Origin of the sequence: Scytonema sp. HK-05 (assembly GCF_963872035.1) — a bacterium.
Taxonomy (GTDB): Bacteria; Cyanobacteriota; Cyanobacteriia; order Cyanobacteriales; family Nostocaceae; genus Kalymmatonema.
This window is the reverse complement of record NZ_CAWMYC010000117.1, coordinates 1-57,671: the sequence shown is the minus strand read 5'-3', so window position 1 is coordinate 57,671 and position 57,671 is coordinate 1. Positions and strand designations below refer to the sequence as shown.

Sequence of the window (57,671 nt, the reverse complement as noted above, 5' to 3'; positions counted from 1 at the left end):
ACTCGATACCATACCTGTACACTCACCACGGGTGCGGTATGAACTTCCTTGGTTAGCACTGTTAAGCCATTTTCCAATACAGTTTTACGTACCCCCTGAGTCAGGGACAGACCGGATACAGGTGTGACTGCACCTGGTGTTGCAGCATTGCTGAAATTGCTTACTGACAGCACTCCACTTAAAACTAAGCTGAGGAAAAAGCCCGCCACAATCAATGGACGCAGCTTGGAGAAAAAAGGCATGGTAGGTTACACAATAATAAAAAAACGGTGTCAATAAATATATGCTACAAAAATGCTCTCTTGCGATTTACCAAACAAGAGAGCATCAGGTGTGGTGATAAGACGAAATTTAATATTTACTTAAAGTCAGTCTAACAAGCCAATGTTACGTCTTAGTGACAATTCTTTGTCACTCTCATGACTGAATGACTCCCATCAGGAGTGCAAGATTACCTATAGCGGTTTGCAATTGGCTAAGATACACCAAAGAAATAATGAGCCACAGATGAACACAGATAAATAATTACTTCATTCAATTAAGTTGCGCTATATTTTTTCGTTCGTGTTCTAAACTTTAAATTGCTGAATGAGCGATCGCACTCCTTGGACTCCTCTCCATGCAAAAATACACCGCACTATCCGCTCACGCCACCTCTTTGAGCGTAACCAACGGCTCTTAGTCGCCGTCTCTGGCGGACAAGATTCTCTGTGTCTGGTCAAATTACTGTTAGATTTGCAACCAAAATGGGGATGGCATCTAGGTGTTGCCCATTGCGACCATCGCTGGCGTCCTGACTCCCAGGCAAATGCTAGTCATGTAAAAAAGTTGGCGCAAAATTGGGGTGTTTCGTTTTATTTACAAACAGCGAACGAACCTTTAAAAAGCGAAGCTGCTGCACGCGACTGGCGGTATCAAGCTTTGAGTGCGATCGCCCGCGAAAACCAATTTAGTTGCATTGTTACAGGTCACACAGCGAGCGATCGCGCTGAAACCTTGCTTTACAACTTAATTCGCGGCACGGGTGCTGATGGCTTGCAAGCATTAACGTGGCAACGTCTGCTAAACGACGACATCGTGCTTATACGTCCCTTGTTAGAAATGACTCGTACACAAACAGGGGAATTTTGCCAAGACTTTCAACTACCTGTTTGGGAAGATTCGACAAATCAAGATTTGAAATTCGCTCGTAACCGGATTCGTGGAGAGATTATACCATATTTGCAAGAAAATTTCAACCCTCAAGTTGAATCAACCCTTGCCCAAACTGCGGAAATTCTGCAAGCAGAAGTGGAATATTTAGAACAAGCAGCTTATCAGTTGCGCCAAGAGGCGATGGGTGGAAAATGGAGGGATGAGGGAGGAATTCTTGAGACTCCACATTTGATAAAGCTAAACCGTCGCGTATTGCGCAAAGCACCACTGGCGCTACAACGTCGCGTCATGCGTCAGGTATTACAAGAAATACTTCACGCTTCTAGTTTCGAGCAAATTGAAAAACTGACAGCATTAATTACAGCACCAAACCGTTCGCAGACTGATCCATTTCCTGGTGGTGCGATCGCCCGCGTTGAAGGTGACTGGATCTACGTAAATTTGAAGAAGGAAGAATAGACTTCTTAGAGGTCATTTATAAAGTAATACCGTTCAGATAAGACCAGAATCCTTATCAAGAACATAATGTAGAGACGCGCTGTTTGAAGCGTCTCTACACACCTGATTTTTTACACATCAACCTTAACTGAACCGTATTGATTTATAAAGTAAATATTAAGTAGGATGTGTTACGGCTATGTAATGATTTTAAACATACTCAGATTCCCGGCTTCTTAAAGAAGTCGGGAATCTTGTTGTTAACAAATGATTTAGGATTGCTATATCAAACTTAGGAGTGTCTGACGTATTTGGGCAACAGCTTGGAGTTGATACTCGCCTGTTTCCTGCACTGAGGCTAACGATTCAGCAATTCCTTGTAGCTTTTGCCGCATTCCATCGACACAATCCTGAAGAGGTTGTAGCGCTTCATAATATAAATTCAATCGTCCTCGCGATTCTGCGGTTACTGTTTGCAAAAGAAACAAGTTTTGCTCCATAGTTTGCAGTAAATCGCGTTGAGTTTCCTGCTGTTGCCTTTGTTGGGCAATGACCTCGTGCATTTGCTCAATATTGGCACGCATTTGTTCAATTTCACGCTCTAGGTTTTCCAACTCCTGTGACTGTTGTTGTCGCTGTATTTCAATTTCTAGAAGAATTGATTTTAAATCAATATTTGTCTCCTCTTGTTCATTCACAAGAGTTTTTCCTTGTCGCCGCAGCAGTAGTGTTTGATGTTGCTTGAAAATATACTGCCGCTCAAGCAAATTACGGCGTTGTCCTACCAAAGTTTCATTAAGCATTTGGTAGAGGTCTTTTTCATCAGCCAGTTCGACTTCTAAGAAACCGCGTTCTGGTTGGGATGCTTGGTTGATTTTCTGTTGGAGTTGTTCTATATTTTTTTGTTTTTCTTTCAGTTCTTGTTCCTGCTCATGGACAAACCTAGAGTCAATGTTCAACTTCTGCTGCAAGTCTGGCACCATATCTTGCAGTTGTTCTAGAGGGATTTTTTCCAAAGCTGCCACATCAACTTTACGAGTGGGAATCACATCAACAATTGTTGCAGCAAACAAGTGGATCTTCTGGTGTAACTCTTCTTGGTGTCGCAGTTGCTCTTTTAGGGCTCGCGCATACTCTTGCTTGCGTTCAACAGTAGCTGTATTCACCTTCAATTCAGCTATTTGTTGCTCAAGAGAATTTTGAGCTTGCTGCCATTCTCTTTGGCGTTCAGATAATTCTTGCGACTGGCGCTCAACTTCTTCCTGCTGTTGGTTAACTGCAGTTTTCTGCTGTTGCAGTTGTTGCCAGTGTGGGTTTAAAATTGCCTGCTGGCTTTCGAGCATTTCAAAGGCAAAATTCAGGTGTTCGCGTACTGTTTCTGTAGGAGCAACGCTCTTTAGCAGCTGAGCAAGTAACTCGTTGAGCGCTCGACTTTGTTCTTCATCCAACACAGCAGAGTGCTGGTACTGTGCTTTGTACTCCTCGAAACGACGCTGCTCACCCCGCAAGTGATCCCATGCTCCTTCTAGTTCTTGACGGTTGCTCAAGCTTTCTGTTTGCAACTTTTCAATTTCCTCGCGCGAAGTCTCTAATTCTTGTTGTTGCGCCTCCATTTGTTGCAGTTCTTCCAAGCGAGCTTCCATATCTATTTCACGGCGATTCAACTCTTGTGCTTGAAACGTCAAAGACTGCTTCCACTGGTCAATTTCTTCTTCTTTGACCTTAAATTTTTCCAAGAGACGAGAAAAATTCTGCAAAATATTAACTAAAGGACGCCCTGCCTCCTGAATCCGTTGCACATGACGATTCGGATTCATTTCAACCAATACGAGGACTCCATCACTTAATTTGCCAGCTTCCTCAGCAGCAATCACTTCTTCCGAAACTGTACTCCAACTCTGGTCAGTTCGCTGACAAGCCAGTAGTTTTAGTTGGGTTTTGCCACCACCAAGTAAGCCGCCTTTCTGCTTTTGTACTTCTGCTAAATACAGCACACCATTATTCCTTTTGTGTACTTAATGCTCGTGTTTTAAGCTATACCTTAAAACAGTTATCAGTTATCAGTTATCAGTTATCAAGCGTATGGTGGGGATGCGCTCACCGCCACCAACGCCTTCCACACTCTTGCTGGGGGACGCGCGACCACTCGTATTTAACTGATAACTGCGTAGGTAGCTGTTCAGTGTTAAAAAATAGTTGCACTATGTTGTCTCATTTATCTTCAGTGTGAGATTAATGAACAGACACTACAGACAATATTTTTATAGACGTGATATACAAATCCGTGCAGGAGTCGTGAGAATGAAAAAACCGCTCTTGAGCCAAGGACGCCAAGAAAAACAATCATAAAATCTCACAAATGATTTAGGACTGCTATATGTCACGTTTTAATATCTATGAAACTAACTTGTCACTTATTTCTATTTTGTACTGATAGTAGTGATACTGGCTTCCGTAGTATTACTAACATTACCAAAGTATATTACCTAAATGCTAAATTCGATCTATAGCGCAATTCAATTGAATGAAGTAATTATAAATCTCGTGTCCACCCCCCTCATTCCCCCCTACAAGAGGGGGGAAGACAGAGGAAAAACTTTTATTTATTGTCCATCTGTGGTTCATTATTTCTTTGTGTACCTTACTCCGGGTTCTTACGGCTATAAGTTCGGCACTGACCCAGCAACTGACCACCCTTAGACTGGTAGTAAAAAAATATCAAGCCTTAGTATAAGCTTATTATTTAATAAATGAGTGAAGAATAGAATTATTTTATACAGTAAATACTTGTGGGGAAATCAGGAAATGTTTCCAATTAGGAACGTCTACATCAGGAGGTACATAGGCGTTTTATGAGTACAGTTCTGATTGTGGAAGACAGTATTGCACAAAGGGAGATGCTTACATACCTTCTGAAAGCGAGTGGTTTAACAGTCACCCATGCCAGTGATGGAGTAGAAGCATTGGAGGCAATTCAAACTGCTTGTCCCGATTTAGTGGTTTTGGATATCGTCATGCCTCGGATGAACGGCTACGAAGTTTGCCGTCGCTTAAAGTCTGATCCAACAACCCAAAATCTTCCGGTGGTGATGTGTTCTTCCAAAGGGGAAGAATTTGATCGCTACTGGGGTATGAAGCAAGGAGCAGATGCCTATATAGCCAAGCCCTTCCAACCAACTGAATTGGTGGAAACAGTCAAACAACTGCTGCGAGGATAAGGATGAACACAACATGGTCAATAAACCGGACTTTTTAGAAGGAAGCGGACAAGACCACTCGCGTCCTGAATTACAAGTAGAAAGTCCAGAAACAGAGTTATTTTTAAGGTTTTATATTCCCTCAAATCAGGAGTTTGCACTACTAGCCACAGGTATTCGGGAGGTTATCGAACTCAGCCCTGATAGAATTACACCGATTCCTAACGCTTCTGCTTTGCTTTTGGGTACTCTAAATCTACGAGGTCGAGTCATTTGGGTGGCTGATTTGGGTCAATTTTTGGGAGAACCAACTGCCTTGAACACGAATCGAGCTGAGATTCCTGTGATTGCGATAGAAGAGCAAGACACAATAGTCGGCTTGGCAGTTGAAGCAATTGGTGGTATGGATTGGCTTGACGTAAAACATTTGGTCGCACCTACTCGTGTCCCAGACACAATGGCTCCGTTTTTACGGGGAGAGTGGATACTAGAGGCAAAAAAAAATCAGTGTCTGCGGCTGCTTGATCAAACGGCAATTTTACGAAGTACACGGTGGGCAGGATGATACCAATTCAAAATACCCTGCGGGAAGCCCTTCGGGTTCGCAGTCGCCTAGGTCGGGAAACCCTCCTGCAGCGCTGTCTCACCGCCCAGGAGGCGTCTACAAAATTCAAAATTCATAAGGTACGGCATTAAGAAAGCCTAAGATAACCAGGGTTTGGGAGTGTGTATCTGTCGCATTCTTTTTTCAAATTGGTATGAAATGGAGGCAGGAAATGGCAGCGAGTATAAAAGATTGCGAGCAGATATATCAGCAAGCTTATAAAGCCTACGTACAAGGAAACTACGAACAAGCAGCCACTCTTATCGACCAAGTGGTGCAAGATTTACCTGATGACCCTAACATCCGTTTGCTCCGGGGTCACGTCTACTACATTTTGCAGCAGTATGAGGTGGCAAAAGCAGAATACCAAAAGGTGTTGGAGTTCACCGATGACCAAGAACTCATCAGCCTTGCCCAAAATGGTATTGACAAGATAAAAAAATACCAAGGTGAAGTAGACGCGGTCGTGGTTGAGAAGGACGATGATGAAAACAAGAATTTTTCGGACTCTTTTGAACCTCAAGCTCAGCAACAAGAATTAGAAGATTTGGCGCATTATCAAGATTTTAATAGTAACAGCTTTGATTTAAACTCCTTGGATAAGCATCAAGACGCTGACGAAGTAGAAGTACCTGTTAGCAGTGCATTTGAGCTACCAAGAAACGATAGAACTGTATCTGGTACGTCTCATTCCAAAGAAAATTTTAGCGACAACCCTTTTGCTGTTAATCAAGAAGAGGCATCAAAACTCAGTCATGCAAGTCATGGAAAAACGCAAGCAGAATTAGAGTTGCCGAATTTTTGGCTGGAACATATTTCACAACAGAATCTTCAAAAGGAAGAAAATAATACAAATTCTGCTAACACAAATTCGGAGATTAAACAGCAAAATACTAGCCCAGCATTTGCACTTGATTTACAAACAAACAGTAGCTTGGAAAACAAAAGTAGCACATTGAGCGAAAATAACTCTCCGGGGAATAATATAGAGTTTTTAGAGGACTTTGATGAATTTGACGACTTGGGGAATATACCAGGGTTTGACCTTACAGCAGATTCTCGCTTTCAAGATTCACTGATGCTGAACGCATCAGTGGAAAACAACGGTAAGTTACTCAGTACAGTGGAGACTGTACCTAGTGGGGAGAATGGCGATTTCACTTCAAAAAACAACCCTAAAGATGATGACGCCACTCTCCCCACCGTAAAGGGCATTGGCGCAGAGGGAGAGCTTCCCCATCGTCACTCGGAACTATTCACGCTCACGACTTCTCAACAAGGAGAAACAGTCTTTACCCAAGCTGATGCCTCGAAGATAAAACCCCAATCCATCAAGCAAGGTTTTCTTGCTCCATTGGAAAATGCCTCTCTACAAACCAAGCAATGGATTGTCGCTGGTACTGTAGGTGTTGTCTCAGCAGTGGTTGTCGCTGGAGTCAGCTTTGTTGCTGCTAACTTGTCGCCACCGGAACAACGGGAGTCTATGCAAAACACAGGTTGGGCGATCGCCTTAACAGCAGGAATCACTTCTTTTGCTACCACAGGTATTATGGGGAATTTAGCCCACAGGCAAATTCGCCGCACTGCACGAGATCTGCAAGCTCAATTTGATGCTGTGCGCCAAGGAAATTTCAATGTCCAAGCCACGGTATCTTCACAAGACGAATTCGGGCAGCTCGCTGCTAGCTTTAATGAAATGAGTCATGTTATATTTACGACTACAAATGAAGCGACACGTAAGGCTCAAGAACTGGAGTCAGCGAGAGTAAACCTGCAACGCCAAGTGATTCGCTTGTTAGATGATGTGGAAGGAGCCGCTCGGGGAGATTTGACGGTGCAAGCTGAGGTGAGTGCCGATGTACTCGGAGCGATCGCTGATGCTTTTAACCTAACAATCCAAAACCTCCGCGATCTTGTGCAACAAGTGAAAGTAGCAGCGCAGGAAGTCACCAGAGGGGCAACGAATTCTGAAATCTTTGCAAGGGCATTATCAAGCGATGCTCTGCGCCAAGCAGAAGAATTGGGGGTGACGCTAAATTCTGTACAGATTATGACTGACTCGATCCAACGCGTAGCAGAAGCAGCGCGGGAAGCAGAAGCTGTTACCCGTGAGGCTAGCGACATTGCCGTTCAAGGTGGAGAAGCAGTGGAAAACACAGTGGCAGGGATTTTAGAAATTCGGCAAACCGTCGCTCAAACAACCCGCAAAGTCAAGCGACTGGCGGAGTCTTCCCAAGAAATTTCCAAGATTGTGGCGCTGGTTTCTCAGATTGCTTCCAGGACGAATTTGTTAGCACTCAATGCTAGCATTGAGGCGGCACGCGCAGGAGTTGCCGGACGGGGCTTTGCAATTGTGGCGGATGAAGTGCGCCAGTTAGCAGATAAATCAGCTAAGTCATTGAAAGAAATAGAACAAATAGTGATGCAAATTCAGAGCGATACAGGCTCTGTGATGACGGCGATGGAGGAAGGTACACAACAAGTTATTAAAGGTACAAAATTGGCAGAACAAGCCAAGCGATCGCTAGAAAACATCATTCAAGTCGCCAAGCGCATTGATATTTTAGTCCGTGGCATTACCTCGGACACAGTCGAACAAACCAAAACTTCCCGCACTGTCACGATTGTTATGCAATCTGTAGAATTAACAGCGCAAAACACTTCTCTTGAAGCACAACGAGTTTCCGGTGCTTTACAAAATTTGGTGAGTGTATCTGGCGATCTCATCACCTCCGTTGAACGCTTCCGAGTCGAAACCGCTGAAAATACTAAGTAATTTAGTCATTTGTTATTTGCTAATGACTAATGACTAATGACTAATGACTAATGACTAATGACTCTTGACTAAAAACTATGTCACCAGAACAACAACGCATTTTGGGTTACTTCTTTGAGGAAGCAAAAGACCACCTGAATACGATAGAGCAGGGGTTGCTGAATCTCCAGAGTACCTTAGACGACCCGGAAATGATTAACGAAGTTTTCCGGGCGGCTCACTCTATTAAGGGAGGAGCGGCGATGCTTGGTCTGAGTAGCATTCAGCACACGGCGCACCGTTTGGAGGACTGTTTCAAAGTTCTGAAAAATCATCCGGTTAAGGTTGACCAAAAGTTAGAATCCTTGTTTCTTGGTGTATGTGATACCTTGAAAGCGCTGTTAGAGCATTTGCAGCAACCTTTTGGACTGACTGAAGAAACTGCGAATACCTTAATGTCAGAGATAGAACCAGTTTTCAAATCGTTGCACGAACATTTGGAGTTTCTTGTACATCAATGTAATACTGAGTTGCGTTCAAAAACCTCACCCCGCCCTCCGGGCACCCCTCTCGTTGGCAAGGAGAGGGGCAGGGGTGAGGTGATACCACAAGTTGATAGTGTAACGCCACCACAAGCCGCGCCAAAAAAAAGCGAGAGTTGGCAAAACTTGCAAAGTCTGCAATCTCAGGTTATCCGGACACTGCGGGAAATGTTACAACTGTTTAAACAAACCGCAACACCCGAAACTCGGCAAAAGCTTCAGGAGTGCTGTCACTTTTTAGCTGAACTCGGTGAAGAATTCAATTGGTTTAACTGGTGTCGTTTGTGTCAGACAGCAGAAAGGGCGATCGCTAATCCCAAAAACACTTATCTGAGTTTAGCCAAAATCGTCATCACAGATTTTAAAAACGCTCTGGAATTCGTCAGTGCTGGTAGGGAAGCTGAAATGACAATAAGTCAGCAGCTGCAAGCACTTGTTAGGGTAGAAGAAATTGAATTGTTAGAAATACCCCTTGATTTAGTGGATAATTTGGCAAATACTCCAGCACAACAATTAGAATTGCCACCAAGTATTTCTAGCACATTCAACAGTCTGGTTATTAATAAAGTGATTCCCCAAACAAGAAGTGATGCGCCTTCCACAGAACTTTTAGACATTGCTCCGCAAGACAGAATTACTAGTTTGTCTGAAATATCAGAGCAACTTAATAGCAATGATAACGCACCTCTGACTGATAGCAGTACAGACACCAATAGCCTAGAGGTAGGAACAGCAGACTTGAATACCTTGGCTGATTTGTTTGAAACTGAAAGTTCTGACCTATATGAATCGTGGGACAAAGAAGAAACTTTAGAAATTAACGCTGAAAAGAACTTAGTCAGAAATTCGAGTAACAGTAACACTGATGATACTGAGATAAATTTTTTATTTTATGAAGACAATTTAGAATTGGCAAGCCAAAAAACTACTTACTTAAGTAGCGATAAGACAGTTGCACCGAAAAATATAACAAAAAATACACAAAGCGATTTAGAACCGATTACTAGTGGGCGTAAAAGAATACAAGATGAGGTGGGAAGTTTATTAGAACTGGTGCTGGATGAAAATGGTTTTTTATCTACAGGTCAAATCAATCAAATACAAACAGAGACTATCCCTAATATCGAGCTTTCCAATAATCAAAAAACGAGCTTTGATGATTTCAAAAAATCAGAACTTACCCGAGATAAAAACGAAAACTTGACTTTAGAAGAGCTATTTGCCGAGACACAGGCTGATAATAGCATAGCCTTGTCTGCGAACAAGTCAGCATCTGCGGATTTATTCGCCGCAATGCCTGAGACAGAAGATTTGAGCAACTTCTGGCTCCCAGAAGCTGAGGAAAGACAAAAAGACGAATTTTATTCTGTTGATCAACAGGATTCAGCAAGGGAATTGGAAGAAATTTTGTTGGCTGCTGCGGAGGAAATTTTTGATGATATTGAGCACCCCTTGATCTCGACCTCAGCTTTGAATTTAGAAGATTTAGATCTCAATTTTCAGTCGCAACAGCAGTTTGATTTGATATTTTCATCGGAAGCTGATGATGATTTGTTTGAGGAGCTATCACCAAGACATCCAACGACATCTTCTATTGACACTAGTATAGATCCTGAAAGTACAGCTTACCATAGGGAAGTGTCTTCCACAGAAAAGAGTGGCTTTTCACAACAGCCAGAAGCTCTAGAATTAACACCAGAATTTACAACTTCATCTCCAGAAACTGCACAAGCGGATTTAACACAAGCATCGAGTGAACTCAATCTTGAGTTTCTGGAGGTAGAAAATGAAAATACTCTACCCGTCTTATTTGAGGAGACGCCAACAGTTTCCTCAAACGATGTCACACTTTTAGACAGCACAGAAAATCCTTTTGCAGATGAACAACACGATTTCCTCAATAGTTTGTTGTTTAGACAACCACCTGAAGGCATAAGTTTTACTTCTGAACCTTCACAGGTACAGGTACACTTAGAGACTGTAGAGATTGAAGCAGAGACTATTTCACAAACAGATGATGTTGATTTTGCAGAGGTAACAGTTGTAGACATTGAAGCAGAGACTATCCCACAAACAGATGATGCTGATTTGCCTCAGTTCACAGTTGTAGACATTGAAGCAGAGACTATCTTGCCAGTAGATTTTGACATCACTGATAATGTACAACCAGATTCAAAAATTGATCTAAATGAAGATTTCTTGGCAGCAGAAACGACTCAGTTGCCAGTTCATACAGAACAGATAGTACAAAACATAGCCACCAGCGAGTTGCAAGCTCAGGAGATCACACTAGACATCAACCAAAAAAATCTATTAGATGAATTAGAGGGTTTATTTCAAGAGCAACAGGAACTTGAAGATGATTTATCTAAACTGTTGGCAGCAATAGACAAAGATGCTGGTTCCGTTTTGACAGCAAGAACGGAAACTACAGAAGCACTTTCTTCAGAAGAGGAATTTTCTCAAAAAATGAATACTTCCTTGAATGAAGAATTTGCAGAGTTAGATAAGTTACTAGATCTGGAAGCTGTACTAAGTAGAAATGCTGTATATAGACCAGAAGAAGTTACCGCCCAAGCAAAATTACCGTTTGTAGTGTCAGATGGTGTAACATCAGATACAGCCAAACAAGATATTAACTTTCGATTTCAAGAATTGAACGAGATGGTCAAGGGATTACCTCCTCGTCATCCCTCCGTCTCTCACCCTGCCAAATTTGAACAATTGATGAAGGTTCCTGTCAAGCATCTGGATGACCTCAGCAATTTGGTGGGAGAGTTGGTAGTTAATCGTAATACCCTAGAACAGGATCAAGAACGTCTGCGACAGTTTCTAGATAACTTGCTCGATCAGGTGCAGCAGTTGAGTGATGCCGGTGCGAGGATGCGGGAATTGTACGATCGCTCGCTATTAGAAGCATCTCTTTTAGCCAACCGTAGAAATAGCAGAAATAACACTGGGTATAATACTGGGTATAAGAATCAAGATACAGATAGGGGTTTTACGGAATTGGAAATGGATCGGTTTACTCCTTTCCATACTCTGTCTTTGGAAATGATTGAACTTATTGTACGGGTGCGTGAGGCAGCAAGTGACATTAATTTTGTCACCGAAGACAGCGAGCAAGTGGCGCGACAGTTGCGGCAGGTTACTAACCAGCTACAAGAAGGCATAACGCGATCGCGAATGGAGTCTTTTGCTGAAGTCACCACTCCTTTAGAGCGAGGAGTACGCGAGAGCGCTATCAAGTGTGGCAAACAAGCACAACTTACTATCGAAGGTCGAGAAACCTTGATAGACAAAGTGATTTTGGAACATCTCAAAAGCCCGCTGACGCATTTACTCAACAATGCAATTGCCCACGGTATCGAAACACCAGAAGTGCGACAAGCGCAAGGTAAGCCACCTGTGGGAACTATTACTGTCCGCGCCTTCCATCAAGGGAACCAAACCGTCATCTCTGTCACTGATGATGGTGCAGGTATTGATATAGAACAGGTGAAGGCAAAAGCAATCAAGATGGGCATAAAAACGCCAGAACAAGCTAAAACTTTATCTGTTTTAGATGTTTACGATTTGCTGTTCTTGCCAGGTTTTAGTACCAAAGAAAAAGAAGATGAATTAGCCGGTCGTGGTATTGGTTTGGATGTCGTTCGCGCTAGGACGAGTGAAATCCGAGGAACAATTAACATTGATTCGATTGTAGGTGGGGGAACGACCTTCACCCTTCGTCTACCGCTAACTCTAAGTATTTGCAAAGCTTTGTGCTGCGTATCTGATAAAGCCCGCATTGGTTTCCCAATGGATGGTGTTGAAGATACCTTAGATGTTCCTGTAAACATAATACAGCAAGGTGCTGACGGGCAAAAATACATCCCTTGGCGTGATACACTGCTGCCATTGCGATCGCTCAAGGAAATTTTAACTTTCAATCGTCAAATCAGTCGAAGTAGTGTTTATGGTGGTCACCGCGATGACGACATGATTTCTGTGGTCGTTGTGCGATCGGCAAATGTCCTGATTGCCCTACAGGTAGACCAAGTACTTAACGAGCAAGAAATCGTTATTAAGCAATTTGAAGGACCATTCCCCAAACCCATTGGTGTTGCTGGTGCGACTATCCTGGGAGATGGTCGCATTATGCCTATTGCTGATGTGCTGGAAATCATTGATATTTTCCAAGGAAAAATTTCTAAACAGCGGGGGGCTAGTTTCTGGGAGCAGCAGGATACTCCTGTTGTGCAAGAAACCACTGCTGTTAAGATTGACCCGACAGTGTTGATTGTCGATGACTCAATTACAGTCCGGGAATTGCTGTCGCTCACATTTCACAAGGCTGGTTATCGCGTAGAACAGGCGCGTGATGGTCAGGAAGCTTGGGATAAACTGTGTGCAGGTTTACCTTGCGATATTGTATTTTGCGACATTGAGATGCCCCGGTGCGATGGTTTGGAGTTGCTCTCTCGCATCCACAAAGACGCGAACCTGAATCATTTGCCCATTGCCATGCTTACCTCACGGGGTGCAGATAAGCACAGACAAATGGCAATTCAACTAGGTGCAAGCGGCTACTTCACCAAACCTTATCTTGAGGAAGCCCTACTTGAAGCAGCAGGGCGGATGCTCAAAGGGGAGAAATTGGTTAACAGTACGAGTAATTGTTAGTCGTTGTAGCGTGAACAATGCCAAGCCCATACGGTTAAGACCAGAAGCCTACACCATACTGCTTGCAATTGATGTAGGTACTTCACTTATGTCCAAAGGTCAAACGTATTTGCCCCAAGTGCATAAGTCAACTTCGCTTGCACATAGTACTCAACAGCTTACAGAAATGTACGAAACCTTTCGCCCCCTTAACCTTGTGTTAGGGGGTTTATTTTTGCGGAATGCGATCGCTTAACCTAGTAAAATTTACTAATGACTAAAGTGCTTTTATTATCACGGCTATTTTTAGTGAGTTTATTCGTTGTGGTCATCTTGGGGAGTGGGTTGTTCCCTGCTACAGTTGCTGTTGCTAAAATTCAAACACCGAATGACTCTCACAATTTAATTGAGCTGGATGTACAAAAACCCCTAGGCAAGGTTCTATCTTGGAACTATGTCAAGAAAGAATTAGCTTTAAACACTATGCCTGCCAAAAAACACCTGAGTTACCCACCCACTCAGAAAAGCAATCAAGTAGATCAGTACCACGGTACTGCGGTAGCAGACCCTTACCGTTGGTTAGAAAACCCCGACTCGGAAGAAACTAAGGCTTGGGTTGAGGCACAAAATAAAGTGACTTTTGGCTATCTTGAGGAAATTCCTGCAAGAGAAAAGATTAAGCAGCGTCTCACCAAATTATGGGATTACGAAAAATACAGTATTCCTTTCAAAGAGGGTAACCGCTACTTTTACCTTAAAAACGATGGACTGCAAAACCAAAGCGTTCTCTACACTCTCAAAACCCTTGACGCTGAACCAAAAGTTTTACTTGACCCAAATACTCTTTCAAAAGATGGTACTGTTGCCCTTTCTGGATTGTCCATCAGCGAAGATGGTAAGCTTTTAGCATACGGTTTATCTACCGCTGGTTCTGACTGGCAAGAGTGGAAAGTCAGGGATGTCGAAACTGGTATTGACCTCAAAGACCACCTGAATTGGATTAAATTCTCTGGCGCATCCTGGACAACTGATAACAAAGGATTTTTCTACAGTCGTTACGATGAGCCGAATGAAAAAACCAAATTAGAAGATGTCAACTATTACCAAAAGCTTTATTACCACAAGTTAGGAACACCTCAATCAGAAGATTTGCTCATTTACCATCGTCCAGAGCAAAAGGAATGGGGATTTAATGGCGGTGTAACAGAAGATGGACGCTACCTCATTATTTCAGTATGGAAAGGAACTGACCCCAGAAATTTGGTTTTCTACAAAGATTTGACCAATCCAAAAGCGGAAGTTGTAGAACTCATTCAGGAATTCGAGTCAAATTTCAATTTTATTGACAATGATGGTAGCATCTTCTATTTCCGCACTGATTTAGATGCACCCAGAGGACGAGTGATTGCCATTGATACCAAAAACACCCCCTCTTCTCTTAGTAAGGGGGGGATGAAGGGGGAGTGGCGAGAAATTATTCCTCAAGCTGCGGAAACTTTGGAAAGTGTCGGCATAATTAATAATCAATTGGTTGCAGATTATCTAAAAGACGCTTACAGCCAAATTAAAATTTTTAACTTGAACGGCGCATTTGTGCGCGAAGTAGAATTACCTGGGATTGGTTCTGCTGGAGGCTTTGGTGGCAAGCGTTATGATACCGAAACTTTCTATAATTTTACCAGCTTCACTACGGCAGGAACTATCTATCGCTACGACATGGTAAGCGGAAAAAGTGAAGTTTTCCGTCAAGCCAAGGTAGATTTTAAGCCTGATAATTACCAGACAAAGCAAGTTTTTTATAAAAGCAAAGATGGCACGCAAGTGCCGATGTTTATTACCCACAAAAAGGGAATTAAATTAGATGGCAATAATCCAACATTACTATATGGTTATGGGGGTTTCAATCTCTCTCTAACCCCCAACTTTTCCGTCAGTAATTTGGTGTGGATGGAAATGGGCGGTGTTTATGCTATCCCCAACATACGTGGTGGTGGTGAGTATGGAGAAGAATGGCATCAGGCGGGAATGAAGCTGAAAAAGCAGAATGTGTTTGATGACTTTATCGCTGCGGCTGAATGGCTAATTGCTAACGGGTATACAAAACCTGCTAAGTTAGCGATCGCTGGTGGAAGCAACGGGGGACTACTGGTGGGCGCTTGCATCACTCAGCGTCCGGATTTATTTGGTGCTGCTTTACCATCTGTGGGCGTGATGGATATGTTGCGCTTCCATAAATTTACTATTGGCTGGGCTTGGACTTCTGAATATGGTTCGCCAGATAAGCAAGAGGAGTTCAAAGCACTTTATGGCTATTCACCATTGCACAACCTGAAACCAGGTACAGCTTACCCAGCAACATTAATTACCACAGCCGATCATGACGATCGCGTTGTTCCTGCACATAGTTTCAAATTTGCTGCGGCTTTACAAGCTGCTCACACTGGTGATGTGCCAGTGCTGATTAGAATTGAGACAAAGGCGGGACATGGTGATGGTAAACCCACAACTAAGAGAATTGAGGAAACAGCAGACATTTGGGCTTTTTTGGTGCGTACCTTGGATGTGAAAATTTAGGAATTGAATCCCCGTGCGTTGACGCCGGGGAGAGCCAAGACGGGAGAACCTCTGTCTACGGAACGATTTAGCTTCAAAGCCAAATCAAGTAAAAATAGGATGCTAAATAGAAATGAAGATCTATTCCATGAAATTGAATGATTTGATGAAACGGCTTTCAACTGTAGGACGCTTTCTGGCTACAACTGTGTTTTGTGTGTCAGCTGTAGCCTTCGTTTGGCAAGGTGCGTTTTTCTCAAACACCGCAGCAATGGCTGCTCCTACTGCAACCTTAATCGCCGAGGCAGACGTTAGCTCACAGGTTAAAGATAACCTCAACAAAGGTGCTAAATTATCTAAGGATTTCATCGAAGATACGAAAGAGCGCGTTGAGCGAACTGCAAATAAAAATGCCGACCGAGTTGAGCAAGCAACAGATGACAATGGAAGTCCTGTTGAGCGCAAAGCAAACAGAGATGAGGCTCGAATTTACAAAAGAGCAGAGGAAGATGCAGCTCGGACTAAGGAGCAAGTAGATAGGTCAAAGAATGCTGTTGAAAGCGTTGTTGATAGTATCAAGGATGCTTTTAGCAAGTAGAGAATAGATAGGCGTTGCCATCGTAAGCAGACAGAAAACAACGCGCCTACGCATAAAATAAGGGTGGGCAATGCCCACCCATCTCTATCACTATGAAAGATTTAGCACCGAATATTTTTAGACAAAGGTTGTTGGTTGAAGGTTTTTTCAAAAAAGAAGTAGATGAAACAGTTATTGAAGGATATTTTAAACAGATTACAAGCACTTTGAATTTAAGAATGTATGGAGAACCAATAATTTTTTCCCCTGGTAGTTTGGGAAAACAAGACAATCAAGGATATGATGCTTTCGTACCACTGATTGATTCGGGAATTTCGCTTTATATTTGGTCTAATCCTAAATTTTTGTCTGCTGTCATATACACCTGTAAAGGTTTTGATGAATTAGAAGCGATAGATGTCACAAGAAGATTCTTTGAAATTGATGAAATTGAATATCAGTCTTTTTAGTCAGCGTCAGTTGGGTTGAACGATAGTGAAACTCATGTCACAATATACTCAAAAATAATCACAAACTGTTTCTTGGGTGGGATTCTTTCCCCTATAATTGTTTTCCTAGCAACGTAAGTTCGACGAACCTCTCCCACCCAACCTCCCTCTCCTTGTAGGAGAGGGAGGAGCAACGTAAAAATCAGAGTTTTAAGCCTCTCCCCTTGTAGGGGAGCCAGTGCGTTGCGGAGCCAGCACGCTCAGACGGAAAAGCCAGTGCAGGTGACTGGCGTTGGGGTTCCCCCCGTTGAAGCATCTGGCGTGAGAGGTTTGGAGAGGGGTCAGCCCCTTCTCCTTCGGAGACGCTACGCGAACGGGGAAGTCAAAAGTCAAAAGTTAAAAGTCAAAAGTAAGAACCCCATAAATAAATTTAGGGGCTTGAGTCAGCGGACGCCGTAGACGCTTGCGCCTACTCGATGAAATACGTTTTTTCTTTTTCCATACCATAAGTTGGGGGCTTGTACCTTTTTCTTTCTGGTCAAATCAGGATACATCGAACTCACGTCTAGCAGGGTTGTGTCGCAAAAATTTAAAGAGTTTTACGTCCAGATAAACACGAAGTTGGCATACAGACCAAAGTCACCTGTATTTTTCAGGGATGGTATCCCAACACCCAAAAATATTTACATTTACTCAAGTAAATCTCGTAAGTCTTTAATTACTAAATCAGGAGTTGGAATATTTGAAGAAAGTTTTTTATTATCTGAATTAATCCATATTGCAGATAAACCTACTTTCTTTGCTCCTGTAATATCAAACAGCAAATTATCCCCTACAAATACAATTTTGGATTCAGACACTTCCATCTGTTCTATCGCTTTTTGAAAGATTAAAGGTGAAGGTTTGATAATGCCATAATCAGAAGAAAATATAATAGTTTTAAATAAATCACTAATTCCTACTCTGTGAAATTCCTTGAGGCAGAATTCGCTTTTGCACCAAATATTTGATACAACACCCAATTTATGAGTTTTTCTCAGTTGTACAATGGCTTCTACGTAACTATCTGGAATTATGCCTATTTCGTGAATTGCAAAAACTTCCTCTAATAAATCAATTTCATTATCAGGTAAGTTCTTCTCTTGAATAACTTTAACCAAATAGTTTTTAACCGCTGGGAAGCATTCATAGTATTTTGGATTTTCATAATCCTTGCCCATCTGATTCAATACTTCAGAAATTATTGATTTAACTTGGGCGTTGTTGAATACAGTTCCATTTATTTCACGATATGTTTTGCCAAAATCCTCTAAGTCAGAAAATCGGTCACAATCGAACATGAAAGTGTTTCCCATGTCGAGGAGGATGGCATCAAATTTATCGAGAAAACGCATTTTCTTCTATATTGCAGTTAGATAAAAATTACGGCTCCTTACTATTAATAACCCCCTCTCCGCTGGTCGAGAGGGGGTAGGGGTGAGGTTCTTAAAAGAACCAACCGTATGAGTGCAAACCCTTACCTAACAAATTAACTCCCAGATAGCAAATCCAAACAACAACAAAGCCACTAGCGGCTAAAATTGCGGGACGACGCCCTTGCCAACCGCGAGTGATGCGGGCGTGAAGATAAGCAGCAAAAACTAACCAAGTAATTAGTGCCCAAGTTTCCTTGGGGTCCCAACTCCAGTAAGATCCCCAAGCTTCGTTAGCCCAAACAGCACCAGCAATGATACCAATAGTCAGCAGAGGAAATCCCAACCCGATAATGCGATAGCTGATATTGTCAAGGGTTTCGGCAAGGCCCAGACGCTGAGGTGAAAGGGGTTCCGCTGTTGATACAGCTTGAGACTGAGGCACAGTGACTAAATCCAAAACAGCAGTTTTGCCGTTGCTATTGCTTTCACGACGAACGACTCCGTTATTGTCATCAGCAACTGGTTGTGTTTGAGATTGTGTTTGAGAAACTAGTTCACCCGCTTTGTGCAAGCGATAGCCGTTGCTGCGATATCCACCGGTACCTACAGAACTCCCTTGTAATTGGATGTCTTGAGCGCGAGTCACTATCAGGAAGGCGATCGCCACCAGCGAACCCACCATCAAAGCCGCGTAACTCAACATCATCACGCTGACGTGCATCATCAGCCAATTGGATTTCAGCGCAGGTACTAGGGGTTCTGCGACTTGCATTTCTGATGGTAGGGTGAGGGTGGCAAAAGCGGTGATCGCCATAGCTACAGGTGCTGTCACGACTCCTACCAAGCGGCTACGACTCGTGTTTTCAGCAATCAGATGGATAGTCGTTATTCCCCAAGTTAAGAAAAATAGAGATTCATACAAATTACTTAAAGGAAAATATCCAGCTTCTAGCCATCTTGCCCCTAGTAGGGTCGCTATGCACAAATTAGCGATCGCCATACCTGCTGTCCCTATAGCAGTTGCAGGTATATTTGGAAAAGCCGCCCCACCCCAATAAACCAGCATTGTGACAAATAGAACTGCAAACGAGGCATTGTCTAGCCAGTTCTGGAGTGCAATTAAATTCATAAATAATCTTATCTCCACTCGATATAGTATTGATTCTGATTGTTATGATCCTATCTGTTTTAAGGGGTTAGAAATGTTAATGAATCATGAATGCTGAAATTTTCATCATTATTTATTTTGCTGGACTTGGTAAAGGGTCTGGTTTTCCAGCTTTTTTAAGTGATACAAAAATATCGTAGCGAGTACTGCGGCTATCACTGACAGCAGCTGTCACTCCTGCTGAGCGTGTTGCCTCTAACAAAGCTCGTTGATTGGGCACAAAGCTTACTAAGGGAAAATACTTAGCCGTTTTTTCCACATCTAAGAACAACTGACCATTTGTGGGATTGGGTTCGCTTGGAACTGTATTTTGGAATAAGGCAGAGTTAGCTAAAGTGTTATTCGGTCTAGGAATAACTCTATCACTCACAGGCGCTCCAACCGTTAAGAAAGCCACATCTCCATCCAACCAACCATGAGTGGCTGTTAATGTTCCAAAAGGTCCGACCCAGTTGACAACAGGTTTCCCATCAACTGTCGTGTATTTTACCTGAAACTGGTATTGATTTCTCATGACTTCATCGAGCTGTTTTAGAGCTGCTTCACCACGGGAACGATTGCTTGCCTGTACCATGAAAACCAAAGCTGCACGAAAATTTTCTGGCAAACCTTCTTTGGGAGTATTGGGAATCACAGAGACAGAAAACTCTCCTCCCATCCAGTTCAGCAAATCCTGCTCTAAATCGAGATTTGTCAGAGATTTCACACCATTTCGCAGTTGTTCTGGCATGACTGGCGAGTACGGATTTCTTTGGGAAGTTAAAACATAGTCTGCCCACAACTGTTGTAAGTTCCCGCCAGACAGCATCATCAAAGTCTCTGCGGGCAAGCGGTTTTGCATTTTCCCGGCTTTGTTTTCCACGGAGAGTACCCGCTGACTGTTAGGATTGAGCCAAGAAACGCTCTTCAACCGGATTCCTTCTGACTCCAGAGTTATTGTCCCTGCTAAACCTTGGTTATTCTGAAGTTGACTCAAAACTTGAGCAGGTAAAGGACGGTTTGGAGATGCACCTGCTATCTTAGCAGAGTAAGGCACGTTCACGTAGAACTGAGCAAACGGTCCGTATCTGGCAATTTTTGGGAAATTTTCCGCAAAACCCGCACTTGTAGCTAGGGATGCTTTACCTTTGTAGGCGTCAATCGCTTGTTCTGTCGTTTTGGGATTATCGGTGATCACTAGGAAACGCTTATCTAGTAGGGCTGCTGAGAAATTTTCTCCTACTTGTCCTTGAGTTTCTTTGATGGGAATATTTTCATAGGTGCGGTCAATCCATTTGCCATCTTTAACTGCTTTAGGTTGTGCCAAGATGCTGCTGGCTCTTTGTAAATTTTTCACTGGCAGAATCATCACCATCGATTGCTCGTTGGTTGTCGCTTCTCCACCGGTAGCAACAGGTTTTGATGTGGTTTTACTTGCGTTTGGGGCAACAATTGCGATTGTGACTTGATCGCCAACCCAAGGACTGATATCTTTCTGGAAGTCATAGCCATGATTCGTCAAAAAGCGATCGCGCAACTGCACTAAATTTTTATCGAGTAAGCTTTGAGTTTCTTTTGTCCCAAACTCTCGTAATTTTTCCCATTGCCCTGGATCGGTCGTTAGGGAAACTGCAACTAGAGCATTTTGGGGAATAATATTTGCGCCTGGTAATAAATCTTTAGAAAATAGATTTCCCTGAGTTAACACCCAGTACGCCGCACTCCCCGCACCAATCAATAACCCAGCGGATGAGAGTGTCAGTACTAAAGACGGTTTCTTTCTTTTGCTCATCGAATTAGACACAAGCGGCAGTGCCATTCAAACCAATACCTCAATACTTGCGTGCATCATAATTGCTTGTTGGCATTAACCAAAAGGTTTCCTGATCTAAGCGAGTTGCTTTTTACATTTTTTCTTTACCCTAGACTGAGACGCCTTTTGGTCATTAAGCTACCATTTTTTCTAAGTTTGCTACTACGTAGGCTTTTTTAAGAACGATGGTTAAAATGTAGCTACAATTGACAAAACTTGCCTAATAGAGCATAGCACAGACAACCTAAGTACATTTTTTTCAATATCGGGTAAATCTTTACATTATGCAATGCTTTACCCTGATTCCTCAAGCACGGCATTGAAAATGTAAAGAATCAATTTTTATTTGAAATCTAAAATTACTTAGTAAAAGTTTAAAAATATTTTATATAGAAAAAATATACAAAATCTCTACATATGTAGTAAACAAGTTTACATAGCTTTTCTTGACGAGAAAAAATTTAGAACTCAGAAGCGATCTTGAAAATATAGCGTCACAGACATTCTGAGTTCAGAAATTTGGGATTAAACCTTACCATTGGTAGGACTTAGCTGCATGGGTCCGAGATATTTTGTTAAATAAGGCGAAAAAACCTCGTAAATTAACGTCAAGGGCTGTCCATGATGCCAAAACAAGTAGTGGCGACCCCAAAAAGGTCCAGTCTCATCAAAGCCTGACTCTAAAGCATTCGATTCGCCGTAGTAAATCCCTTGAACGTCGCGATACAGCTCTGTACGCAGACGAGCTAAACTTGCCCAAATAGGTAATGAACGGTTTTGCAAATACTCATCTACGTGAGAAGCTTCCCACCATGAAGTGGCATACGCCAATCGTTGCCCAGAGGCGGTACGTAACCACACCTGTCGCCGCAGTCGTGGTCCTGGTACTGCTTGGATCAGTTCAGGCGCACTATCCAAGTCTAAGCCAATCAATGACATATCAATTACGTCCACTTCTGTAGGCTCGCCTGTCAGCAGTTGTAAGTGCCTTGTTGGGGAACCGTCACCTAAGAGGAGTAATTGCCAAGTCGGTGCCAGCTGAGTGTGTGGCAAACCTTGTTGAATGACTTCTTCCCCGCCTTGCCAAATCGGACTCAGGCGATGCCATCCCGTAGGTAATGTTAAGTTGTTTGTCGGCGTAAAAGTCGCAGTCAAGGTTCTTTACAAAACTTCATTTATCTCTATAAAAGCACAAGTGAAGCTCTGAGTGCGAAAGAAAGTTCTGAGTGCTAAGTCCTAAGCCCTAAGTGACACACAATTTCATGTGAGTCAGCTTGCCTGAATTTGTGAAATCCTACTGCTCACTTGGTACTTAGGACTCATCACTAAAAAATGCGGATGGCGAGACTCGAACTCGCAAGGCAAAGCCACACGCCCCTCAAACGTGCGCGTATACCAATTCCGCCACATCCGCAAGGTTTCCCTGAATATAAAATATAGCATAACAGAAAGAATTATAGTAACTGATACCCAAGTTACAGAAAAATTAAGTGCAGGAATTCACAAATATTTCAAATGGGTATACTCGACGGACAGAAACGTAGTAGCTGCACACGTGATATTAAAAAGGGGTATAGCCAATTTCCTTTGCAGCCGCGAATCGGGTTGCAAAGGAAATTAGGTCTATCGTGAAGCGCACCGTATGCATGAAAATGCCAAAGTCGGGAAACTAACTCCGGACTAGCAACATTGCTGCTGCTAGTGTAGTTAATACCTGTAGAGGCAAGCGGCGAAATCCTTCCTTATATTTAGGAAGAGTGTTGGGATCCGGTCAGAATTTGAAATGAGGCTCTGCGTAATTTCAATTTTGACGGTAGAAAATGTCAATCTACTGGACTGATATCAAAGCTAGAAGATGAAGTTTGACAAAATATTAATTGCTAATAGGGGAGAAATCGCGCTTCGCATTCTCCGCGCCTGTGAAGAAATGGGGATTGCAACGGTTGCGGTACATTCCACCGTTGACCGTAATGCTCTGCACGTCCAACTTGCCGATGAAGCTGTTTGCATTGGCGAAGCTGCTAGCAGTAAAAGTTATTTGAATATTCCCAATATTATTGCAGCGGCATTGACACGTAATGCCAGCGCCATTCATCCTGGTTATGGCTTTTTGGCAGAAAATGCTCGGTTTGCAGAAATCTGTGCTGACCATCATATTGCTTTTATCGGTCCATCTCCGGAAGCCATTCGGCTGATGGGCGATAAATCTACGGCAAAAGAAACCATGCAAAAAGCTGGGGTTCCCACCGTACCAGGTAGTGATGGGTTGGTAGAATCGGAGCAAGAAGGTTTGGCGATCGCCCAAAAAATTGGCTACCCAGTCATGGTTAAAGCCACAGCTGGCGGTGGCGGGCGGGGTATGCGCTTGGTGCGTGCTGAAAGCGAGTTCGTCAAATCCTTCCAAGCAGCCCAAGGTGAAGCGGGAGCTGCATTTGGTAATTCTGGGGTTTATCTGGAAAAATTTATTGAGCGTCCCCGCCATATCGAATTTCAAATCTTGGCTGATAACTATGGCAATGTCATCCATTTAGGGGAACGGGATTGTTCTATTCAACGCCGCAACCAGAAACTTCTAGAAGAAGCCCCTAGCCCGGCTTTAGATCCTGACTTGCGAGAGAAAATGGGACAAGCTGCCGTCAAAGCAGCCCAGTTTATCAACTACAGTGGTGCAGGTACCATTGAGTTTCTCTTGGATAAATCCGGTCAATTCTACTTTATGGAAATGAACACCCGGATTCAAGTCGAGCATCCAGTGACAGAAATGATTACTGGGATAGATTTGGTTGCTGAACAAATCCTGATTGCCCAAGGGGAAAAACTCAAGCTGACACAAGACGAAGTCGTTTTGCGAGGTCATGCGATTGAATGCCGTATTAATGCAGAAGATCCTGACAATGACTTTCGACCCTCCGCTGGACGTATCAGTGGTTATCTCCCCCCTGGAGGTCCTGGAGTCCGCATCGACTCCCATGTTTACACGGATTACCAAATTCCGCCTTACTACGACTCACTCATCGGTAAGTTAATCGTTTGGGGACCAGACCGCCCCACTGCTATTAACCGCATGAAACGAGCACTGCGAGAATGTGCCATCACGGGACTCCCCACGACTATTGGATTTCATCAAAAGATTATGGAACACCCGCAGTTTTTGCAGGGTAAAGTTTACACTAATTTCGTACAGGAGATGAAAACTCTAGTGCAGTAGCATCGGGGATTCGGGACTGAGAACTAAGCAATACTCGCACCTTACCCCAATCCCCAATCCCTAATCCCTAAACTCTACTAAACACGAGACAGCATGGTCAGCAGTCCTTGCTGACCTAGGAGAATTTCCCGTAAAAGACTGAAGATACCAACCCAAATGATTGGGGTAATGTCCACCCCGCCTATAGGTGGTACTATCTTTCGCAACGGCACGAGAAACGGTTCAGTAGGCCAAGCTACGAGATTAAAAGGCAAACGATTCAAATCAACTTGGGGATACCAAGTTAAAATAATCCGGAAAATAAACAAAAATGTCATCAGTCCCAACACTGGACCGAGAATCCAAGCGGCAAGATTAGCACCAGTCATGATTTCAGCTTGACTTTCTGTGTGAATAAAGCAGACAGAGAATAAAATTTAAGCTTTGTAAAGCCTTTCTCTAATTGTAACCAAAGCCTGCTACACAAAAGAGAATAGGGAATACTGGTTGCTAGTTGTTAGCGCCATGGCGCGTCTGTACATTTGTTAGTTGTCAAAGTAGCACTAACCCTGAACAACTACCCACTGCCATAAATGGCTTCTCAAGGGTCGAATAGACCATTAGAATTGTAATAAACTATGTAAAAAAAGGTTGAAATCTATGACGCCCTCTTTATCAAATTTTCTTTGGAGTCTGGTTTGGGGAACAGCAATTGTCGTTATCCCCGCAACACTAGGATTGATTTTTGTCAGCCAGAAAGATAAAATCCAACGTTAATAAGAGTTGTGTAGAGAAGCGCTGTTTGCAGCTTCTCTACTCTTAAAACTCGGTTTGTGTCACTGAATTGCGATGGTTGCTGACTCTGAGCAATTCCTCACAGAAGCATATTTATACTAAAGCGACACACAGGCTTGTTAGCTTTAGGTCATAATGTAAAGACGCGTAAGTGTTGCTCAACTCTCATGAAAAGCTGCCCTACGGGCGTCTAGGTGGAGTTAGGCAACTTCGCGTCTTTAAAGTATATTGTGTCTGATTACAGTAGAGATTTAAATTCTAACTCGCTAACATAGATTCTAATATTGGGTAAACAACAATGCTAATATTTGGGCTGAACTCAGCCAGTGTTCTGGCTCAGGTAAATTTTGGGGCAAACTCAGCCAGTATCCTAGGAATTTTCTTGGCTGTGGCTGGGGCAGCACTCTATTTTCTCCGAACTGTGCGTCCAGAGCTCTCACGCGACCAAGATATCTTTTTTGCCGCTGTGGGCTTACTGTGCGGCTTCATTCTCGTGTTCCAAGGTTGGCGTCTTGACCCAATTCTACAATTTGGTCAGTTGCTTTTGGCAGGCTCAACTATATTTTTTGCGGTTGAAAGTATTCGTCTGCGCGGTATAGCCACTCAGCAAGCCAAGCGCAACACGCCTATTGTGGATGATGAACGAGAGGTCAGCGACAACTATAGGTATAACAAGAAGTACAAGGCACAGGTAGACGCTGAGTTAGAACCATTGCCTTATGATGATGATTACGATGAGCGCCCCGTGCGTGGTCGAATTTCTGGTAGCAGGGAGAACCGTTCATCTCGGGATGATTACTACGAAGATGAACCCCCGCGTCGTCCAGAACGTCGCAATGGTAGCGAAAGGCTGACAACAAGCGACAAAACTGACAAACCCCGTCGCCGTACTTCTGGGCGTTCTGTCCGTCCTTCTGAAAGTTTTGAAGATGAAAGTTGGGGTGCTTCCACCAGACCAGTTGATGAGTGGGATAGCTCAACTACCGAAGAAAGACGACCTTCACGTCGTGGGAATAATGGACCAGTGCGTCCAGAAACGCGCGATGAAGATGTTACTCCTAGACCAAGAAAACGCCGTCCATCCACTGAATCAACTCCAAGAAAAGAGCGCGACGATGATGAGGTGATTTCTACTGAATATGTAGACTACAAACCATTAGACCGCTCAGAACGTTCGGGTAAGGATCAAGATAGTTCATCAAATTTTGATGATGATTTGTAAATAAGCTGAGGTGGAGGAGGGGAAAGCGGCGACGGAAAAAGTTCAGGTGAAAAAAATTACACCTAGTTTTTGGCTCCAAAGACAAATTCCTTGGGGTCTTAGTTTTACATTGGCAAGTTTACTTGTATCTTGTAGCTACAGCGACATCCCAATTGGACCTACTTCCCTCAACAGCCGCTACACTGAGCAGCAACCAGCCTTGAGTGGGAATGGTCGTTTTTTAGCGTTTGTATCTAATCGAAATGGTAGTCATCTAGTGCTACTGTATGACTTGGAACAGCAGCAGTTTATTGCGACACCTGGGTTAAACCGACCAGAGACAATTGCCGAAAGTCCTAGTCTCAGCTACACCGGACGTTACATTGCTTATATCACGAGCGACCAAGGTAGACCAGTTGTGGCGCTTTACGATCGCGCTACGCAACAGTCACAAATTCTTACCCCCATTTATCCTGCTTGGGTAAGAAATCCCAATATTAGCCCAAATGGACGTTATGTTGTTTTTGAAACTGCTAGCCGTGGTCAGTGGGATATTGAAGTTCTGGACCGGGGACCGAATATTGAGTTAGATATTCCCAACGGCGCAGCCGTGGGTGAATCCCCGTGAGGGGAGATGAGGGGGATGAGGGGGATGAGGGGATGAGGGGAGCAGGGAAGAAGAATAATTTTTGACTCTTGACTCTTGACTAATGACGAAACGCTTTATTTTTCTACCTATATTTGCCTTGGCTAGTTTGTTAGGTGGCTGTGCTGGGTACCCGCGCCTAGTCAATTATGGATATGATCCGGGGGGTCTGAGTCTGAATAGTTCGGCTTCGGAATTAGATCCTCAAATTTCAAGAAGATATATTGTTTTTGCGAGTGACCGACGAGGGAGCCAAGATATCTATATGTTTGATACGGTCACTCGTACTTTGGTAGATTTGCCTGGTTTAAATTCTTTTGATACTGTTGCTTCTCATCCTGCTGTTTCTGAAAATGGTCGTTCTATCGTGTTTGTTGGTAGTCGTCAGGGTCGCTCAGCTATTTTCCTTTACGACAGAGAAACACGTCAATTAAGGAATTTGACTGCCAACCTGCAAGCAGAAGTTCGTAATCCAACAATTAGTGCTGATGGCAGTAGGATTGCTTTTGAGTCTAGCGTGAATGGACAATGGGATATTTTCGTTTATAACCGTTCTGGACAACCGCTGAATGTGCCTCAAGACCCCCGTTGAGGGAGATGAGGGCAATACGGTTCGGATAAGACTTGATCCCCCCAACCCCCCGATAAGTTGGGGGGCTAATTTCCCCCCTTTACTAAGGGGGGTTAGGGGGGATCTTTGAGGAATGAACATGGCGTTCCCGTACGGTATAGGGAGTGGGGGAAGATGAGGGAGATGAGGAGCCAGCGCCGTGGGCGGGTTTCCCGACTTGAGGCGACTGGCGTGGAGATGAGGGAGAAATTCCCGGCTCTTGAGCTCTCCTGGTTCCCTCAATACTCACTTTGTGTCTGTACCTTATTCCTAGACTTTATTCTCTTGTTGCTGAACGGCTTCAATGAGCGATCGCACTTGTTGAGTTCCTTGTGAAGGTTCAAACGAAAGTGGAAATTTACTTCGGGCTAGCATTCGCAACCCAAGGGGAACAATACTGAGCAATCCTTTGAGGTCTTTAAAGTAGTTTCCAACGACTTGTAAGCCAAATTGACGCTCATCAATCCACCCGCCTTCTTTGACTAAGTCTATTAATACTTTGCGATGGCGAATTGAACGGCTGTCGCTTGCTTGTTTGTGATCAAGAATTTCCTGCTTGATTTTGGTGATTTGCTCTAATGGGGCAACACCCATTGGACATACAGAATTACAGTAAAAACAACGGGTACAACCCCAAACTCCTTTTGTGCCTTCGTTATATTCTTCTAAACGACTTTCGGTTTGGCTATCACGAGAGTCTGCTACCATGCGGTAAGCTTTGGCAAGGGCGTGGGGACCAACAAAGTCTGGGTCAACTTCACGAGCATTGCACTCAGAGTAACAAGCTCCACACATGATACAGTTACCACTTTCATCAAGGCGCGATCGCTCTTCGGGCGTTTGTAAAAATTCCCTTTCTGGGACGCTACGCCCTGCTGTACTCACATAAGGAGCAACCCTCTCAAGATTGTTCCAAAAACTGCTCATATCCACCACTAAATCTTTGACCACAGGCATATTGCCCATTGGTGCGATCGTTATTTCTGGAATGACATTTGCATGACCTCCCGTTGTTCCAGTCTGTTGTAATTTGGCAATTTCACTCCCAACATTTTCCTTACAAGCCAAAGCTGAACGCCCATTGATTCGCATTGCGCAGCTACCACAAATTGTATTGCGGCAATTTTTGCGGAACGCCAATGTTCCGTCTTGCTCCCACTTAATACGATTGAGACAATCCAGAATTGTATTCCCTGCTTCAGTATCCAAAACGTAAGTTTGCACAACCGGGGAGGAATTTTCTTGCTGTCGTATGACCTTAAAAACAACTTCCATTGCCACCTACCAAAGTCTTGAAATTGCTATACCTATCTATAAAATTATTCCCACACATCACTTGCCCACCAACACCTGAACTATACTCCTGTTGCCCTTAATTCGCTCGCTAGCTGTTAATAGGCTGATGATTAAACTACTTATTCTAGTTTAAGGATAATCATGAAAATCTTAATTGTATCAGCACCGAATGGGTTTGGCACCAAATGTGTCAACATGTTTAGCTAAAAAAAAGTAATCGCTGCTTGACAATTCATTCATGTATTTGGGCTAATGAACGTGAGTAAGAGAGAAGGACAGGGGAAACGGGACTTAAGTTCATCCCTTAACTGAAAATGTCCAAATTTAATGCTCCTTAGGTTATAACTGTATCTTGATGTCAATACGAGTGAAAGACCCACTGATTGAAAAAATCGCGTATGGCAGTCGTGAAGCGCCAAATTTTTGGTTATATAGAATTGTTAAAGCTTTTAATGAACATCTTGACCTCTTAATCAAGAAACTCTTGGTTGTAACTCACTCCTTCAAACTGCTTGTCTAAATTAAATGAATTTTTATAAAACCCCGACGGTAATACTCATCCCAAGGATAGGGATTTACATAAAAGTGTATCAGCAAGTTTAATTCAAAATTAAACAGCAATTTTGCTATTATTAAACCATGCTACTATTTAATATAAAATTATGAGGCAACAAAACCAGTATCAATCGCCGTGTAAGGGCGGCTGTTACTGCTTTGTTTCTTTGTAATAAACAGAGGCAAGAAATTTCTGGTCTCTACTGGCAGGATAAAAGGTTGTATGTCGGCACAACCCTATGAAAATACTATGCTGTCTTATGCTTCTTGAGTATCAGTGGGCAAAACCACACGACTCAAGGTTAATAAAGACAGAGCTAGGAAAGTAAAAAGCCTGCAATTTGTTGAGTCTACGACTTGTTTCTAGTGGTAGAACTTAACGGCACAAAAGCGGGATGAAAATCCTCTGCACGTTTTGCCTCCGCCATTTGTAAAGGTTGCTCAAAGTTGTACCACTCTGTAGTGCCAAAAAAGAGAATTATCTCATTTCAAATGGCAAATAATGGTTAAAAATGCCGTAAAATTAGCAAAATTAATGCCTGTGACAACTAGACCTTAATCTGTTGTGGGCAACCATAAGAGATTCTCTTGTGGCTCTTGTGTATGGAGGAATTAGCCCTTCATTCTAGGGTCTTGGGTAACTTTGTGCAAATGTCAAGAAGCCAAGAATTGCCAAAAGACGGCTTGTTTATTAGTTTGGAGAAAGTGAGGATATTTGAAGCGTAATGACTGAAACTGCCACCGCACCATTAACTGGAAAAGCACTGCTAGCTAAAGTAAAAGAACTTTCTACTTTACCACGCCGAGAAAGAGCGAAGCAGTGTGGTTACTATACAGTTACTAAAAATAACCAAGTTCGTGTCAATCTTACTGATTTTTATGATGCTTTGCTGTCGGCTAGAGGAATTCCCCTAAGTCCAGAAGCACCTAAAGATGGTCGTGGACGCGAACCGACTTACAGGGTAAGCGTACATCAAAACGGTCAAATTGTTATTGGCGCGACTTACACCAAAGCTATGGGCTTAAAGCCTGGTGATGAGTTTGAAATTAAGCTGGGTTACAAGCATATTCACTTAATTCAAGTTGATAGTGATAAAAAGCTACTCCAGCACGATGAAGATGCAGAAATCTATGAGGATGAAGACCTCGAAGACGAAGATCTAGAAGACGAAGACGAAGAAGACGACGAGTAAAGTTTTCTTATAGTAGAGACAAGTTTAAGGCAAAACTTTTATAACTTGTCTCTACAGCTACACAGAAAGCTTTAAAATTTGTTGCAACTTAAAAATACGATCAGACTTCTTGCAAAATTTAAGCACTTTGGCAAAGGCTTGATTGAGAATAAAGAAAAGCTATTCATAAATCATACTTGAGGCAGTTGCAAAAGCAGGATAACATTGCTATTCCTGTTTGAAAACTGCTCTAAATCAAGAAAAATTTTTCTTGCCAAGCCAAAAATTATTATGCAAGAAGTGTATCGTGTTTTTTTCGCTGATTTTATAGCGTTATTTGAGCTATCACCCGACTTGTTACTGTCATCTTTAAAAGATGCACCAGTATTCTTTGTTGTGATAGCTTTTTTTATTGTTTGGGTGGGTTGCTGGTTGCCTATAGCAGCACTCATAGCATTTGCCCTTAAGTGGCAACTCTCTAAAGGTTTCCAACCAGAACAAAAGTTACCTTTACTGGTATCTCTCTACCTATTAGCACCCTTTGTTTTATGGGGAGCTAGTTGGCTAACCGATACACCTTTCTCAGATTACGGCTTTATTAGCAACATTTCAACTCTATATTCTTTGGGGTTGGGTTTAGCCTTGGGAATGTTGAGCATCGCAGTGGTTTTTTCTGGGCAATTGTGGCTGGGATGGTGCTGTTTTCAATGGTCGAATTTTAAGCTTGTGCGACCTATCTTGTTACCTATTTTATTAGTGGCATTATTTGTAGGTGGTATTGAAGAGTTAGTTTTTCGCGGTTTTCTGTTTACGGAATTACAGAAGGATTACTCTGTATGGGTAGCAGCACTCATTTCTAGCTCGATTTTTGCGTTGCTACACTTGGTTTGGGAGCAAAGAGAAACGACACCACAATTACCTGGACTCTGGTTCATGGGAATGGTGTTGGTACTAGCACGATTTGTCGATGGGGGGAGTCTCGGCTTAGCTTGGGGACTGCATGCTGGATGGGTGTGGGCGATCGCCACTTTAGACACAGCGCAGCTGATTGATTACACAGGTAAAGTCTCGGAGTGGGTGACAGGTAAGAATAAAAAACCTCTTGCTGGTGTAGCTGGAATTGTTTGTTTACTGTTCACTGTGGGGATTTTTTGGGTTTTTTCTGGGAATATTTAATTTCGCCCATTGACAAAGGCGCAAAAAAAAGCAGTAGTCACAGAGTGAGGTAAACAACTCAGAACATCTTGGTTTCGCAAATATTTGCCTAAAAAATCTGGGATGTCTTGGCTTGACTTGGTAGATTAGTGTATCTCTCCTCAAAAGGGATGTCACCAAGCACTTTCAATAAGTCAAGAGGATAGGGCGTGACAAATCAAACTTTTGCTCATGGTTATGCATTACTCATCGGTGTTGGTGCTGATTTACCCATCACCGTCAAAGATGCTACTGCCCTACGAGATGTTTTAGTTAGCCCCAATCGAGCTGCCTATCCACTAAACCAAGTCAACTTGCTAACCGAGACTGCTGCAACTCGGCAAGAAATTCTTAAGGCTTTTGACCAGCTTATCGAACAGGTAAACCAAAATCCTGATGCAACAGTAATTATTTACTACTCTGGTCATGGTGGACGGATTAAGCGTACAAATGAATACTTCTTAGTGCCTTATGGCTACGATCCCAGCCAACGTGCAGACACCGCCATATTAGGATTGGAGTTTACCCAAAAAATTGAAGCGATTAAAGCACGTAAGCTCGTCGTTTTGCTCGATTGTTGTCATGCAGGAGGGGTTCCTGCACTCAAGGAAGCTGAAGAAACTTTTATCAAATCACCTGTACCACCTGACCTGTTAAATATGCTGGCAACAGGAAGTGGTCGAGTTGTCGTTGCTTCATCGCGGGAAGACGAATATTCCTACACAGGTCAGCCGTACAGTGCTTTTACGGATTGCTTGTTGGAAGCTTTACAAGGCAAAGCAACTGTGAATAAAGAGAATAAAGATGGCTATGCTCGTATTCTTGACGTTATGATTTATTTGTTCGACCAAGTGCCCGAGCGGGCTTCGGGACCACAGCATCCATTCGTCAAGAAAGTGCTTGATTTAGGTGATAATTTTCCACTTTGCTACTACGCAGGTGGAAGTAAATTTTTACCAGGGGAAGTACCAGTGGCTGAAGTGAACTCAACTACCAGTGGCTTAACAGGCGGACAAAAGCGACGATTAGCGCAAAAACGAGACACACTCCAGGCAGAATGGGATCTCCGTAGCGAGAAAGTGAAGCGAATGCGGGATGCTCTGGCTATTGAGGCTGGTACGGCTGTTAAGTTCCAATTAGAAAAGCAGCTTTTGGATGAAGAGGCTCAACTAGCCCGTCTTGGTGATGAGTTGGATGAAATTGAACAGGCATTGCAGTAATTGAGAAAGCTGGGGCTAAATAGAGATGTCATCCGTCAAAGCTCTTATGAATAAACTTGAAAGACTGAACGAAACACTTGATGGACTTCAGCAGGAGTGGAAGCTACACAATGACAAAGCTAAGCAATTACGCATGGCTTTTGCCACTGAAACCAGTGCCAATGCAGACAACAAATTTCTACTAGAGCAGAAAATAAACTTTGAAAATGCTCAGCTTCAAAGTCTGGATCAGAAAATACAAGATGTCGAAAAGCAGATTGAGCAAATGAATCTAGACTTGGAAAGGGCTAGGTTACAAGCAAATCAATCAGGTTCATCTCGTCAATCGAATAAGACCTCACAAACCTCAAAACCTGTAGGTAGAATAAAAGAATTTTTTGGGGGGAGTGTTGTTGTCTGCTCAACGATTATTGCAGTACCCATTATTTATATTTACTTTCAATCAGGCAACGTAGCTACTCAGTCACTGACAACAACGACACCACCGACACCAACACCCGTCGTAAACGACTATCCCTCTCCAACATCTTCACCAACACAAACTCCTGAATCTATACCACAGGAGATTCCTTTTACTTCATCACCAGACTCTAGGGACTTAAATCAAAAATTTTTTACCTGGAAACGGGGCAGTTCGTCCAGCAGTAGATATAGTTTAACTCCATCTGGTGTGTTATCGATAACTGCCGGCGCAGGTACAGATATTGTTGGTTCTATTAATACAGCACCCTTGGTTACTTATCCATTTAATGGAGACTTTGAGGTTCAGGTTAAAGTGATGTTTAATTCTACTATCAATAACCAGCGTGCTGGTCTTGGTATTAGATCAACAGATGCTCAAAATAATCATCTACGAATTTACAAGTTAGAAAACAAACGTATTGAGGGGTATCTGAATTTACAACACAAAAAGCAATACCCCTTAAATATAGTGCCTTATGAGGGTGAGACTGTTTATTTTAGGATAAGAAGACAAGGTAGAGATATTAGTATGTTTTACAGTTCCAATGGGAGCAATTGGGTTTCTTTAGGAAATGAGAATCTAGAAATACCTCAAGAGGTAGAAATATTTCTTTTTGTTCTTTCCGCAAACAACCCAAATACTGCGACTGCACAGTTTAGTGACTTCGTAATAACTCGTCTATGAAAATTTTAATAACCTTAGTTGGGCAGAGGTTTTTTGTGAGTGTCGGAGAATCTGATGATGGCAGTTGTGTGTGAGAATGTAGGTCTTTACTTGTTCAGGAGTCATTTGTCCAATACCAATGACAAATGACTACTGACTTATGACTATCCACCAAAACCAGGAACAAGGCGCTTGAGCGCCCGACCACTCACCTCACTGTAACGCAGTTCACCACACAAAAGTTTGCCCATAATTTGGACAGATGAGGGACGCTTCACACCCACTTTATATCCAATACCAGGGAAGCGGTAAAATGCCCCAGCTAATTTCTGCGCCCAAGCCATATCACTACCCCATTGTTCGTTAATGGTGTCAGAGTATTTTTCCAAGGCGTTGATATCACCACCCAAGGCTTCGTCGATCGCTTCTGCTGCTTTCATACCGCTAAAAATTGAGGGGCGAATACCTTCTGCTGTGAAGGGGTCAACGACACAAGCAGCTTCCCCAGCGAGAACCGCATTTTCAGTGTGCAGCTTTTGATTGCCATTCCACAAGCACAAGGCATGACCATACTGCTTGCAGATTTTGATATCCACACCAAACAAGCTGCCATAGTCGTTCAAAATGCTCTTGAAATCTTGAGCCTCACCACCGCCCAGAAATCTGCCAATTCCAATAGAATATCCATCTGCTTTAGGAAAGTTCCACAGATACCCGTTTTTGATCATGCCAAACTCAAAATGGGCAATGTGTCCGTTCTCCACTTTGGCTGATGCTTCTGCTTCTAAGGCTGCTGCTAGAACGCGTTTGCGGTCTTTGAAGCCTAGGTATTTTGCCATTGGTCCTTTTGCACCATCAGCAGCAATTAAGTAACGTCCACTGACAGATCCATTTGCCGTATTAACTTGCCAAGAGTCACCTTTAAATTCAATGCCTGTGACTGCTGTATTATCTTTGAGTTCAGCCCCTTGCTTTTGCGCTTGCTGAATCAGGAAATGGTCAAATACATCGCGCCTAACCATCCAAACTGGTTCGGGAGTTTTTAGTTCCGCTTCCACAGGTTCGCCCATTTTCCAGGTACAGCGAATTGTGTCTGCTTTGCTTGAAATTGCAGGGCTAAAGTCAAAGTCAAACCATTGGGCGATCGCTGGCGACACTCCACCGCCACAGGGTTTATATCTTGGCAGGGTTTCTTTTTCTAAGACTAATACTGAGCGTCCCCGCTTGGCTAAATGATATGCGGCTGTTCCACCAGCTGGTCCCGCGCCGACGATAATACAGTCGTACATATGGCTGTTGTCTTTGCTCCTGTATCTGTTAGTTGTCCAGTTTCTGTTTTTACTTTCTAAATAGCCAGTCTGACGAGACTTTCATTAATTTTCGTAGTTTGCTGTTAAAAATGGTATTTATCTTGGTTTGGCTTGTCTAAATCTTTATTCTTTATAAACTATGCTTTATCCGTAAATATTACTATGTTTCATCACTCTCTTCATTTATTTTTCTTAATTACGGTGGTATTATAGCAGTCCTATTTGATTTTTGATAAATGAAGTGCAGAGGACAACAGAGGCTACTGATGAAGAAAATTAGACATTTTCACGACTGATTTAGAATTCCTATCTTATTTTTATCTTAATATCATATGGATAATTTATGGTGGTTTAAACGCATTTTTTCTATTACATAAAATGTCTCTTTTTTGTCAACTTATACGAAAATAAATTCATTCGCTTCACTGTTATACCAATCCTAAATCATAAACCTTACCGGCTGCCTTCGGCTAGGTGAACAACAAGATTCCCGACTTCTTTAAGAAGTCGGGAATCTGAGCATACGCGATTTATGCACTTGCGCAAGCACTTTCATACAAATCAAATAAGATTAATATAACAACTTTCTCAGCAATTCTTTATCTTTCTTCATTAACTTGTAGTAAACATTTTGGAAATGAAATGTTTCAGAGTTAATTTTGAAAAAGTTTATATTATGCCACAAGTAGTCAAAAAGCAACTTTCTACCTCTACAAAATATTTTGAGGTAGTACATGAGCATTGATTTATATGCTGGAAAAACTATGAGATGCACTGACGCGGTTTCTATTGGACGCGAAGAAGACTAGACGTAGTGACACTGCTGATAACGTGGAGATAACTAGACGAGGTGACAGGGAAAGTCTTCGGTGAAAAATTTCCCCGTGTCTGGTATGTCTCCTTGTCCTTGTGTCCTCTTCCCGTTATGCTCATGTCTCCTTGTCGTTGAGAACCGCGTCTCCCTGATAAGCATTTTTCCGTGTTCTTTCTAGACGGTTGTGATGTCTTTTTCTTTTTCTGTCAATAATTCGTCTATTCTGGTGGTGTACTTGTTGGTCAATTTTTGCAGTTTGTCTTGCTGATCGCGTGCTTCATCCTCTGAAATTTCGGCATTCTTTTCCAGTTTGCGAATTGTATCTAAAGCATCGCGCCGGATGTTGCGAATGGCAACGCGTCCTTCTTCGGCATACTTGGCGGCGATTTTGACTAATTCTTTACGGCGATCGCTCGTCAATGGCGGAATGTTTAGCCGAATTAAGGAACCATCGTTGTTTGGGGTTAAACCCACATCCGACATGGAAATTGCCTTTTCAATCAGGTTTAAAGTATTGCGATCATAAGGCTGAATCAGAATCGTTGTGGAATCTGGCGTGGTGATGTTTGCCAGTGATTTCAACGGCGTTGGCGAACCGTAGTAGTCCACCGTTATCTTATCCAATAAACTCGCATTAGCGCGACCAGTGCGAATCGTGTTAAAAGCTCGTTGAGTCGATTCAACGGTCTTTTGCATCGTACTCTCAGCTTCAGCTAATTTCACAAGAACCTCCCACAAGCGTCCCTATCGATTCTCCCATGACTGCTCGGCGGATGTTACCCCGCACAGTTAAGTCAAATATAAGAATAGGGATATTATTCTCCTTACACAAGGCTATCGCGGTACTGTCCATTACTCGCAAATCTTTTGCCAAAACATGCCCGTATGTTAAGGTATTGTAACGTTTGGCGTCTGGGTAGATGTGGGGGTCAGCATCGTAAACCCCGTCTACCTTAGTGGCTTTAAAAATCACGTCAGCTTCAATTTCTGCTGCTCTCAATGCCGCAGTCGTATCGGTGGTGAAAAAAGGATTTCCAGAACCAGCACCAAAAATAACCACCCGCCCTTTTTCTAAGTGGCGGATGGCACGACGACGAATATACGGTTCGGCGACTTCTTGCATAGAGATGGCGGTTTGTACCCGCGTTTGTACCCCGATTCGTTCCAGCGAATCTTGCAATGTCATAGCATTCATCACCGTGGCAATCATCCCGATGTAGTCAGCGGTTGCTCGATCCATCCCAGCCGACGCCGCCTTGACGCCACGAAAAATATTTCCGCCTCCAACGACGATGGCGATCTGAACGCCAGTTGATACCACCTCTGCTACTTCTTCGGCTATTTCCTTGACTACTTCTGGATCAATTCCATAGCCCATATTGCCCATGAGGGCTTCACCACTCACTTTAAGTAAAACCCTTCGGTAATCTGTTCCCATGAAGTTACGTGCTTATCAAAAATTTGTTATTGCCTCCAATTAAAGATAGCAATACAGTGGCATTCTGTCTCTAGTTTCTATATACCAAAGAAGTGCCAATTGATTCAGTCTCGTTGGGATGAATTTCTTGAGCTTTCAACAAATTGGCGATCGCCTTCTCAAGAGCGGAGACGCTGCGTGTTGGCGCAGCCTGTCCTCGGGACTTACGGCACTGCGCTCCCTTGCAATCGCCCCCTCGCGTAGCGTTCTGCAGGAAAGGCGGGGCTGAGTCCAGAGGACAGGCACTCGCGTTCGCCCATCGCTGTAAAGCGCGAGAAAAGCGTCATCGCAATCATCCAAGCACTGTGTACCATTCTAAGGCTGCGCCCTGCTTGAACGCGAGTGCCTACTCAGGTATGGGTACGAGGAGCAATGCTAGGCTTGTTGATATGCTCTGACTTAGTTGTGCAGTTCCAACGCTAGGAACCAAGCTAGGATATCTACCGTCTAGATTGATAAATTAATAGTCAAAACAGTGAACAGTGAACAGTGACCAGTTACCAGTCAATCCCCATCAATGAATTGAGGGGCTTGAAATAAGGATGCACTTTCATTATTTCTCCATCAATAAATTGAGGGGCAAGGAAGCGTCAGCCCCTTCGGGGAAGTCAAAAGTCACGCATTCACGCATTCAAAAGTAAGAACCCCATAACTGAAGTTGGGGGCTTGAGTCAGCGGACGCCGTAGACGCTTGCGCCTACTCGATGAAATACGTTTTTTCTTTTTCCATACCATAAGTTGGGGGCTTGTACCTTTTTCTTTCTGGTCAACAAACTAGGGGGGTAAGGGTGTAAGGGTGTAAGGGTGTAGGGAACCCCATCAATCTCCTTGAGGGGCTTGAATTAAGGATGCAGATCTTCTATATTTCTCCATTAATAAATTAAGGGGCTTGAGTCCTTCTAGTTCCGGGGTAGAGGTGTACCACTGAAGTTGACCCCCTATGCCCCTACACCCCTACACCCCTATACCCCTACACCCGCGCGTTTTGGTCACCAGTACCAGCATGGTACTTGATAACTGATAACTGGTAACTGATTCGGTCAAATATATAGTCTCTATAGTTATATAGTCAAAAATACTTTTTCTGTAAGAAGGGTGTGGTTATAAGTAGTTGGTTGTCACAAAAAGACTTCCCTGTCCTCCTTTTCCACAGACACTTTGCAAGGGCGGGGGAACCCTGGCACGCAAGTGTCCTCTGATTGTCCATTCCTTCACCAACAGGTTTTGACTACACCCGTGTAAAAATCGATTTCATTGGTTGTTCCATCGAAATTGGCTTTTGGGCAATTTTGGGGCTTTAAAGAGCGTTAATTGTTTTTATTTGATGAAATCTGCTTATTTTTTAGACAAATTAAGCCACAAAGCGCATTTTTACACAGAATTCCTATAAAAGGGTATTTGGTCCCTTTTCGCAACTTCAACAATGATAGGTAGTTGTTGCTTTATAGGAAATGGGTCATATAACTACACCTGCTTTATCATAAGTAACAGCAACATCAAAGCCGAGAAATGCCATGACAGAAGTAGATGATGCTAATACTACGACTACGACGACACAAACCCTGTTTGCGTTACAAGATATGCGACTCCTTATCCTTAAATAATCTCAATGAAAATAATCTCAAGGAAAATGACACTACCTATATCACAATAGGGAATGGGGAACAAGTTCTTTATTATGCTCAATGCCTTAAAGCTAATTATTAATCATTATTAAATACTGCAACAAGAGCAAGTACTGTAACAATAAAAACAGCAATGCCTGCAGCAAAAAGCTGCATATCTACTCCTTGTACTCATTATCTATCTTCGATGACGACCTCTACTTCCACTCCAGCATTAACCTCAACAAAAACCTGGATTTGGCAAGGCTTTCCCATTTGCTACCAAACCCAAGGAACCACCGGACCAGCCGTTATCTTAGTGCATGGCTTCGGAGCATCATGGTGTCACTGGCGGAAAAATATACCCATGCTGGCGGATAACTGCCGTGTCTATGCTATTGATTTGATTGGGTTTGGCAGTTCAGCGAAACCAAAACCTGGTGAGAAAATTGCTTACACAATTGAAACTTGGGGACAGCAAGTGGCAGATTTTTGCCGTGAGGTCGTGGGTGAACCTGCTTTTTTAGTTGCTAACTCCATTGGCTGTATTGTAGTAATGCAAGCAGCAGTAAGTAACCCAGACATCGCATTAGGAGTTGCACTGCTCAACTGTTCCCTGCGGCTATTGCACGATCGCAAGCGGGCAACTTTACCGTGGCATCGGCGCTTCGGAGCGCCCATACTTCAACGTATACTATCTGTCAAACCAATTGGCGACTTCTTTTTCAATCAAGTCGCCAAACCGAAAACAGTACGAAAAATTCTTCTGCAAGCGTATGCTAATTCTGAAGCAGTCACAGAAGAGTTAGTAGATATACTCACAGCACCAGCACAAGACCCGGGGGCTGTAGCTGTTTTCCTCGCCTTTACCTCTTATTCCTCAGGTCCTTTAGCTGAAGACCTTTTACCTGAACTACCCTGTCCAGCGATGATCTTATGGGGAACCGCAGATCCTTGGGAACCAGTTGAGTTAGGTAGAGAGTTAGCCAACTTTCCACAAGTGCAAAAGTTTATTCCTTTAGAAGGCGTGGGGCATTGTCCCCAAGATGAAACTCCTGAAGTGGTGAATTTGATTATACAGGACTGGATTTGGAAGCAATCAGCCAGGAACGCAATACGGCAACTGAGTTAGATAAGTTAATTCGCTCCAGGTTACGAATCCCACGGCGCGATTGTGTTTGCCCTCAGGAGTGCCGCAGGCATACCCGAATCCGTGGGAGTGTAAACTCAGTATCCTTATTTGTTATGTGAAGGCTTAAGGTTGGACAGGGTTCTCAAGGATTTCTCTGTGTTGTAACCAATCCTTACCCACTTGGATACTAATATCAGATCCGAGATTGCCAGTGCTTTCTACCCGCACTTCTCCAATTCCTAAAGTGTTGCGAATTGATTCGGCACTGCTCCCATCTCCTTGTTGGGCAACAATATGAGTCACTTCTAAGGGTTCACCCCAGCTTTTAGCTATGTAGACGTTAGTATAGCCAGATTTTTCTAATGCTCTAATCAAAGGTCGGAGATTCGCTTTATCGCTGCCTGTACTGTCTTGAATTGCGATTCGCAAAGAAGCTGGATTTACTTCCTGAGGTGTAGAATCTGTTTGCACTTCAAAGTGCTGAGTGATCATGCTATTGATGCGTGCCTTATCTGGTAACCAGTAGCTAGCATTAAACTCCCCTTTTTGACTAAACCGACCAGGCAGCATCAACATTTGCATATTAGAGCGATTTGTTCGCACTCCAAAACCTGCCAGTGCCAATAATTCTTCAATTGTTAAGTTAGTATCAATATGTTCTTTGACTACGTTGAGAATTTTGGGCAATTGAGTTAGGGTAGCTGGGTTGAGAGATTGATCCATCAGCGCTCGCATGACCATTTGCTGTCGCTGAATTCGACCAATGTCTCCATTCTCATCATGCCGGAAGCGCAGAAGTTGCAGCGCCTGATCGCCATTGAGATGCTGCTTTCCTTTCTTCAAATTAATATAAAGGTGCTGAGAATCATCTTGATATTTCATATCTTTGGGTACGTAAACTGTGACTCCACCCAAAGCATCAATCAGCTTACCGACTCCCAAAACGTTAATCCGGATATAGCGATCAATTCCTACTCCGTTCACGAGGTTACTAACAGTTTTGGCAGTCAAAGCTGGCCCACCAAAAACATTTGCAGAATTAATTTTTTTGAGACCGTGTCCCTCTATTTCTATACGGGTATCTCTGGGAATAGAAAGCATGACTAATTTTTTCTTCTCTGGATCAAATTTGATCAAGAGCATGACGTCAGCAAGACCATCAAAGGAGTTGACTTGGGGCAGATATCTAAGATTTTTAGTTTCACCGGGAGGGTTTCGCACATCGGGCGGGAGTACGCTCATCCCCATAATTAAGATATTCACCGGGCGAGTTAATTCTGAAAATCGCAGCCCACTCCCGGAAATGCGATCGCCATCAAACACCGCCGCTTCATCTGCACTTAAAGAAGCTTGCATTAAAGGCGTACTTGTTAAAGAAACCGCCAACAGCGCTCCTGCAGTTGCTGACACCATTGCAATACCGCTCATACCCACCCAAAACCACAACCACCGTCCAGATTTATGGCTGCTGGCATTTTGCTCACTTAAGTTGTTAGTGTTTGTGGAATGGTTTTCTTGCGCCGAAGTTCTTTGAATGGTCACTGACTTCCTCACACTTACTGAATAAAATCCGGAAAATCTGCTGCTATGGAAACAGAGAAATCAACCCATAATAGCTAACTCTTAGATTATCCGTGGTAAATTTGCAATTGAGTGTTAACAAAAACACTTATTGCAGTAATTCTCCTATTTTTTGGCAAATCCGGAGAGCTTTTCTTGAAGTATGATAATCGCAAAAGAGATTTGACTAGAGTTGTTAGGAAGATTAGGCGTAGTTTTTTGGTATGTACAAGTAAAAACACTGCCGCTTGCCTTGATTCCTTAAGATTTCGCTTGCGGTATTTGCCAAGCACTCTTTGCAAAGGAGCGACTCACAAGGGGCGATCGCTTTAATTTGCCTTTAGCCACACGAACAATTAACCAGATACTAACCAAAATGTAGCTAGAGGTGAGAAAGCTATTAAGGATAAGTAGACGCAGTGTTAAAAACTCTGAAGTTGCCGCCCCAGTCGCTAGCAAGAGGTAACTCAAAAGCCAGGTAAATACCAATAGTTTAAGACAGACGACTCACAGCAAGTTGTTCCCGACTTCCCTGTTGGCGGTACGTCCATAGAGATGGGAAAAAGCCAACGATTGGAATCAAACACACGCAACAGCCCCTTCATTAAACCTGTAAAAATCTGGGCAACCGTCGCAATTTCGGCGCTTTGGGCAGTCGCTTTTTTGCTGTATATTTGCAATAAAGCGCCCAACTTCATCATAGTGGACACGCTTATGGTACGTTTTCTCATACGGTTGCCCAGATTTTTCGAGATTTGCCCCAACCCTGTAGGAGTGGCAATACTTGGGATAAGGGATTGAGAAAATTCTTCCCTAGCCGTTAATCCCCAGTCCTGAGATTCCATACAAGGGGAATTGTGATCAAATGGTTCAAAATTTATCATTTGGGTAAGTGCAATCCTAAACAAGAGGGATGAATCACAGTGATGTAGTCAGAGATAATAGGTTTTAGAGAAAAATTTTATTTAGTTGTATCCCGCAATCGGCAGATGCAAACACGCAAGCTCTTAAACTGGTGGCAAACACTAACACCCTTAGCACGATTTTTGGCGATCGCTCTGTTCGCTCCACTGCTAGTACTCAACGGTTGGGCGATTTCAGCAATTTTTCATTACTTTCACTCGTTAATTGTCATTCTAGTCGGAGCGTCAGTGCTAGCGTTTCTGCTCAACTACCCTGTAAGTTGGATGGTGCGTCATGGTGCCAAGCGAGAGCAAGTTGCTATTTTAGTCTTTTTGCTCGCTTTATCGATTTTACTGGCGTTGGGTGTCACCCTCTTCCCGTTAGCTCTGACCCAAGCTCAGCAACTGGTGGCTCGTATACCAGAATTAATTGATTCTGGGCGCTCGCAGTTGATGTTGCTCAACGAGAAAGCAGAAAGTTTTGGTTTACCGATTAACCTTGATGCTTTGGTAGTACAAATTAACGACCGTGTCAAGGGACAATTGCAGGCGATCGCCGGACAAGTTTTGAATCTGGCGGTTGTCACATTCACCAGCCTCCTGGACTTTGTTTTGACAATGGTCTTGACTTTCTTTCTCTTACAGCATGGGGATGAACTTTGGCAGAGTTTGGTAGATTGGCTACCGAGCAAATTCCGCGAGCCTTTTTCTCAAACAATACGCCTCAGCTTTCAAAATTTCTTCATCACCCAGCTCATTTTATCTACCTGTATGGCGTCAGCCCTGATTACCACCTTTTTGTGGTTGAAAGTGCCATTTGGTGTGCTATTTGGCTTAACTATTGGCATCATGGCTCTCGTTCCCTATGGAGGAACTGTAGGTATTGCCACAACGACCTTACTGGTGGCGTTGCAAGATGTTTGGGTGGGGGCAAGGATGTTAATTGCAGCCGTCATTGTCCAGCAAATTCTAGAAAACATTATTGGTCCCCGCATTTTAGGGAATTTTACGGGTTTAAACCCCGTTTGGGCACTGATTTCTGTTTTGACAGGCGCGAGAGTTGGTGGGCTTTTGGGTGTGATTGTGGCGGTACCCAGCGCTGTTGTTATTAAGACTGCTTTAAGTGCTTTGCGTCCTTCTGCTTCCAGTCATAACGTGGAGGTGGTTTCTGAAGGCAGTGGAGAATCTTCTTATAACGCCCAAACTGATAACACTGCTCTTGATAATCTAACGCGCTCAGAAGCTCATTCGGTTGAGGTAGCTGCACCCGTTGCTGGAGAAGCATCGCCTCCAAATGTTCAAGCTAACCGTTCTGATGCCAATCCTTCTAAGACTGTGGCTCCACAATTGAACCCATAAACAAAAGGCTTCCTGTCTGATTATCCCGAATCGCACAGAAGAAAGGACGGTCAACAATCATTCGGAATGGCTCTTGTGTTGGTACTTGAGCTGACAGTGGTACAATTCTCACCGAAGTGGCAGCAGCAGCTTCTGTACCTTCTTCATTAACCTCAACAAAAGTTTTATGCTTGACCTCGCTCATTTTTAAATTTTTACCCATGAGCGAAAAATTGGCTTTGTTGCTGAAGGCTTCGCCCATACCTAAAGCTGTCAGAGCATTATTCAGTGTTACATCATAGTCCATTTTAAAGCGAGGCAAGCGAACAAATCCCTCCCGTTTGCTGAACTGAGTCATCCAATTTTCCCAGTTTTCTGCATTCAGGTTTTGATAAAAGCTTTTTAGGCTAGAGTTCTGTTTCGGTAAGAAAATATAAAAGCTAATCTTACCATCTTGACCATAAGGTAAACTGACTGCCTGAAATTGTTCATTGTCATAGTATCTATAGTCATCTGATTGCGACATCATTGGGTGTTCTTTCTGCTTACCTGACAATAGGTAAAATGGGTATTCTGCTGTTTGCTGTTTGTCGAATTCATTTGTCCAGCTACCTTTAAAATAGATAGCATTGATGAGAAATAACACTTGCTCTGGTTCTATTTTTTCAACTATTTTGTTAATTTTTCCGCGTGTATTCTCATTAACCCAATTATTGATGATGTCAGGCGCACCTGCATCTGTAAAGTTTAAATTTGTAACCTTAGCTGTGTAAAAATCTTTATTTCTTTGCAAGAAATCTGGTTTAAAGTTGGTGTCTTTGTTTGCCCAAAGCGAATTAGCAATTGTCAGTTGCACTTTCGGGTCTGGGTTTTCTAGTAATTTTTTCAACGCCGCGTTAGAGGAGTTGATTTGTTCCAAGCTCAACCCCTGTAACTCGAGCGTTTTAGTCATTGCTTCTTTTGTAGTGCCACTTGCACCGTTGTAAGTCATGGCAAGGGCAATTGCTACACTAGAAGGTGAAACAAAAATGTTATTGCTTGGGTCTTTTTCCAAAACTTCCGAAAACAGTTTAAAGCCAAATTTGGTGTTGGCAGCAACAAGTTTGCTGTCAGGATTTGATGCTGATTTTGATATAGGAGATTCTGAGCCAGGTAGACGTGATTGGGCAAACGCACTCGTGCTAGTATTAACTTGAGAGCATCCTATGACACCCATAAGCACAACGCTAGCAGCAGCCAAAACGTAACGTCTCCCCAAACGAACACCGTAACGTCTTTGCAGGAACTTTTCCCGAGCATTGCTGAATTTCTGCTTCATGTTACCACCCATTATCGCCAGAGTCTGTGTTTTGACTATGGCATCTTAGGTGACATAATCTCTGAGCGGTTACAGTTTTGGCAACAGTGATTGTACAGTTTTAAATTCTCTTTCGATAACAGGTGAAGAGCGCCATTAGTCAATAAGTATTAATGACTAAATTGAATTGAGAATTGGTGATCGCGCACCTCCTTAAGGTTACAGGGGTTTTCTTTCTGGTGGGCATTGCTGATCCTCCGGGTGAGCAGTTCCTACCCTGCGGGAAGGCGTTCCGCCTACAACGGGGGGAACCCCCGCAACGGACTGCTCACCAATATCTCAAATGTTTACCACATCCGCTTTTATGAGCAATGCCTACCCTAGGATTTGTGGTCTAATCATTTAAAAAGCGCTGTAAAGAAGAAATCTCAATTCTGCGTAAACTCATCCCCCTCCGGAACCCTCATCCCCCTTATTTCCTACTTCACGGGTACAGTCCACCAAGCTAAAGCATAAGGTTGAGTTGGTTGGTTGACCTTATGCTGAAATTGAACACGGATTTTGTAATTGCCAGTAGTAGGAACGGGACAGAAAATATGTTCTACACTATCAACTTGACTAATTGAGGAACATATAGCGTTAGCATTTCCATTATCATCAGCTTTGACTAGATAAAGGTTGAGGTTGTTTAAGCCGCGATCGCGAAAATTTTCTCCTGTATCAAACTGACCATTTTTATTCTTATCATTGAGTTCTACTAATCTATCCCAAGCTAAGGAGATAGAAACAAAACTCCCCTGCTTTAAGGGTTTTGCTAGCTCATATTCTACAGATTTCTCTGGATTGACTGTGCGATAATCCCAACCAATAGCTGGTACAGTTTGCGCTGGATTCCATTGAAGAGCGCTAAATTGTTGGTAAGCACGAAACGCGTTCAAATGACCAGTTCCCATTTGGGCATCTAAGGGAATTTTTGGGTCTTTGTATGCATCAGAAGCCAGCCAGTCTTGATTTTGTTTATCAATCAGCGTTCGCGTCATTCCTAAACGCAAACCATCGCCATAATCTTGGACTTTGTCTGCGGAATTCAGCAGTACAGCTTTCATCACTTCATGTCTGCGAGAATCTATGCTCCAGTTGGGTTGTTTTGTTCGCAGTTGTCTGTCACCGAACTCCTGCAATAAGGCTACTGTAGCCGTTACCTGAGGCGATGCAAAACTTGTACCCGTGACTTTATTATTTTTGCCATCTGGATTGATCAAAGGAATGTTATTTCCAGGAGCAACTAGACCAATCGCACGACGCGGACCAAGATTAATTTCCTTTCCTGCAAGCCGTATCATCAGTGCTTCACTCACAGCAGCCAAATTAGAAACGTCTACTTTATTAAAAATTCCTCCCCGACGCGATGAAAAAGCCACGTTTAATCCATTAAAGTTATCAGTAGGTATAGGAATGCCACCCTTTCCTTGATTGCCTGCAATGACATATAAACTATTGTGAACGCGAGTAGACCAGTCAATACATAAAGTGAGTAAGGCGTTACCATCTAAAAGAGCCTCTGGTCGTGGGTCACGGTTTAAAGGTTCACCAAAGCTAAAGTTAATCGCGCGGACATCTCCCCCATTTTGTAGCGCTATGTGTTGCGCAGACAAACACTCCTCTGGCTGACCTAAGCTTCTACCACCACCTACTGCAGAGGAATACAGCCTTGCTCCTGGGGCAATTCCACGAAAGCCTTTATCTGTACTGACCATGATACTAGCTACATTGTAGGCGTGGGGATCAACACCCGTATTTGACTTAGCAGGTGCATTGCGGAGGAACGCTCCTGCTAAGGAAACTGCGCGATTTTTAGAAACTGCTTTATCCAACCCGAACTTCCCCGGACGCCCAATCTCCACTTGACCAATAGCAATCTTGCGACCAATTAAATTATATGGAGGTTGGTGTAGTCTAAGAGCATCAATACCGTTGGTTCCAAAAGGAGATTCTACAGCAGCAAGTACGGGTGCAGTTAAGCAACAAGCACTCAATCCGCAAATTATCCAAGTTTGTTTGTTCGGCATAGTTTCAGTTAACAGATGAGCGCTAGCTCAAGTTTTGTTAAAATACTTACAGACGAGGACGCTTAGAACCCACGAGCCATGACCCAAACGCAATCAAAAAAGCCCATTGTAATAGCTCCATCCATCCTATCAGCAGATTTTAGTCGTCTAGGAGACGAAGTGCGTGCTGTAGATCAGGCTGGTGCAGATTGGATTCATGTAGATGTAATGGACGGTCGTTTTGTACCTAATATTACAATAGGTCCTTTGGTTGTGGAGGCGATTCGTCCAGTGACGCAAAAACCTCTGGACGTCCACTTGATGATTGTAGAGCCAGAAAAGTACGTAGAGGATTTTGCTAAAGCAGGGGCAGATCACATCTATGTTCATGCCGAACACAATGCTTCCCCCCACCTGCACCGCACGTTAGGGCAAATCAAAGAACTTGGTAAAAAAGCGGGAGCTGTACTTAACCCAGGTACTCCCCTGGAGCTGATTGAATATGTCCTGGAACTGTGTGACTTGGTGTTGATTATGAGCGTCAACCCCGGTTTTGGCGGTCAAAGCTTTATCCCCGAAGTCGTGCCAAAAATCCGCAAGCTGCGTCAAATGTGCGATGAACGCGGTCTTGATCCTTGGATTGAAGTGGATGGGGGACTCAAGGCAAATAATACCTGGCAGGTTTTGGAAGCTGGGGCAAATGCGATCGTTGCTGGTTCAGCTGTGTTTAAGGCTAAGGATTATGCTGAGGCAATAGAGGGTATTCGCAACAGCAAGCGTCCTACTCCGCAACTAGCAACAGCTTAAATCAAGCTGTTTTCAGTTGAATGCAATAAAAGTTTGTAGGGGCACAGCATGCTGTGCCCCTACCTTATGTATTAGCACAATACTTACAGCATATTGCAAGTAAATGAAGTACAATGTTGTTATCTAAAAGTCAGACAGAAAGCCCTTTTTATTTCTGACTTCTGACTTCTGACTCACGAATTGCTGCTGTATGTTCAGTTTCTCGCCCAACGCGTTCCCTTCCAAATTAAGATAAACAAAGTCCCTGCGACTAAAGCACCAAGATTCCATTTTGCAGAAGTCTTAATTAAGTTTAGACCTCGCAGCGATTGAGTTGCTTCTGCTTGAGTCTTTATCTGTTTCTTAGCTTGTGAGACTTCTGATAGAAGTTGATTTTTTAATTCATCAGGGGTTTTGCCATCTATTTTGCGACCTTGGCTCTTCAAAAAGTTACTTATTTGTTCAGGTGAGGCTTTACTCACCTGCTGTTCTAATTGTTCAGCCTGAGAAGCTTGTTGAGTAGATACAGTTTGAATTTGAGCTGTACTTTGAGTATTTAACCGAATGGTGTTAGTCAGTCCTAAAGGTATCAGGAGAAAAAATAAGATTCCAAATACTAAAGTCAACCAAGATAAAACCTTTAAAATAGGAATTTCCCATTTTGTTCGCGAATGTAGCTCTCCAAAAAATACTAAGACTAGCCCAATTAAAGGTACTGGTACCCTTTCAACTAGCGCCCCAATTGTTTGAAACTCCCAAGCAGGGTTCATAAAATTGGGCGGGATAAACATCACAATGATGTCGAACAATGCCAATAACAATAGACCGTAGCCTAGCACTCGTACTATTGTCATTGAGGATTGCTGACTGAAGGCAAAGTCTTGTAGTTCTTGAACTATAGGGTTGAATTTATCGCCACTTGATTTTGTCATTTTGCTTATAGAATATTAGAGAAAAATTGATGATATTTTAAGACTTAGGAAAGCGAGGTTGCCACCACTGATACCAAGAAAACCAAGCGTTTTCTAAAACTTGGTAAGCCGCTTCAGGGGAAGAATTTTTTAAGGGAATTGATAAATGCGCCCAAAGACAGCGCCTGTCTTTGAAACCTTCCTGACCCAATAACCAAGACAGGACTCGTTGAGGTTGCAGGTCAGAGAAATACTGATTTTGGTCAAACTGTTTTTGAGTAAATGTACTGCCGCCTTGTGAGTTAATACAGGCACTGAGATAAGCTCGCTGCTTGTCAACTCCAACACCGTAGTAGCCTACTCCTTCTCGCTGACGCACGTTAGCAGACGATGAAATAGATGTGTATTCCCTAAAAAGCCTTTCACCATCTCCATCGGTCAAATAGCGCATTTCGATATCTAGAAACAAGTCATTTTTCATGTACCGATAATGCTTTTGAGCGAGGAGTGTTGAATGCTCCTTTGTTGACTTCGTTAGGGGAGGACTGATACTGAGCCGCCATTGTGATAACGGCACTTGTTCAGGGAAGACAAACGGGGTAACTGTACGTTTGTCTTTTGTGGGAGCTAAGACTACGTTTCCCAAAGTCAAGATAACGCTACCAAGAGTTAGAGCTAAAAGCGGTACGCGCAATTGTTTCCAAACAATCACTTTGATGACTCCGTGGCATCTTTATTTCTTCTTTCAGCCTTCTCAAGTAAAAACCAGCACAATAATCCAAAACATAGGACAGCAATTAGCGAAAATATTAAAGAGCCATCGCCTTCATGCCAATAAACAAATGCTTCCTGCTGTCTCTGTGCTACCACAATAGCCATCAAAGCAACTCGTACCCCATTGACAACAAATCCTAAAATCGCAGCGATTATTGGTAGAAAAATTTTTTTCTTGCCCTTTTGAGGGAACATTAAGAGAAAAAGTAGCGCTAAACCCAGCATTTGAAAGACAAGTTCTATCCCTGAACAGCCAGAATAAACTTCTATGCTTCCCGTTGGGAGACTAATAAGAATTCCATTTCGAGTGACTGGAAAACCTGTGTACCAAAGAGCGAAACCTGCAAACTTGGCAGTTAAGGGAGATATATCAGTTAGCGATGTAGGTAATACTTTGGGTACGGTGATAAAAAACAGGACAAGCAGTTCTCCTTTATACTGCTTCAAGCCCTTAAAACCAGACGCTATCAGCGCTAGCCCAAAGGCAAAAATCGCTGGTGAGATATACAAGAAACCACCAAAACTTGTTAAGGATATAGTCTTTACAAGTAACAGTGCAATCAGTGATAGACCAAAAAAGCTGGAAAAAATATCGCTTTCTAAATTTAAACTGTGGCGTTTATCCCAAATTAAAGAAGATATCGCTGCCCAAAATAAAAAACTCATGCCTAAAAGGCTGGAATTGTCTGCTTTCCAGGTTAGAGTCAAATGAATGGCAATGTAGCCTGCGCCTATAGCTAATAGCCAGAACTGGGGATATTTTAGTTGTGAGGCTGGGGTGAGGTGGGAAGCTTTCATAGTGACTGGCTTTTCCCTACCTTATACCAAATATTTCTACGGTAATATATATTGCTTTAAAGCAAGCTTTGCGTAACTTTCTTCTAATCTGACATCTAGTCATTGGACTCACTCCTAAATCCAGGTAAAAGTTGATGGTAGATTTACCCTGGAGTGAGATTCGCTAGCACCTCAAACTAATTCTATGTGAAATTTCTACACATTTGCAGTGTCTTCTTGTTGCTGCTTGTTGTATTTACGACGCAAAGCCACACCAAAACTACCTGCTGCTAATGAACCTAATATAGTTAGAGGTTCAGGAACAGGCTGAGAAGCGGGGGGTCTCGAATCTAGGGTGATATTACCAGAACCTGAAACGGTGTTGGTAAAACTGCCAGCGCTGTCATTGGTATATCCAGTAGTGACCAGAAAATAACTCCTCCCTGCGGTTAAGGAGACATCATTGAAAGCAGAGCGACCTATAAAATTAAAGTCATCGTTTCCTATGACAGCGTTAGTCAGGGGAGTCGTTGGGTTAAAGCTGTTCTGGTACAGGAATAAATAGTTATCCCAATTAGTAGGAGAAACAGCGTCACTCAGAAAGTTGTACAAACCACTAGCGTCAACAGAGAACTCTTGGACACTATATGAAACCTTAGTACCAACAATACTAAGGTCGGTAGGAGGATTTGCACCGTTGTCTATGGGACGATTCCATGTGGATTGACCTACAGTAGTGCCTGAATACTGCACGCTAGCTGCCATTGATGGTACCGCAGTTCCTAGAGCGATAAATAAGGCTCCTGTGGTGGCGAGTGCTAACTTTTGTTTGAGAAAAGTCGTTTGAGCAGTAGTAACACCAAAGACATTTAGTGTTGCCACCCCCAGACTGTTTTTGCCTAAACCTAGTCTGGATGTATTGTGAGGGACATTCGTTTTTCCCATGCTTAGTGTTTCCAAAGTAACATGCTTTGCTTTGGAACAAGCTTTGCGTATCTTTCTTCTAACCTGAAATCTAGTCGTCATTAAACTCACTCCTATCAATAGGTAAAGGTTGCGGTAGATTTACCCTGGAGTGAGCGCTAACACCTCAAAAATAATTGCACGTCAAATATGTTACAACAGGCTAAGGTTCGACCTGTCGCACCTCGTATAGATCAAATGACGGCAAGTATTAACTCGCTCTTGTCTTTAAGGTGCTAGCGGTATTTTAAGTAATGATGCTGAAGAATGTATAGTAAAAAGTGTTACTCTTTACACGCACAAAATCAAGTACTTTTATTTTGTCTTAACGCAAACTTTAAAATAAGAAATACTACAAGTATCTCTTCTCTACTACCAAAAGCTAGATTATATAATATTTACACACAATTTATCAGTTAAACTCTTATGTAAAAATTTTGTGAATTTGGGGCTAACTACGTGGGCTGAATTAAATATAAAACCACTGTAGGATGGGGTCTTCCTTTGAGTACAGCATTCAATCGGCGGGGTTGGTCGATTAGGGCTTCGCGTAACTCACCCGAAGCTTTGTTCAATTTGTTTTCGCCTACCTACTTACAGCCTTTTTCAATTGAGTGCAATACAGGAATATTGTAGGGGCACGAAGCTTTGCTCATTGGTGTCAATTTAAGGTTCAACTGTTTATCTCACGTTGATTTACCCCACCCCTTAATCCCCTCCCCGCAAGCGGGGAGGGGAAGTTTTGGCACGAGATAAAACCAGGGTGGGGTAAAGCGTGTTGTATCCAAACGAGAACCGCTATTTATAGAAAAGGTGGGCTACTTGCCCACCCAACAAATCTACGAACCCAACACTCAATCAACGCTTACTTGTGGTGACTACCCAACCACTTCGCTGCAGCAACTCCTAAAACGGCTGCTACAACAGGATTGCTGAGAAACTTGATAATACCTGGTTGCTCTGCTAATACCTCACGGAAGATATCAGGGTGGTTGTGGTAGGCGAAGGATGCAAGTTTGCTGACATCATCAGCGCTCATCCTACCAGGGACATGGGTGGAAAGACCAAGTTGTTGCTCTAGATGGCGATCGTCTAGCCCTCTTTGCTTGAAGTGCTTGAAGAAGGAACGAGCAACATCATCCCGCTCATTGGGCTTAATTTGAGCGATCGCCTTTTGCAATTCTGGCTCCATTTGGTTGGCTGGAATGTTGTCATGATGCAAAGACCGACCAAACAACTGACGGCGCTCTTCGTGTGTTGACCGCTGGGCAAAGTCGTCAAAATTGTCGTACTGTGTTGTTGAAGCGGCGGTGGTATCATCTAGGGATTCAACATCTCCCTTAGCCAAATCATTCATGATTTGATGTCTATATTGGTCGCTGCTACTCACTGTACTTATCTCCTTTTTCTCGTCAAAATTCTTAAATCAACTGACTGCGCTCAAACTTTTCGTGCAAATGAGTGCGATTAGCTGTACTGAACTTGTTTTGTTTGCACGTCATAGTCAGCTGTCAAAATCAGTTTCTTGTCAGGTGCATACACCAAAACTTTCAAGTCTTGATTCGGGAAGTTCCGGCGAAAACCTTCTACCAAGGATTTGGCTAGGGGACGCACGTCATTGGGAGGTACTTTCGAGGAGATGACAACGCCTAATTTGTTGTTGTCACGCACATAAGCATCTGTAATTAATCCCTTTGATGCTTGCACAACCCAGTCACCAAAGCTTTGTGCTGTTGGGCTATTTCCTCGCTCTAATTGTCCATAAGCCACATCCCGACCAACAACTGGGGGATTGACTGTGCCCTTAGCTTGTGTTGCGGTACCAGCGCCACAAGCGGTAGTTAACGTTAAGACTAAAATCAAGACACAAGCTGCCAAGATTTTGCGACTCTGCTGAAGCAGACTCATGTTTATTGCCTCCAAAAAATCACTGTTAAAACCAACTTAAATAGAAGGTTCGTTGAAGTTAATTGAGTTTAAATTGTTTGAATTTTTATGCAACAGATGGGTCAGGGCTTCTAATCGTTTCGTCATTTGCCCTTAATCTCAAGATTTTGTTAAAAAGCGAAGTCCGCTTAAGCGGACTTCATTGAACCCGCGCTTTTACAAGACGCGTTTACATTGCTGCAAATTCTCACAATCTGGTATTTATTTAGAGTTCCCCTCTGTCAGATACCTAAAATTTCTGCAGCCAAGCTCAATTCTAGTCAAGCGTCTTCTTGACGTTATCTTTCACGTCTTCAACGCCATGACGTACTTCACCTTCAGCTTGCTTTGCTTTACCTTCTGCTTTATCTTCTGGGTCGCCAGTGATATTTCCTACTGCTTCTTGAGCTTTACCTTCAATGTTTTTAGCAGTTGCTTTTGCGCGATCTTCTAAGCTCATTTTGACCTCCTAATGTTTTATGAATTTTGTCTCAAAGTTGCGAATCAACTTTGAAGTTCTTTGTTATCACCCTTACAAGTTAGCTTAATATTTTTGCTAGAGCCTTCCACCTCAAGATATATTAGTTCCCTATACTTAAAGAATGAGAATAAATAACTAATAACTACTCCCTTACTGTTTTTTAATTATTTAAGAATCTTTGATTCCGCACCATACTAATCCCTTGAATTATGAGGTCTTGTGGACAACTCCTAACGCACGCTACTTGTTAATAAAAAACCCGGTTTTCGTAAAGAAACCGGGTTTATAAAGCTATGTGTAAGATTTTTTGTCTAATCCAGAAAACCCATCAGAGATTCAGAATCGTCTATAGTATTTGATGCGACTGGGCGATTGCCCATGACAGAGTATGTTTCAGAAATAACCAGATCACTTGAACCAATTGGACGAGTTCCAGATATATTAACACTGCCAACAGTGTGGAATGTGTTTGCAGCAATAGGGCGTATACCCATTATGTTCTTTGTCTCTACAACTTGCAAATGACTCGAGGTCACTGGACGTATCCCAGAGATAGCTAGTGTATCTGTTACTTCCAGTTTACCTAGCAATTCTATCTCTTTTGACTTATCACCATTCTGCTCGACGTTATTTTTATTCAAACTTTGACCCTGATTATTTTCCACGGTATTTTCTCCCTTGAGCTTCAAATGCTTTTGCCGAGGACTCACTGCTTTACTAGAGCTAGTCATGCTCATATCCTCTCACTTTTTGATTGTTAATTTATTTTACAATATTCTGGGAAAGTTAAATTTTTCCTTAATGTTTAAGTTTAACTTTAAAAAATCTTATAGGGATATAATGTTCTTCAAAACTCATACATAAATAAACATTTATAGAAAAGTTTTGTAAATTTTAATAAATAAAGATTGCAGAGCATGATCAGGTGCAATTGGAGCAGGATGCTCGCAACTGTGTAGCCTAGGAAGCGATGGGCAAAGCCCCGCCTCCGGCGATCGCATTCGCTACCATAAGATAGGGTACTGGACAGTGAAATTTTATGACAGAATTTGGTCTTCAAGCTCCCTTTCAACCAACAGGCGATCAGCCACAAGCGATCGCTCAACTGATCGGTAGTATAAACGCTGGTAATCGGTATCAAACTTTACTTGGGGCGACGGGAACGGGTAAGACATTTTCCATAGCATCAGTGATTGAAAAAATAGGGAAACCCACTCTCGTCCTTGCTCATAACAAAACTCTCGCAGCACAACTGTGTAATGAGTTGCGAGAATTCTTTCCTGATAATGCAGTTGAGTATTTCGTCAGCTACTACGATTATTATCAACCGGAAGCATATATTCCTGTCAGTGATACATATATAGAAAAAACAGCTTCGATTAACGATGAAATTGATATGTTGCGACACTCGGCGACGCGATCGCTGTTTGAACGTCGCGATGTTATCGTTGTTGCATCTATTAGTTGTATCTACGGTTTGGGAATTCCCTCAGAGTACCTTAAAGCCGCCATTCCATTTCAAGTCGGGCTGGAAGTCAACCAACGGGAAATACTGAAAGAGTTGGTGTCAGTTCAGTATAGCCGCAACGATGTGGAATTGGGGCGCGGGCGTTTCCGTGTCCGGGGTGATGTGTTAGAAATTGGTCCAGCGTATGAAGACCGAATCATTCGCGTGGAGTTTTTTGGTGATGAAATTGACGCTATTCGTTACGTTGACCCCGTGACAGGTGAAATTATCAAGAGTGTAGAAGCCGTGAATGTCTACCCTGCGCGTCACTTCGTCACTCCAGAAGAAAGGTTAGAAGCGGCTTGCGATGCGATCGCAGCAGAACTCAAAGAGCGAAAAGCACAATTAGAGGAAGCAGGGAAATTACTCGAAGCGCAACGTATAGATCAACGGACACGCTATGATTTGGAAATGTTGCGCGAGGTGGGTTATTGCAACGGTGTGGAAAACTATTCCCGCCATTTAGCAGGACGCATTGCAGGCGAACCACCAGAGTGTTTAATTGATTATTTTCCCAAAGATTGGCTGTTGGTGATAGACGAATCTCACGTTAGCGTACCGCAGATACGCGGCATGTATAATGGCGACCAAGCACGCAAAAAAGTCTTAATTGAGCATGGATTTCGTCTTCCCAGTGCGGCTGATAACCGTCCACTCAAGGCGGAGGAATTTTGGACAAAGGTGAATCAGTGTATTTTTGTTTCCGCTACCCCAGGAGATTGGGAACTCGAAGTTTCAGAAGGTCATGTGGCGGAACAAATCATTAGACCAACTGGAGTGATTGACCCAGAAATCATTGTACGTCCTACAGAAGGGCAAATTGATGATTTGTTAGGCGAAATCAAAGACAGAGTTGACCGCAAAGAACGTGTGCTGATTACAACACTGACTAAGCGCATGGCAGAAGATTTAACCGAGTATCTGCAAGACAATGGTATTCGGGTGAGGTATCTGCATTCGGAAATCAATTCGATTGAGCGAATTGAGATTTTGCAGGATTTGCGCGATGGTAAATTTGATGTGTTAGTTGGCGTGAACTTGCTGCGGGAAGGGTTAGATTTACCGGAGGTTTCTCTGGTGGCGATTTTGGATGCAGATAAAGAAGGCTTTTTGCGTGCAGAACGTTCTCTGATTCAAACGATTGGGAGAGCAGCGCGTCATGTGCGAGGACAAGCAATTATGTATGCTGATAACCTCACCGATAGCATGATTAGAGCTATGGAAGAAACCGAGAGACGTCGCAATATTCAGGAGGCTTACAATCGGATGCACGGAATTACACCACAACCGATTGTGAGAAGATCGCGTAATGCAATTTTGTCTTTCTTAGAAGTGTCGCGGCGATTAAATGCAACTGAGTTAGAAACAGTTGAGCAACACATTGATGAATTTCCTTTAGAAGAGATTCCAGGGTTTATTATCCAACTGGAAGCACAGATGAAAGAAGCAGCCAAAAAACTAGAGTTTGAGGAGGCGGCGAAGTTGCGCGATCGCATTAAGCTTCTGCGGGATAAATTGGTGGGACGTTAATTAGCCGCAGTTGCTGAAAACCCCACCCCGATAAGTGGCTAACGCCAAAGTTCCCCTCCTCACAAGTGGGGTTAGGGGTGCGGTTTCCCAAAAGGTAGGGGGCTTTTACTGGCAGTGTTTGCCAAAATACGATTGGTGATGTTATGTCATATCCGGTTATATAGCGTTGACACTCCCCGGCCTGCCATGCGCGGGGATTCTTGGTTCACAGGCAGAACTTGCTCAGGCAGACTTGCGTCACTC

General features: G+C 43.0%; 45 protein-coding genes, 1 tRNA gene and 1 pseudogene (1 of these 47 running past the window's edge). 22 read left to right on the top strand and 25 right to left on the bottom strand.

The annotated features are described in order from the left end of the window. Positions 1-242, bottom strand: partial view of a M16 family metallopeptidase gene (locus AACT52_RS24490; protein ID WP_073633658.1) — the 5' end (the start) only. The gene continues 2,611 nt to the left of window position 1, outside the view; only the first 242 of its 2,853 coding nucleotides appear in the window; it begins with the start codon at positions 240-242; the stop codon falls past the left edge of the window. 346 nt (positions 243-588) lie between these two features. Between AACT52_RS24490 and tilS the strand changes: the two genes are divergently transcribed. Then, positions 589-1,614, top strand: a complete 1,026-nt coding sequence (gene tilS, locus AACT52_RS24485; RefSeq protein WP_073633657.1) for a tRNA lysidine(34) synthetase TilS — start codon at positions 589-591, stop codon at positions 1,612-1,614. Between the two features lie 260 nt (positions 1,615-1,874). On the opposite strand, the gene hmpF is transcribed toward tilS, so the two are convergent. Beyond that, a complete protein-coding gene (hmpF, locus tag AACT52_RS24480) occupies positions 1,875-3,587 on the bottom strand; it encodes a pilus motility taxis protein HmpF (RefSeq protein WP_073633656.1) in 1,713 nt (570 codons plus the stop codon). A gap of 858 nt (positions 3,588-4,445) precedes the next feature. On the opposite strand from hmpF, the gene AACT52_RS24475 reads away from it, so the two are divergent. The 8 genes from AACT52_RS24475 (at position 4,446) to AACT52_RS24440 (ending at position 16,935) form a co-directional block, all read left to right on the top strand. Continuing rightward, positions 4,446-4,811, top strand: a complete 366-nt coding sequence (locus AACT52_RS24475) for a response regulator transcription factor (protein WP_073633655.1) — start codon at positions 4,446-4,448, stop codon at positions 4,809-4,811. Between the two features lie 13 nt (positions 4,812-4,824). After that, positions 4,825-5,355, top strand: coding sequence for a CheW domain-containing protein (locus AACT52_RS24470; protein WP_073633654.1), 531 nt, complete (start codon positions 4,825-4,827; stop codon positions 5,353-5,355). Between the two features lie 211 nt (positions 5,356-5,566). Further along, complete coding sequence (locus tag AACT52_RS24465) at positions 5,567-8,170, top strand: methyl-accepting chemotaxis protein (protein WP_073633653.1); 2,604 nt, start codon at positions 5,567-5,569, stop codon at positions 8,168-8,170. A gap of 77 nt (positions 8,171-8,247) precedes the next feature. Continuing rightward, positions 8,248-13,356, top strand: coding sequence for a response regulator (locus AACT52_RS24460; protein ID WP_073633652.1), 5,109 nt, complete (start codon positions 8,248-8,250; stop codon positions 13,354-13,356). Positions 13,357-13,366: 10 nt separating this feature from the next. Further along, a complete protein-coding gene (locus tag AACT52_RS24455; RefSeq protein WP_073633651.1) occupies positions 13,367-13,591 on the top strand; it encodes a hypothetical protein in 225 nt (74 codons plus the stop codon). Between the two features lie 227 nt (positions 13,592-13,818). After that, positions 13,819-15,909 (top strand): prolyl oligopeptidase family serine peptidase, encoded by a 2,091-nt coding sequence (locus AACT52_RS24450; RefSeq protein ID WP_073633675.1) that lies wholly within the window; start codon positions 13,819-13,821, stop codon positions 15,907-15,909. 127 nt (positions 15,910-16,036) lie between these two features. Further along, a complete protein-coding gene (locus AACT52_RS24445; protein ID WP_073633650.1) occupies positions 16,037-16,486 on the top strand; it encodes a hypothetical protein in 450 nt (149 codons plus the stop codon). 92 nt (positions 16,487-16,578) lie between these two features. Beyond that, positions 16,579-16,935: a hypothetical protein gene (locus AACT52_RS24440; protein WP_073633649.1), complete on the top strand. Its 357-nt coding sequence runs from the start codon at positions 16,579-16,581 to the stop codon at positions 16,933-16,935. 668 nt (positions 16,936-17,603) lie between these two features. Here AACT52_RS24440 and AACT52_RS24435 read toward each other — a convergent pair. The 5 genes from AACT52_RS24435 to AACT52_RS24415 form a co-directional block, all read right to left on the bottom strand. Next, entirely contained in the window at positions 17,604-18,254 is a 651-nt protein-coding gene (locus AACT52_RS24435) for an HAD family hydrolase (protein ID WP_445263928.1), read from the bottom strand. Positions 18,255-18,399: 145 nt separating this feature from the next. Continuing rightward, positions 18,400-19,458, bottom strand: a complete 1,059-nt coding sequence (gene ccsB, locus AACT52_RS24430; protein ID WP_073633647.1) for a c-type cytochrome biogenesis protein CcsB — start codon at positions 19,456-19,458, stop codon at positions 18,400-18,402. Between the two features lie 112 nt (positions 19,459-19,570). Further along, positions 19,571-21,295 carry a DUF3352 domain-containing protein gene (locus tag AACT52_RS24425; RefSeq protein WP_073633646.1) on the bottom strand — a complete coding sequence of 575 codons (1,725 nt, stop codon included), beginning with the start codon at positions 21,293-21,295 and terminating at the stop codon, positions 19,571-19,573. A gap of 519 nt (positions 21,296-21,814) precedes the next feature. Beyond that, positions 21,815-22,444 carry a chorismate lyase gene (locus AACT52_RS24420; RefSeq protein WP_073633645.1) on the bottom strand — a complete coding sequence of 210 codons (630 nt, stop codon included), beginning with the start codon at positions 22,442-22,444 and terminating at the stop codon, positions 21,815-21,817. Between the two features lie 178 nt (positions 22,445-22,622). After that, positions 22,623-22,703, bottom strand: a tRNA-Leu gene (locus tag AACT52_RS24415). Between the two features lie 441 nt (positions 22,704-23,144). Here AACT52_RS24415 and accC point away from each other — a divergent pair. Then, a complete protein-coding gene (accC, locus tag AACT52_RS24410; RefSeq protein WP_073633644.1) occupies positions 23,145-24,497 on the top strand; it encodes an acetyl-CoA carboxylase biotin carboxylase subunit in 1,353 nt (450 codons plus the stop codon). Between the two features lie 77 nt (positions 24,498-24,574). Here the strand turns inward: accC and AACT52_RS24405 are convergent, their stop codons facing one another. Further along, a complete protein-coding gene (locus AACT52_RS24405) occupies positions 24,575-24,865 on the bottom strand; it encodes a YggT family protein (protein ID WP_041037722.1) in 291 nt (96 codons plus the stop codon). A gap of 271 nt (positions 24,866-25,136) precedes the next feature. Between AACT52_RS24405 and psbX the strand changes: the two genes are divergently transcribed. From psbX to AACT52_RS24385, 4 genes are all read left to right on the top strand, one after another. Then, positions 25,137-25,253: a photosystem II reaction center X protein gene (gene psbX / locus AACT52_RS24400; RefSeq protein WP_073633643.1), complete on the top strand. Its 117-nt coding sequence runs from the start codon at positions 25,137-25,139 to the stop codon at positions 25,251-25,253. Positions 25,254-25,569: 316 nt separating this feature from the next. Continuing rightward, positions 25,570-26,493: a Ycf66 family protein gene (locus AACT52_RS24395; protein WP_073633642.1), complete on the top strand. Its 924-nt coding sequence runs from the start codon at positions 25,570-25,572 to the stop codon at positions 26,491-26,493. Between the two features lie 46 nt (positions 26,494-26,539). Beyond that, positions 26,540-27,100 (top strand): TolB family protein, encoded by a 561-nt coding sequence (locus AACT52_RS24390; RefSeq protein ID WP_073633674.1) that lies wholly within the window; start codon positions 26,540-26,542, stop codon positions 27,098-27,100. Positions 27,101-27,182: 82 nt separating this feature from the next. Then, positions 27,183-27,710, top strand: coding sequence for a TolB family protein (locus AACT52_RS24385; RefSeq protein WP_073633641.1), 528 nt, complete (start codon positions 27,183-27,185; stop codon positions 27,708-27,710). An 82-nt stretch (positions 27,711-27,792) separates the two neighbouring features. Here AACT52_RS24385 and AACT52_RS24380 read toward each other — a convergent pair whose 3' ends face one another. Together AACT52_RS24380 and AACT52_RS24375 are read right to left on the bottom strand one after the other, a co-directional pair. Then, positions 27,793-27,978 carry a hypothetical protein gene (locus tag AACT52_RS24380; RefSeq protein WP_143172868.1) on the bottom strand — a complete coding sequence of 62 codons (186 nt, stop codon included), beginning with the start codon at positions 27,976-27,978 and terminating at the stop codon, positions 27,793-27,795. Between the two features lie 20 nt (positions 27,979-27,998). Further along, positions 27,999-29,003, bottom strand: a complete 1,005-nt coding sequence (locus AACT52_RS24375; protein ID WP_198940979.1) for a succinate dehydrogenase/fumarate reductase iron-sulfur subunit — start codon at positions 29,001-29,003, stop codon at positions 27,999-28,001. Positions 29,004-30,304: 1,301 nt separating this feature from the next. On the opposite strand from AACT52_RS24375, the gene AACT52_RS24370 reads away from it, so the two are divergent. From AACT52_RS24370 to AACT52_RS24355, 4 genes are all read left to right on the top strand, one after another. Continuing rightward, positions 30,305-30,772, top strand: coding sequence for an AbrB family transcriptional regulator (locus AACT52_RS24370; RefSeq protein WP_073633639.1), 468 nt, complete (start codon positions 30,305-30,307; stop codon positions 30,770-30,772). A gap of 270 nt (positions 30,773-31,042) precedes the next feature. Beyond that, entirely contained in the window at positions 31,043-31,927 is an 885-nt protein-coding gene (locus AACT52_RS24365) for a CPBP family intramembrane glutamic endopeptidase (RefSeq protein ID WP_073633673.1), read from the top strand. A gap of 188 nt (positions 31,928-32,115) precedes the next feature. Then, complete coding sequence (locus tag AACT52_RS24360; protein ID WP_073633638.1) at positions 32,116-33,165, top strand: caspase family protein; 1,050 nt, start codon at positions 32,116-32,118, stop codon at positions 33,163-33,165. Between the two features lie 46 nt (positions 33,166-33,211). Further along, positions 33,212-34,312 carry a DUF1349 domain-containing protein gene (locus AACT52_RS24355; protein WP_073633637.1) on the top strand — a complete coding sequence of 367 codons (1,101 nt, stop codon included), beginning with the start codon at positions 33,212-33,214 and terminating at the stop codon, positions 34,310-34,312. 143 nt (positions 34,313-34,455) lie between these two features. Here the strand turns inward: AACT52_RS24355 and AACT52_RS24350 are convergent, their stop codons facing one another. The 3 genes from AACT52_RS24350 to pyrH all read right to left on the bottom strand — a co-directional run bounded on the left by AACT52_RS24350 (position 34,456) and on the right by pyrH (position 37,853). Next, the gene (locus AACT52_RS24350; RefSeq protein WP_073633636.1) at positions 34,456-35,580 is read right to left on the bottom strand and encodes a geranylgeranyl reductase family protein; all 1,125 of its coding nucleotides are present in this window, start codon (positions 35,578-35,580) and stop codon (positions 34,456-34,458) included. 1,009 nt (positions 35,581-36,589) lie between these two features. After that, the gene (gene frr, locus AACT52_RS24345) at positions 36,590-37,138 is read right to left on the bottom strand and encodes a ribosome recycling factor (RefSeq protein ID WP_073633635.1); all 549 of its coding nucleotides are present in this window, start codon (positions 37,136-37,138) and stop codon (positions 36,590-36,592) included. Next, positions 37,125-37,853 carry a UMP kinase gene (gene pyrH, locus AACT52_RS24340; RefSeq protein WP_073633634.1) on the bottom strand — a complete coding sequence of 243 codons (729 nt, stop codon included), beginning with the start codon at positions 37,851-37,853 and terminating at the stop codon, positions 37,125-37,127. The genes frr and pyrH overlap by 14 nt, the downstream gene beginning before the upstream one ends. A 1,851-nt stretch (positions 37,854-39,704) precedes the next feature. On the opposite strand from pyrH, the gene AACT52_RS24335 reads away from it, so the two are divergent. Further along, on the top strand, positions 39,705-40,628 hold the full coding sequence (locus tag AACT52_RS24335; RefSeq protein WP_073633633.1) for an alpha/beta fold hydrolase: 924 nt from the start codon (positions 39,705-39,707) through the stop codon (positions 40,626-40,628). A 123-nt stretch (positions 40,629-40,751) separates the two neighbouring features. Here the strand turns inward: AACT52_RS24335 and AACT52_RS24330 are convergent, their stop codons facing one another. Next, on the bottom strand, positions 40,752-42,170 hold the full coding sequence (locus AACT52_RS24330; protein WP_073633632.1) for an LCP family protein: 1,419 nt from the start codon (positions 42,168-42,170) through the stop codon (positions 40,752-40,754). Positions 42,171-42,494: 324 nt separating this feature from the next. Continuing rightward, positions 42,495-42,771 (bottom strand): annotated as a pseudogene (locus tag AACT52_RS24325) (hypothetical protein); the annotation flags it as partial. A gap of 406 nt (positions 42,772-43,177) precedes the next feature. Here AACT52_RS24325 and AACT52_RS24320 point away from each other — a divergent pair. Further along, positions 43,178-44,449: an AI-2E family transporter gene (locus tag AACT52_RS24320; protein WP_073633631.1), complete on the top strand. Its 1,272-nt coding sequence runs from the start codon at positions 43,178-43,180 to the stop codon at positions 44,447-44,449. Here AACT52_RS24320 and AACT52_RS24315 read toward each other — a convergent pair. Then, positions 44,418-45,746, bottom strand: a complete 1,329-nt coding sequence (locus AACT52_RS24315; protein WP_073633672.1) for a serpin family protein — start codon at positions 45,744-45,746, stop codon at positions 44,418-44,420. The genes AACT52_RS24320 and AACT52_RS24315 overlap by 32 nt on opposite strands. Positions 45,747-46,204: 458 nt before the next feature. After that, complete coding sequence (locus AACT52_RS24310) at positions 46,205-47,794, bottom strand: S8 family serine peptidase (protein ID WP_073633630.1); 1,590 nt, start codon at positions 47,792-47,794, stop codon at positions 46,205-46,207. A gap of 78 nt (positions 47,795-47,872) precedes the next feature. Here AACT52_RS24310 and rpe point away from each other — a divergent pair, with 78 nt between their 5' ends. Next, positions 47,873-48,580, top strand: a complete 708-nt coding sequence (gene rpe / locus AACT52_RS24305; RefSeq protein ID WP_073633629.1) for a ribulose-phosphate 3-epimerase — start codon at positions 47,873-47,875, stop codon at positions 48,578-48,580. Positions 48,581-48,774: 194 nt separating this feature from the next. Here the strand turns inward: rpe and hpsJ-A are convergent, their stop codons facing one another. The 8 genes from hpsJ-A to AACT52_RS24265 form a co-directional block, all read right to left on the bottom strand. After that, a complete protein-coding gene (gene hpsJ-A, locus AACT52_RS24300) occupies positions 48,775-49,491 on the bottom strand; it encodes an HpsJ-like protein, cyanoexosortase A-associated (RefSeq protein WP_073633628.1) in 717 nt (238 codons plus the stop codon). A 37-nt stretch (positions 49,492-49,528) separates the two neighbouring features. Next, positions 49,529-50,182, bottom strand: coding sequence for a cyanoexosortase A system-associated protein (locus tag AACT52_RS24295; protein WP_073633627.1), 654 nt, complete (start codon positions 50,180-50,182; stop codon positions 49,529-49,531). Next, positions 50,179-51,042, bottom strand: coding sequence for a cyanoexosortase A (crtA, locus tag AACT52_RS24290; RefSeq protein WP_073633626.1), 864 nt, complete (start codon positions 51,040-51,042; stop codon positions 50,179-50,181). Before crtA ends, AACT52_RS24295 begins: the two co-directional genes overlap by 4 nt. Positions 51,043-51,237: 195 nt before the next feature. Next, positions 51,238-52,047, bottom strand: coding sequence for a PEP-CTERM sorting domain-containing protein (locus AACT52_RS24285; protein ID WP_083630518.1), 810 nt, complete (start codon positions 52,045-52,047; stop codon positions 51,238-51,240). A gap of 802 nt (positions 52,048-52,849) precedes the next feature. After that, positions 52,850-53,374 carry a hypothetical protein gene (locus AACT52_RS24280; RefSeq protein ID WP_073633625.1) on the bottom strand — a complete coding sequence of 175 codons (525 nt, stop codon included), beginning with the start codon at positions 53,372-53,374 and terminating at the stop codon, positions 52,850-52,852. Positions 53,375-53,451: 77 nt separating this feature from the next. Continuing rightward, positions 53,452-53,892: a hypothetical protein gene (locus AACT52_RS24275; protein WP_073633624.1), complete on the bottom strand. Its 441-nt coding sequence runs from the start codon at positions 53,890-53,892 to the stop codon at positions 53,452-53,454. 295 nt (positions 53,893-54,187) lie between these two features. Next, the gene (locus AACT52_RS24270) at positions 54,188-54,370 is read right to left on the bottom strand and encodes a CsbD family protein (RefSeq protein ID WP_073633623.1); all 183 of its coding nucleotides are present in this window, start codon (positions 54,368-54,370) and stop codon (positions 54,188-54,190) included. 332 nt (positions 54,371-54,702) lie between these two features. Then, positions 54,703-55,128, bottom strand: coding sequence for a hypothetical protein (locus tag AACT52_RS24265; protein WP_073633622.1), 426 nt, complete (start codon positions 55,126-55,128; stop codon positions 54,703-54,705). Positions 55,129-55,430: 302 nt separating this feature from the next. On the opposite strand from AACT52_RS24265, the gene uvrB reads away from it, so the two are divergent. Continuing rightward, positions 55,431-57,428 (top strand): excinuclease ABC subunit UvrB, encoded by a 1,998-nt coding sequence (uvrB, locus tag AACT52_RS24260; protein WP_073633621.1) that lies wholly within the window; start codon positions 55,431-55,433, stop codon positions 57,426-57,428. Positions 57,429-57,671: the final 243 nt, after the last annotated feature.

What these genes read in the sequence shown, in the direction of transcription:
- tilS (WP_073633657.1), top strand. Translation starts at nt 589, where the DNA reads ATGAGCGATCGCACTCCTTGGACTCCTCTCCATGCAAAAATACACCGC.
- AACT52_RS24475 (WP_073633655.1), top strand. Translation starts at nt 4,446, where the DNA reads ATGAGTACAGTTCTGATTGTGGAAGACAGTATTGCACAAAGGGAGATG.
- AACT52_RS24470 (WP_073633654.1), top strand. Translation starts at nt 4,825, where the DNA reads ATGGTCAATAAACCGGACTTTTTAGAAGGAAGCGGACAAGACCACTCG.
- AACT52_RS24465 (WP_073633653.1), top strand. Translation starts at nt 5,567, where the DNA reads ATGGCAGCGAGTATAAAAGATTGCGAGCAGATATATCAGCAAGCTTAT.
- AACT52_RS24460 (WP_073633652.1), top strand. Translation starts at nt 8,248, where the DNA reads ATGTCACCAGAACAACAACGCATTTTGGGTTACTTCTTTGAGGAAGCA.
- AACT52_RS24450 (WP_073633675.1), top strand. Translation starts at nt 13,819, where the DNA reads ATGCCTGCCAAAAAACACCTGAGTTACCCACCCACTCAGAAAAGCAAT.
- AACT52_RS24445 (WP_073633650.1), top strand. Translation starts at nt 16,037, where the DNA reads ATGAAATTGAATGATTTGATGAAACGGCTTTCAACTGTAGGACGCTTT.
- AACT52_RS24440 (WP_073633649.1), top strand. Translation starts at nt 16,579, where the DNA reads ATGAAAGATTTAGCACCGAATATTTTTAGACAAAGGTTGTTGGTTGAA.
- AACT52_RS24435 (WP_445263928.1), bottom strand. Translation starts at nt 18,254, where the DNA reads ATGTTCGATTGTGACCGATTTTCTGACTTAGAGGATTTTGGCAAAACA.
- ccsB (WP_073633647.1), bottom strand. Translation starts at nt 19,458, where the DNA reads ATGAATTTAATTGCACTCCAGAACTGGCTAGACAATGCCTCGTTTGCA.
- AACT52_RS24425 (WP_073633646.1), bottom strand. Translation starts at nt 21,295, where the DNA reads ATGGCACTGCCGCTTGTGTCTAATTCGATGAGCAAAAGAAAGAAACCG.
- accC (WP_073633644.1), top strand. Translation starts at nt 23,145, where the DNA reads ATGAAGTTTGACAAAATATTAATTGCTAATAGGGGAGAAATCGCGCTT.
- AACT52_RS24405 (WP_041037722.1), bottom strand. Translation starts at nt 24,865, where the DNA reads ATGACTGGTGCTAATCTTGCCGCTTGGATTCTCGGTCCAGTGTTGGGA.
- psbX (WP_073633643.1), top strand. Translation starts at nt 25,137, where the DNA reads ATGACGCCCTCTTTATCAAATTTTCTTTGGAGTCTGGTTTGGGGAACA.
- AACT52_RS24395 (WP_073633642.1), top strand. Translation starts at nt 25,570, where the DNA reads ATGCTAATATTTGGGCTGAACTCAGCCAGTGTTCTGGCTCAGGTAAAT.
- AACT52_RS24385 (WP_073633641.1), top strand. Translation starts at nt 27,183, where the DNA reads ATGACGAAACGCTTTATTTTTCTACCTATATTTGCCTTGGCTAGTTTG.
- AACT52_RS24375 (WP_198940979.1), bottom strand. Translation starts at nt 29,003, where the DNA reads ATGGAAGTTGTTTTTAAGGTCATACGACAGCAAGAAAATTCCTCCCCG.
- AACT52_RS24370 (WP_073633639.1), top strand. Translation starts at nt 30,305, where the DNA reads ATGACTGAAACTGCCACCGCACCATTAACTGGAAAAGCACTGCTAGCT.
- AACT52_RS24365 (WP_073633673.1), top strand. Translation starts at nt 31,043, where the DNA reads ATGCAAGAAGTGTATCGTGTTTTTTTCGCTGATTTTATAGCGTTATTT.
- AACT52_RS24355 (WP_073633637.1), top strand. Translation starts at nt 33,212, where the DNA reads ATGAATAAACTTGAAAGACTGAACGAAACACTTGATGGACTTCAGCAG.
- AACT52_RS24350 (WP_073633636.1), bottom strand. Translation starts at nt 35,580, where the DNA reads ATGTACGACTGTATTATCGTCGGCGCGGGACCAGCTGGTGGAACAGCC.
- pyrH (WP_073633634.1), bottom strand. Translation starts at nt 37,853, where the DNA reads ATGGGAACAGATTACCGAAGGGTTTTACTTAAAGTGAGTGGTGAAGCC.
- AACT52_RS24335 (WP_073633633.1), top strand. Translation starts at nt 39,705, where the DNA reads ATGACGACCTCTACTTCCACTCCAGCATTAACCTCAACAAAAACCTGG.
- AACT52_RS24320 (WP_073633631.1), top strand. Translation starts at nt 43,178, where the DNA reads ATGCAAACACGCAAGCTCTTAAACTGGTGGCAAACACTAACACCCTTA.
- AACT52_RS24315 (WP_073633672.1), bottom strand. Translation starts at nt 45,746, where the DNA reads ATGAAGCAGAAATTCAGCAATGCTCGGGAAAAGTTCCTGCAAAGACGT.
- AACT52_RS24310 (WP_073633630.1), bottom strand. Translation starts at nt 47,794, where the DNA reads ATGCCGAACAAACAAACTTGGATAATTTGCGGATTGAGTGCTTGTTGC.
- rpe (WP_073633629.1), top strand. Translation starts at nt 47,873, where the DNA reads ATGACCCAAACGCAATCAAAAAAGCCCATTGTAATAGCTCCATCCATC.
- hpsJ-A (WP_073633628.1), bottom strand. Translation starts at nt 49,491, where the DNA reads ATGACAAAATCAAGTGGCGATAAATTCAACCCTATAGTTCAAGAACTA.
- crtA (WP_073633626.1), bottom strand. Translation starts at nt 51,042, where the DNA reads ATGAAAGCTTCCCACCTCACCCCAGCCTCACAACTAAAATATCCCCAG.
- AACT52_RS24285 (WP_083630518.1), bottom strand. Translation starts at nt 52,047, where the DNA reads ATGACGACTAGATTTCAGGTTAGAAGAAAGATACGCAAAGCTTGTTCC.
- AACT52_RS24275 (WP_073633624.1), bottom strand. Translation starts at nt 53,892, where the DNA reads ATGAGTCTGCTTCAGCAGAGTCGCAAAATCTTGGCAGCTTGTGTCTTG.
- AACT52_RS24270 (WP_073633623.1), bottom strand. Translation starts at nt 54,370, where the DNA reads ATGAGCTTAGAAGATCGCGCAAAAGCAACTGCTAAAAACATTGAAGGT.
- AACT52_RS24265 (WP_073633622.1), bottom strand. Translation starts at nt 55,128, where the DNA reads ATGAGCATGACTAGCTCTAGTAAAGCAGTGAGTCCTCGGCAAAAGCAT.
- uvrB (WP_073633621.1), top strand. Translation starts at nt 55,431, where the DNA reads ATGACAGAATTTGGTCTTCAAGCTCCCTTTCAACCAACAGGCGATCAG.